The organism is Ligilactobacillus sp. LYQ60 (assembly GCF_045033015.1).
Lineage (GTDB): Bacteria > Bacillota > Bacilli > Lactobacillales > Lactobacillaceae > Ligilactobacillus.
This window is the reverse complement of the sequence record NZ_JBJFZV010000008.1, coordinates 1-55,053: the sequence shown is the minus strand read 5'-3', so window position 1 is coordinate 55,053 and position 55,053 is coordinate 1. Positions and strand designations below refer to the sequence as shown.

The 55,053-nt window shown below is 47.3% G+C and carries 49 protein-coding genes and 1 riboswitch; of the genes, 37 read left to right on the top strand and 12 right to left on the bottom strand.

From position 1 onward, the window contains the following. The first annotated feature begins 70 nt into the window (after positions 1–70). The 7 genes from ACI3EZ_RS06940 (at position 71) to ACI3EZ_RS06910 (ending at position 4,298) form a co-directional block, all read left to right on the top strand. Positions 71–469, top strand: a complete 399-nt coding sequence (locus ACI3EZ_RS06940) for a hypothetical protein (RefSeq protein WP_405025942.1) — start codon at positions 71–73, stop codon at positions 467–469. Between the two features lie 660 nt (positions 470–1,129). Continuing rightward, positions 1,130–1,666 carry a hypothetical protein gene (locus ACI3EZ_RS06935; protein ID WP_405024373.1) on the top strand — a complete coding sequence of 179 codons (537 nt, stop codon included), beginning with the start codon at positions 1,130–1,132 and terminating at the stop codon, positions 1,664–1,666. Between the two features lie 87 nt (positions 1,667–1,753). Then, positions 1,754–2,350, top strand: coding sequence for a hypothetical protein (locus tag ACI3EZ_RS06930; RefSeq protein ID WP_405025941.1), 597 nt, complete (start codon positions 1,754–1,756; stop codon positions 2,348–2,350). Between the two features lie 26 nt (positions 2,351–2,376). Next, on the top strand, positions 2,377–2,685 hold the full coding sequence (locus tag ACI3EZ_RS06925; protein WP_405025940.1) for a DUF4176 domain-containing protein: 309 nt from the start codon (positions 2,377–2,379) through the stop codon (positions 2,683–2,685). Next, positions 2,685–2,969 carry a hypothetical protein gene (locus ACI3EZ_RS06920; protein ID WP_405025939.1) on the top strand — a complete coding sequence of 95 codons (285 nt, stop codon included), beginning with the start codon at positions 2,685–2,687 and terminating at the stop codon, positions 2,967–2,969. The genes ACI3EZ_RS06925 and ACI3EZ_RS06920 overlap by 1 nt, the downstream gene beginning before the upstream one ends. 589 nt (positions 2,970–3,558) lie before the next feature. Then, on the top strand, positions 3,559–3,702 hold the full coding sequence (locus tag ACI3EZ_RS06915; RefSeq protein WP_405025938.1) for a DUF4176 domain-containing protein: 144 nt from the start codon (positions 3,559–3,561) through the stop codon (positions 3,700–3,702). A 272-nt stretch (positions 3,703–3,974) separates the two neighbouring features. After that, on the top strand, positions 3,975–4,298 hold the full coding sequence (locus ACI3EZ_RS06910) for a hypothetical protein (RefSeq protein WP_405025937.1): 324 nt from the start codon (positions 3,975–3,977) through the stop codon (positions 4,296–4,298). Between the two features lie 335 nt (positions 4,299–4,633). On the opposite strand, the gene ACI3EZ_RS06905 is transcribed toward ACI3EZ_RS06910, so the two are convergent. Then, positions 4,634–4,879 carry a DUF2922 domain-containing protein gene (locus tag ACI3EZ_RS06905; RefSeq protein WP_405025936.1) on the bottom strand — a complete coding sequence of 82 codons (246 nt, stop codon included), beginning with the start codon at positions 4,877–4,879 and terminating at the stop codon, positions 4,634–4,636. 32 nt (positions 4,880–4,911) lie between these two features. Continuing rightward, positions 4,912–5,121 carry a DUF1659 domain-containing protein gene (locus ACI3EZ_RS06900; RefSeq protein ID WP_405024411.1) on the bottom strand — a complete coding sequence of 70 codons (210 nt, stop codon included), beginning with the start codon at positions 5,119–5,121 and terminating at the stop codon, positions 4,912–4,914. A 209-nt stretch (positions 5,122–5,330) separates the two neighbouring features. Here ACI3EZ_RS06900 and uvrB point away from each other — a divergent pair, with 209 nt between their 5' ends. From uvrB to whiA, 5 genes are all read left to right on the top strand, one after another. After that, complete coding sequence (gene uvrB / locus ACI3EZ_RS06895) at positions 5,331–7,334, top strand: excinuclease ABC subunit UvrB (protein ID WP_405025935.1); 2,004 nt, start codon at positions 5,331–5,333, stop codon at positions 7,332–7,334. A gap of 15 nt (positions 7,335–7,349) precedes the next feature. Next, positions 7,350–10,256 carry an excinuclease ABC subunit UvrA gene (uvrA, locus tag ACI3EZ_RS06890; protein WP_405025934.1) on the top strand — a complete coding sequence of 969 codons (2,907 nt, stop codon included), beginning with the start codon at positions 7,350–7,352 and terminating at the stop codon, positions 10,254–10,256. Between the two features lie 96 nt (positions 10,257–10,352). Further along, positions 10,353–11,243, top strand: a complete 891-nt coding sequence (gene rapZ / locus ACI3EZ_RS06885; protein ID WP_405024414.1) for an RNase adapter RapZ — start codon at positions 10,353–10,355, stop codon at positions 11,241–11,243. Further along, a complete protein-coding gene (gene yvcK, locus ACI3EZ_RS06880; protein ID WP_405024415.1) occupies positions 11,240–12,256 on the top strand; it encodes a uridine diphosphate-N-acetylglucosamine-binding protein YvcK in 1,017 nt (338 codons plus the stop codon). The genes rapZ and yvcK overlap by 4 nt, the downstream gene beginning before the upstream one ends. Before the next feature lie 18 nt (positions 12,257–12,274). Next, positions 12,275–13,216, top strand: a complete 942-nt coding sequence (gene whiA, locus ACI3EZ_RS06875; protein WP_405024416.1) for a DNA-binding protein WhiA — start codon at positions 12,275–12,277, stop codon at positions 13,214–13,216. Positions 13,217–13,316: 100 nt separating this feature from the next. Here whiA and ACI3EZ_RS06870 read toward each other — a convergent pair whose 3' ends face one another. Both ACI3EZ_RS06870 and ACI3EZ_RS06865 read right to left on the bottom strand, forming a co-directional pair. Beyond that, entirely contained in the window at positions 13,317–14,624 is a 1,308-nt protein-coding gene (locus tag ACI3EZ_RS06870; RefSeq protein ID WP_405025933.1) for a nucleobase:cation symporter-2 family protein, read from the bottom strand. A gap of 4 nt (positions 14,625–14,628) precedes the next feature. Next, a complete protein-coding gene (locus ACI3EZ_RS06865; RefSeq protein ID WP_405024418.1) occupies positions 14,629–15,204 on the bottom strand; it encodes a xanthine phosphoribosyltransferase in 576 nt (191 codons plus the stop codon). A 62-nt stretch (positions 15,205–15,266) separates the two neighbouring features. After that, a riboswitch (purine riboswitch) is annotated at positions 15,267–15,366 on the bottom strand. A 164-nt stretch (positions 15,367–15,530) separates the two neighbouring features. Here ACI3EZ_RS06865 and ACI3EZ_RS06860 point away from each other — a divergent pair. After that, positions 15,531–16,523 (top strand): GMP reductase, encoded by a 993-nt coding sequence (locus ACI3EZ_RS06860; RefSeq protein ID WP_405024419.1) that lies wholly within the window; start codon positions 15,531–15,533, stop codon positions 16,521–16,523. 139 nt (positions 16,524–16,662) lie between these two features. Here the strand turns inward: ACI3EZ_RS06860 and recX are convergent, their stop codons facing one another. Next, positions 16,663–17,469, bottom strand: coding sequence for a recombination regulator RecX (gene recX, locus ACI3EZ_RS06855; RefSeq protein WP_405025932.1), 807 nt, complete (start codon positions 17,467–17,469; stop codon positions 16,663–16,665). A gap of 104 nt (positions 17,470–17,573) precedes the next feature. Here recX and rlmD point away from each other — a divergent pair, with 104 nt between their 5' ends. The 7 genes from rlmD (at position 17,574) to ACI3EZ_RS06820 (ending at position 23,151) form a co-directional block, all read left to right on the top strand. After that, positions 17,574–18,944: a 23S rRNA (uracil(1939)-C(5))-methyltransferase RlmD gene (rlmD, locus tag ACI3EZ_RS06850; RefSeq protein WP_405025931.1), complete on the top strand. Its 1,371-nt coding sequence runs from the start codon at positions 17,574–17,576 to the stop codon at positions 18,942–18,944. Positions 18,945–19,037: 93 nt separating this feature from the next. Further along, complete coding sequence (locus ACI3EZ_RS06845) at positions 19,038–19,583, top strand: DUF402 domain-containing protein (RefSeq protein WP_283582187.1); 546 nt, start codon at positions 19,038–19,040, stop codon at positions 19,581–19,583. Between the two features lie 76 nt (positions 19,584–19,659). Further along, positions 19,660–20,799 (top strand): AI-2E family transporter, encoded by a 1,140-nt coding sequence (locus ACI3EZ_RS06840; protein WP_405024422.1) that lies wholly within the window; start codon positions 19,660–19,662, stop codon positions 20,797–20,799. Further along, the gene (gene tagD / locus ACI3EZ_RS06835; RefSeq protein WP_405025930.1) at positions 20,796–21,188 is read left to right on the top strand and encodes a glycerol-3-phosphate cytidylyltransferase; all 393 of its coding nucleotides are present in this window, start codon (positions 20,796–20,798) and stop codon (positions 21,186–21,188) included. The genes ACI3EZ_RS06840 and tagD overlap by 4 nt, the downstream gene beginning before the upstream one ends. Before the next feature lie 28 nt (positions 21,189–21,216). Beyond that, positions 21,217–21,339 (top strand): hypothetical protein, encoded by a 123-nt coding sequence (locus tag ACI3EZ_RS06830; RefSeq protein WP_405024424.1) that lies wholly within the window; start codon positions 21,217–21,219, stop codon positions 21,337–21,339. Between the two features lie 110 nt (positions 21,340–21,449). Beyond that, positions 21,450–22,394, top strand: coding sequence for a DMT family transporter (locus ACI3EZ_RS06825; RefSeq protein WP_405024425.1), 945 nt, complete (start codon positions 21,450–21,452; stop codon positions 22,392–22,394). A 73-nt stretch (positions 22,395–22,467) separates the two neighbouring features. Then, the gene (locus tag ACI3EZ_RS06820) at positions 22,468–23,151 is read left to right on the top strand and encodes a 2,3-bisphosphoglycerate-dependent phosphoglycerate mutase (protein WP_405024426.1); all 684 of its coding nucleotides are present in this window, start codon (positions 22,468–22,470) and stop codon (positions 23,149–23,151) included. Between the two features lie 65 nt (positions 23,152–23,216). On the opposite strand, the gene ACI3EZ_RS06815 is transcribed toward ACI3EZ_RS06820, so the two are convergent. After that, positions 23,217–23,669 carry a GtrA family protein gene (locus ACI3EZ_RS06815; protein ID WP_405025929.1) on the bottom strand — a complete coding sequence of 151 codons (453 nt, stop codon included), beginning with the start codon at positions 23,667–23,669 and terminating at the stop codon, positions 23,217–23,219. 163 nt (positions 23,670–23,832) lie between these two features. Here ACI3EZ_RS06815 and ACI3EZ_RS06810 point away from each other — a divergent pair, with 163 nt between their 5' ends. From ACI3EZ_RS06810 to ACI3EZ_RS06800, 3 genes are all read left to right on the top strand, one after another. Next, positions 23,833–24,894 (top strand): ATP-binding cassette domain-containing protein, encoded by a 1,062-nt coding sequence (locus ACI3EZ_RS06810; RefSeq protein WP_405025928.1) that lies wholly within the window; start codon positions 23,833–23,835, stop codon positions 24,892–24,894. 50 nt (positions 24,895–24,944) lie between these two features. Next, complete coding sequence (locus ACI3EZ_RS06805) at positions 24,945–26,519, top strand: peptide chain release factor 3 (protein WP_405025927.1); 1,575 nt, start codon at positions 24,945–24,947, stop codon at positions 26,517–26,519. Between the two features lie 236 nt (positions 26,520–26,755). Further along, entirely contained in the window at positions 26,756–28,675 is a 1,920-nt protein-coding gene (locus tag ACI3EZ_RS06800) for a glycoside-pentoside-hexuronide (GPH):cation symporter (RefSeq protein ID WP_405025926.1), read from the top strand. Positions 28,676–28,801: 126 nt separating this feature from the next. On the opposite strand, the gene ACI3EZ_RS06795 is transcribed toward ACI3EZ_RS06800, so the two are convergent. Beyond that, positions 28,802–29,800 (bottom strand): LacI family DNA-binding transcriptional regulator, encoded by a 999-nt coding sequence (locus tag ACI3EZ_RS06795; RefSeq protein WP_405025925.1) that lies wholly within the window; start codon positions 29,798–29,800, stop codon positions 28,802–28,804. Positions 29,801–30,044: 244 nt separating this feature from the next. Between ACI3EZ_RS06795 and ACI3EZ_RS06790 the strand changes: the two genes are divergently transcribed. Together ACI3EZ_RS06790 and galT are read left to right on the top strand one after the other, a co-directional pair. Further along, positions 30,045–31,211: a galactokinase gene (locus ACI3EZ_RS06790; RefSeq protein WP_405024432.1), complete on the top strand. Its 1,167-nt coding sequence runs from the start codon at positions 30,045–30,047 to the stop codon at positions 31,209–31,211. Positions 31,212–31,231: 20 nt separating this feature from the next. Further along, positions 31,232–32,716, top strand: a complete 1,485-nt coding sequence (galT, locus tag ACI3EZ_RS06785) for a UDP-glucose--hexose-1-phosphate uridylyltransferase (protein ID WP_405025924.1) — start codon at positions 31,232–31,234, stop codon at positions 32,714–32,716. A 294-nt stretch (positions 32,717–33,010) separates the two neighbouring features. On the opposite strand, the gene ACI3EZ_RS06780 is transcribed toward galT, so the two are convergent. Further along, positions 33,011–34,351: an ATP-binding protein gene (locus ACI3EZ_RS06780; RefSeq protein WP_405025923.1), complete on the bottom strand. Its 1,341-nt coding sequence runs from the start codon at positions 34,349–34,351 to the stop codon at positions 33,011–33,013. 3 nt (positions 34,352–34,354) lie between these two features. After that, positions 34,355–35,071 carry a LytR/AlgR family response regulator transcription factor gene (locus ACI3EZ_RS06775; RefSeq protein WP_405024435.1) on the bottom strand — a complete coding sequence of 239 codons (717 nt, stop codon included), beginning with the start codon at positions 35,069–35,071 and terminating at the stop codon, positions 34,355–34,357. 177 nt (positions 35,072–35,248) lie between these two features. Between ACI3EZ_RS06775 and ACI3EZ_RS06770 the strand changes: the two genes are divergently transcribed. The 4 genes from ACI3EZ_RS06770 (at position 35,249) to ACI3EZ_RS06755 (ending at position 42,290) form a co-directional block, all read left to right on the top strand. Then, positions 35,249–37,675 (top strand): glycoside hydrolase family 3 C-terminal domain-containing protein, encoded by a 2,427-nt coding sequence (locus tag ACI3EZ_RS06770; protein ID WP_405024436.1) that lies wholly within the window; start codon positions 35,249–35,251, stop codon positions 37,673–37,675. A gap of 21 nt (positions 37,676–37,696) precedes the next feature. Beyond that, a complete protein-coding gene (locus tag ACI3EZ_RS06765; RefSeq protein ID WP_405025922.1) occupies positions 37,697–38,212 on the top strand; it encodes a hypothetical protein in 516 nt (171 codons plus the stop codon). A gap of 16 nt (positions 38,213–38,228) precedes the next feature. After that, the gene (locus ACI3EZ_RS06760; protein WP_405025921.1) at positions 38,229–39,245 is read left to right on the top strand and encodes a glycosyltransferase family 2 protein; all 1,017 of its coding nucleotides are present in this window, start codon (positions 38,229–38,231) and stop codon (positions 39,243–39,245) included. A gap of 108 nt (positions 39,246–39,353) precedes the next feature. Continuing rightward, the gene (locus ACI3EZ_RS06755) at positions 39,354–42,290 is read left to right on the top strand and encodes a glycoside hydrolase family 3 C-terminal domain-containing protein (protein WP_405024439.1); all 2,937 of its coding nucleotides are present in this window, start codon (positions 39,354–39,356) and stop codon (positions 42,288–42,290) included. 247 nt (positions 42,291–42,537) lie between these two features. Here ACI3EZ_RS06755 and ACI3EZ_RS06750 read toward each other — a convergent pair whose 3' ends face one another. The 3 genes from ACI3EZ_RS06750 to ACI3EZ_RS06740 all read right to left on the bottom strand — a co-directional run bounded on the left by ACI3EZ_RS06750 (position 42,538) and on the right by ACI3EZ_RS06740 (position 46,562). Next, positions 42,538–43,758, bottom strand: coding sequence for a MucBP domain-containing protein (locus tag ACI3EZ_RS06750; RefSeq protein ID WP_405024440.1), 1,221 nt, complete (start codon positions 43,756–43,758; stop codon positions 42,538–42,540). Between the two features lie 232 nt (positions 43,759–43,990). After that, positions 43,991–44,266: a DUF1827 family protein gene (locus ACI3EZ_RS06745; RefSeq protein ID WP_405024441.1), complete on the bottom strand. Its 276-nt coding sequence runs from the start codon at positions 44,264–44,266 to the stop codon at positions 43,991–43,993. A 106-nt stretch (positions 44,267–44,372) separates the two neighbouring features. Next, positions 44,373–46,562, bottom strand: coding sequence for an AAA family ATPase (locus ACI3EZ_RS06740; RefSeq protein WP_405025920.1), 2,190 nt, complete (start codon positions 46,560–46,562; stop codon positions 44,373–44,375). Between the two features lie 155 nt (positions 46,563–46,717). On the opposite strand from ACI3EZ_RS06740, the gene ACI3EZ_RS06735 reads away from it, so the two are divergent. From ACI3EZ_RS06735 to ACI3EZ_RS06700, 8 genes are all read left to right on the top strand, one after another. After that, positions 46,718–46,909, top strand: coding sequence for a hypothetical protein (locus ACI3EZ_RS06735; protein WP_405024443.1), 192 nt, complete (start codon positions 46,718–46,720; stop codon positions 46,907–46,909). A 150-nt stretch (positions 46,910–47,059) separates the two neighbouring features. Beyond that, the gene (locus tag ACI3EZ_RS06730; protein WP_283582203.1) at positions 47,060–47,326 is read left to right on the top strand and encodes a phosphocarrier protein HPr; all 267 of its coding nucleotides are present in this window, start codon (positions 47,060–47,062) and stop codon (positions 47,324–47,326) included. Continuing rightward, positions 47,326–49,044, top strand: a complete 1,719-nt coding sequence (ptsP, locus tag ACI3EZ_RS06725; RefSeq protein WP_405024444.1) for a phosphoenolpyruvate--protein phosphotransferase — start codon at positions 47,326–47,328, stop codon at positions 49,042–49,044. The genes ACI3EZ_RS06730 and ptsP overlap by 1 nt, the downstream gene beginning before the upstream one ends. A 164-nt stretch (positions 49,045–49,208) precedes the next feature. Continuing rightward, positions 49,209–50,399 carry a glycosyltransferase family 4 protein gene (locus ACI3EZ_RS06720; protein ID WP_405025919.1) on the top strand — a complete coding sequence of 397 codons (1,191 nt, stop codon included), beginning with the start codon at positions 49,209–49,211 and terminating at the stop codon, positions 50,397–50,399. 14 nt (positions 50,400–50,413) lie between these two features. After that, positions 50,414–51,451 carry a glycosyltransferase family 4 protein gene (locus ACI3EZ_RS06715; RefSeq protein WP_405024446.1) on the top strand — a complete coding sequence of 346 codons (1,038 nt, stop codon included), beginning with the start codon at positions 50,414–50,416 and terminating at the stop codon, positions 51,449–51,451. Beyond that, a complete protein-coding gene (locus ACI3EZ_RS06710) occupies positions 51,435–52,460 on the top strand; it encodes a YbhN family protein (RefSeq protein ID WP_405025918.1) in 1,026 nt (341 codons plus the stop codon). The genes ACI3EZ_RS06715 and ACI3EZ_RS06710 overlap by 17 nt, the downstream gene beginning before the upstream one ends. 115 nt (positions 52,461–52,575) lie before the next feature. Beyond that, positions 52,576–54,687, top strand: coding sequence for an LTA synthase family protein (locus tag ACI3EZ_RS06705; RefSeq protein ID WP_405024448.1), 2,112 nt, complete (start codon positions 52,576–52,578; stop codon positions 54,685–54,687). A gap of 46 nt (positions 54,688–54,733) precedes the next feature. After that, positions 54,734–54,937 (top strand): hypothetical protein, encoded by a 204-nt coding sequence (locus tag ACI3EZ_RS06700; RefSeq protein WP_405025917.1) that lies wholly within the window; start codon positions 54,734–54,736, stop codon positions 54,935–54,937. Positions 54,938–55,053 lie beyond the last annotated feature (116 nt).

Here is a 55,053-nt window from a genome sequence, read left to right as displayed (position 1 = left end):
AATCTGTTAAACCTAACATGAAAGATGAACGCAACGGATGAACAAATAAAATAAGAAACAGGAAATCAAAATGAAAAAGAAAATTAATTGGAACACGATAACAGTGACAGTGTTAGTAGTCTTAGGGCTGGTGTTAGGGATAAAAATTACCAGGGGAATTATTGTGCAGCACGAAGAAAAAATTAAGCAGCATGAAGAGTTGGCTAGTTTGGTGAAGGAAGAAGAACCAAAAATTAAGCAATGTATTCACGAACAAGACAAAAGCTCCGTTATTAAGACTGTAACAATTGAATATGGAAAAACATATATGACTCCAATGCATTTTGTTGAAATTAAAGGATATGTAAACAACAATAAAAAATTAAAAATAGGAGTGGAAGCGTCTGTTACTTTTAAGAACGGTAAGCCCTATTTAGCAGATTTCGATTTAAGTGAGTCGGCCGATTTAGACAAGTTAACAAATTGGTAATTTTAACACAAGTTGACGGTAGTCCGTCTGAATTTAATAAAAGTGCTGCTGAAGTAACTATTTCCATGGAAGTTGCTGTAGAGGGCGCCACTGTATTAGTCACTAGAGGAATCGTTACCGTTACAGTATAAGAACGCGAAATCTTCAGCTTAAATGGTAGCACCCGATTTGTCGGAAAGTGAGATTATTGGTGCTTTTCATGATGTTGGTTAGGTACGTTACTGAATCATGTTGGAAGTTAAACCGACGGGTGGGGGAGCTAAACAGCACCGCAGAACAAGCGCTGGGAAATACTACAGATCAAAGCAATGTGAGTTGGATGTCAACAATATCGAGTGCAGCTCAATTATTTAATGTAGGAGGAACAAATGAGCGTATGGAGTGCAATTGAAGACGGATATTAATCATAAATTAACAGGTATCGTAAACGACTTGGGAACGGTATTGTTTGGTGAGGTTGGAATTGTATCTGGATATGAGCAGGAGTGAGATTCTGGAAGAAGTGTAATAGGTGCGGCCATTAGAGAGGGAGAAAAACAGGTTTTTGATGGTCCTGTTGGTATAGCAGCTGGTGCTGCAGTTAGTTATGAGACCAATAAATATATAGATTCATGGGTTGATAAGAAATTTAATCATGCAATAGATGGGAGATAATGGGATATGTATAAGGTTCGTTTCGTTAAATGGGGAGAGATTACACGGCGTGGTTCTAAGAAAAATGAACGTACGTTAGTGTCTTTTGATTTAAAAGAGCATAAGTTTGTGAAAAGAAAGAATAATTTTAAAGGGCAAAGGACTGAGGATGTTGTTGTTGCTGCGCTATTAGTAACATTTCTTTTAGGCTCGTTTGATCATATTTCCGATATTCCAATGCGTATCCATTGGCTAATAGGAGTAGTTGTAGGACTTATGGGAATATGTGCATTTCACTTTAAACATCAGAATAATCCTAATGATTTTGAAAATATTTCCTCTGAAAAAATCGTGAAGGATGCTAATAAAACTTTGATTAGAGCAATAGGATTGCTTGTTGCTATCGATGTGTTAATAATTGCTCTTTATTTTTTAAAAAAATGTTTGGGTACGTGTCTATTGGTTTATTTTGCCATTTTTATAACGGCTGTGTTTGTTCTGACATATATTGAAATGGGATATGTTTGGATAAAATATGTGCGACCTCATAAGTATAAAATTTAATAAGGGGTGAGAATTTTGTTGCCAATTGGAACAGTAGTGAAAACGAAATTGCGTAGGTAGAATTATTGGTTAAAGGAGGCCGTCGTTGTGATACGAAGGGGTAACTTTGATAAGCCACGTTTTTTACGATACGGTTTCTTAAAAGCACATGAAAATCACGATGATAAGAAAGGTCATAGCACACTAATTTGCTTTGACAAACAGAAGAAGAAATTTGTTCGTTTAAAACATGACTTTGTTTCGTGGAATGGAAGTTCGTATATAGTTGGACTGGTACTGTTATATCCATTTGTTGCACCTTTTTTAAAGTGGACGGAAAAGTTTCAGTTTAAATTTCATTGGTGGTTTTGGGTGATTGCGGTCGTTATTGGCATGATTAATTACGAGTTTGAACGCCGGAACGACGCAAAAACTTTTGAAGACGTTGAGGTAACTGATGAAGTAATTGACTCTAATACTAATTATATTTTGTTATTTGTGTGCCTGCTTCTTTTTGATGCTTTTATTGCGTGGTTTGTTCTCAGTGATTATCCGAACTTTGATTTTGGTGATATGGTTATTTCTTTTGCAATGACCTTTTTTACCATTGGGTATGTGTGTTTGGTTATTGAAGGACTATACGTTCATTTGAAGTACGTAACTTGGCCGAGTATAAAAAAGTCAATAAAGAATAATAAAAGATAACAGAGATTAAAGGAAGAGTTGTTTTCATGTTACCGATTGGTTTAATTGTAAAAACAAAGTTTTCAAAGAATGATTCAAAACTAATAATTGTATCAATCATGCCAGAAAGTACTATATCTGGTGAGAAAGGTTATTACGATTACGGTGCATTTTTGTATCCCATAGGACAAATGGGGGATAAGATGGCGTTTTTCAATGACGCTGACGTTACTGAAGTAATCTATAAGGGCTATGAAGACGACCAATGGCGTAAATTTGATGAGTATGTGGTCGGTCAAATTAATAAGAGAGAGATTAAGATTCCCCATTTAACTGCAAAGGAACGTGAGGAATAGTGTTTTACCAGTCGGATATGGAAGATAGTGGCAAATATGCTCTAAAAAGGACAGGAATAACGTTATTATTTGCTGAGGAAGTCCACAAAAGTGAAGGATTACGAAAATCTCTTGAACTAACTGCATTAAAGACTGTGGTGGATGGTGCAATTGATTTTGGAGTTGATTCTTTTTTCTCAGCATTCGATGAATTTCTTGGCCCGGTTGAAACGATTGCTAGAATATATATTTCAAGTAAACTAGATGACAAAATTAATAAGGTAATAGATAGATACGTGGGGTGAAAGGTTTTGAAGAGGGGAAACTACGATAGGCCGCGAATTTTACGCTATGGTTTTCTGAAAGCACATGAGGAACATCATGATGGTAAAGGACATAAAACATTAATTTGCTATGACAAACAAGAACATTGCTTTGTACGGCTAAAACACGATTTCATTTCAAATCGTGGAGTTACTTTTGTAATGGGAGTAATGTGTACTCTTCCGTTTTTTAATTCGTTTACTAACTGGTTAAGTGGATTTCATCTAACGTTTCATTGGTGGATGTGGTTGATTGCAATTATTATTGGTTTACTAGGTTACGAGGCTAATCGACGGAACGATGCAACTCAGTTCGAGAAAGTTGAACCAAACGAGGAAGTTATTAATTCTCATGTTAAATATTGTTTACTGTTTGTTTTAGGATATATTCCGTTGGATTTAGTACTACTATCTACAATTCATTGGGGCCAATATCCATATTTGCAATTAGATGATGTTATGATGATTTTTATGATTGTATATGTGAATACTATGCTGTTATACCTTATACTAGAGGGTCTTTATGTACGTATTCGTTATGTAAGGTAAATATATAAAAAGGGATGTTTTCATGTTACCGATTGGCTCGGTTGTGAAAACAAAATTTTCAAAAAACAATTCAAAATTAATAATTGTATCAATCATGCCAGAAGGTACTATATCTGGGGAAAAGGGTCATTACGATTACGGCGCATTCTTGTATCCCATAAGATAGATGGGGGATGAGATGCCGTTTTTCAATAAGGATGATTTTACTAAAATGGTCACACAAAAATATCAGTTGGAAATCCAGTTAATCACGTAGAGCAATTAATCGGGGAATGCGTGGCATTGGATATGGACGAAAGTGCTGGGATAGGATATTAAAATAGGATTGCATCATTTTTTACCGAGGAATCTAAATTTCACATTTTATGTTCAATTTGACCTCGCATAAATTATTTGAATTGATAGACTGGTTTTGTTCGGTAACCCAAGGAGGAGCCAATGAAACCAGTCCATTTTGAATACGTATTGTCTTCGTCGCGGGAACGGGTTATCCATGCAGCCTTGCACCGGCTTCACCTTACTCCGGGGAGTCCGCTTTATGAAGATCTTTTCGTGGAGGGGCAGTTGCTTTTCGCGGCGGCCTACGCCGACTATTGCGCCCGGTTTACCGCTCAAGACGAACACCAGATTATTATGTATGCCAGCCAGCGCATCCGGTGGGGATTAATCGATTATCTCCGGCGGGAACGGCGTCACCAAAAAACCGTCAATTACGGTCTAATCCCCGCCGCAGTAGGGGGGGGGGCAGCGCGCACCTGGTAACTCATTTTCTACCGGCTGAAACAATTGAAGCTCAGCAGCTTCTTAACCAGGTTTTACAGGAGGCTTCTACCGGAGAGCGCATCTTTTTAATCGGACGTTTGACCCGTAATTTATCGGTTAGGGAGATTGCCTGCGAGGCCGGGGTGGCCCCCGGTACGGTTTACCGGTGGCGTCGACAGTTATGGGCACGGATGATGCGGCTGCGGAATGAGACGTAAAGGGTTTGGGGGCCAGGAGCCGGGCACACTGGGCGTAATTAAGAAACAGAATATAATTTTTTCAAAATAAAATGGGGATGGTTGTAACCATCCCCATTTGTTCGGTAACCAGTGTGCTTAGTGTGTCACTGGTGCTGCTTTCTCTTCCTTGAAGAGTGATGCAGCCGTCGTATCGACGTACTCTGCGGCCACTGGGTGTGCCAGCAGTTCACTGCCATCCGCAGCAACAAAAAGTTTAAGTCCGCTCAATTGGTCCATGATCTGGTGAACGGTATCCTTATCATGAGCGGTGGTGACGTTGGTGAGCCGAACGCGACGTGTTTTTCCCTGGCTATCCCGGAACGTGAGGTTCAGTACTTTCATTTAGATTCCCCCTTTCAGTGGTGCGATGGTGACTATTGAACCGCAATCGTGCGGTTCCCTGTCAACATGATTGTCTTAACCGGTTCATCGGTTAGCTGACTAATCAGTTTAGCAAACTGCTGAATGGTCTGATCGGTTGCCGTGGGGTTGACGTTGTTAAACGCCCGCTGGCGTAACCGGGCACTGTCCTTGACGGTGCATCCCAGCCGGATACTGAGCTTATTCCAATGATCGTTATTCATGGCGCTTCCTCCTGGTGATTATTTTGTAAGCTTACACTCTTAATAACGAAGCAGCCGGTAATTTTTGACGGGGAAGAAAATATTTCGTTAAAAAAAGAAGGGGAGGTGGTAATCCGGGGCGCGGTTCGCGTAGTCGGTGTGATGCGAAAGTATGTTCGGCGTGGTAGAATAGAATTACTTTAAGTTAGTACGAATGGAGGGAAGTGCGCATGATTGAACGGCAGGCGGACCGCCAGTTTGAGTTGGTGTCCAAGTACCGCCCGACGGGGGACCAACCCCAGGCTATTCAGCAGTTGACAGCGGGAATTCAAGCCGGAACGAAGGAACAGATTCTTCTGGGGGCGACCGGGACGGGGAAGACCTTCACGATTTCTAATGTGATTGCGCAGGCTAATAAGCCAACGCTGGTGTTAGCCCATAATAAGACGCTGGCCGGACAGTTGTATAGCGAGTTTAAGCAGTTCTTTCCGCACAATGCGGTTGAATACTTCGTTAGTTATTATGATTTTTACCAACCGGAAGCGTACGTTCCGTCCAGTGACACGTACATTGAGAAGGATTCCAGCATTAACGATGAGATTGATAAGCTCCGGCATTCTGCGACGAGTTCGTTGTTGGAGCGCAACGACGTAATTGTGGTGGCATCGGTCTCCTCCATCTTCGGGTTGGGGGATCCGGTGGAATACCAGAAACACGTGATTTCCCTGCGGGTTGGGCAGCAACTTGAGCGGGATGATTTGTTACGTGCGTTGGTTGATATTCAGTACGACCGTAACGACATTGACTTTCAACGGGGGCGGTTCCGGGTACACGGTGATGTCGTCGAGGTATTCCCGGCGTCCCATGATGAGCGGGCGTTGCGGATTGAATTTTTCGGGGACGAAATTGACCGGATGCGTGAAATTGATCCGCTGACCGGTGAGGTGTTTGGTGACCGCGATCACGTGGCCATCTTCCCGGCATCCCATTTCATGATTGATGGGGTGCACCTGGATGCGGGTATCAAAGCTATCCAGCAGGAACTCGAAGAGCGGGAGACTTACTTTGAAAAGGAGGGGAAACTGCTGGAAGCCCAACGACTCAAGCAGCGGACCACCTATGATATTGAGATGTTGCGCGAGATGGGGTACTGTCCGGGGATTGAGAACTACTCAGCACCATTGGAAGGCCGAAAACACGGTCAACCACCGCACACGTTGCTGGACTTTTTCCCGGATGATTTTCTGATTGTGGTCGACGAGTCCCACGTGACGATGCCGCAGGTGCGCGGGATGTACAACGGCGACCTTGCGCGCAAGCAGGTGTTGGTGGATTATGGGTTCCGCTTACCTAGTGCGGTAGATAACCGGCCACTGAAGCTTAACGAGTTTGAACAGCACGTCCACCAGATTATCTATATGTCTGCAACACCCGGGCCGTACGAGCTAGACCGAACCACCCACGTGGCCGAACAGATTATTCGGCCAACGGGGTTACTGGACCCCAAGGTTGAGGTGCGGCCGGTGATGGGCCAGATGGATAACCTCGTGGGGGAAATTAATAAGCGCGTTGACCTGAACGAGCGCGTGTTTGTCACGACCCTTACTAAGAAGATGGCCGAGGATTTGACGGATTACCTTAAAGACCTAGGAATTAAGGTGAAGTACCTCCATTCGGATATTAAAACGCTGGAGCGGACGAAGATTATCCGCGACCTGCGACTCGGCAAGTTTGATGTCTTGGTTGGAATTAACCTCCTGCGGGAGGGGATTGACGTGCCGGAGGTTTCCCTGGTGGCTATCCTGGACGCTGACAAGGAAGGCTTTTTGCGTAACGAACGCTCGTTGATTCAGACGATTGGGCGGGCGGCCCGAAACGAGCACGGTCACGTCATCATGTACGCGGACGAGGTAACGGCGTCGATGCGGGCGGCCATTGATGAAACGAAGCGGCGGCGGACCCTCCAGCAGCAATATAACCAGGAACATCACATTACACCGCACACGATTAAGAAGAAGATTAGCGCGGCTATTTCAGTGACGAACGGGACACCGGAAAATACGGATGAACCCGAAAATGAGGTTGAGTTTAGCAAGATGAGCCGGGCCGAGCAGCACGAGTTGATTAACAACTTAAAGCAGCAGATGCAGCGGGCGGCCAAGGAACTAAACTACGAGGAAGCCGCGACGCTCCGGGATACGATTATGGAATTGAAATTACAGATTGGTGAGTAAACGGAAGGTGAAAGTGTGGGACAGAATAAGATTGTGATTCACGGAGCGCGGGAACATAACTTGAAAAACATTGACGTTACGATTCCTAAGAACAAGTTAGTGGTGGTAACGGGATTATCCGGCTCCGGAAAGAGTTCACTGGCATTTGACACGTTGTATGCGGAGGGGCGCCGTCGGTACGTGGAAAGTTTGTCGGCGTACGCCCGCCAGTTTTTGGGGCAGACCAGTAAACCCGACGTGGATGCGATTGACGGGCTCTCACCAGCCATCTCCATTGATCAGAAAACGACGTCCCATAATCCGCGTTCAACGGTTGGCACGGTGACGGAAATTAATGATTACCTGCGGTTATTATGGGCCCGGGTCGGCACGCCGGTTTGTCCGCACGATGGTCACGTGATTACGCGGCAATCCCCCCAACAGATGGTTGAACGAATTCTGCAGTTACCGGAGCGAACCAAACTCCAACTGTTGGCGCCGGTGGTGCGGGACAAGAAGGGGCAACACAAGCAGGTATTAGCTAAGATTCGCCGGGCCGGGTTTGTCCGGGTAATGGTCGACGGGGAACGTTACGACCTGGATGAGGTGCCGGCACTTGAAAAGAATAAGAAGCACGCCATTGCGGTGATTGTTGACCGGATTATTGTCAAACCGGGGATCCGCTCCCGGCTCTTTGATTCAGTGGAGGCGGCCCTCAAACTAACCCATGGGTTTATGACGGTCGACGTGATCGGTGGTGCTCCTTTGCAGTTTTCCGAAAATTTTGCCTGCCCATACTGCGGGTTTACGATTGGGGAGCTTGAGCCGCGCTTGTTTTCGTTTAACGCACCGTACGGGGCTTGCCCGGCGTGTGACGGGTTAGGCCATAAGATTGAGGTTGATCCTGATTTAGTTGTTCCAGATAAGCGCTTGTCGCTTGAAGAAGGCGCGGTAGCGCCGTGGAACTCTGCAACGGCGCAGTACTACCCGACAATGTTGCGGCAGGCCTGCCGGCAGTTTGGCATTCCCCTAGACGTGCCGTTTGAAAAGCTCAGTAAAGCTGATCAGCACACCGTTTTGTACGGGGCCGGGGAGCGGCAGTTCCACTTCCAGTTCCAAGGAAGTGAAATGGGCGGCGCCCGCGACCTTGATATGCAGTTTGAGGGGGTTATCCCCAATGTTGATCGGCGCTACCATAGTAGCGGTAGCGACTTCACCCGCGAACTGTTGCGCAAGTACATGACGACACTTCCCTGTCAGCAGTGTCACGGGTACCGGCTTAACGAGCGGGCGTTGGCCGTGCAGGTTGGCGGCAAAAACATTGGTGAGGCTACGGAACTACCGGTGGTGGCCGCAGCGAAGTTCTTTAGCGGGTTGACCTTTAATGCGCAGGCCGAACAGATTGCCCGGCCGATTCTCAAGGAGATCAACGATCGGTTGACGTTTTTAAATAACGTCGGGTTGGATTACCTGACACTCAGCCGGTCGGCGCGGACGCTTTCTGGGGGTGAGGCCCAGCGGATTCGGCTGGCAACCCAGATTGGGTCCAATCTGTCCGGGGTAATGTATGTTCTGGACGAACCGTCAATTGGCCTTCACCAGCGGGATAACGGCCGGTTAATCAGATCACTCCAGCAGATGCGTGATCTGGGGAACACCTTAATTGTTGTGGAGCACGACGAAGAAACGATGTGGGCGGCTGATTATCTGATTGACATTGGTCCCGGCGCGGGCGCTAATGGGGGACAGGTTATGGCAGCTGGGACTCCCAAGCAGGTGGCCCGGAGCCGGAAGTCCCTCACCGGGCAGTACTTGTCCGGGAAGAAGGTTATCCCGGTACCGGCAACCCGTCGTGAAGGAAACGGACATGCCGTTACGGTTTACGGGGCGGCGGCGAATAACCTTAAGCAGATTGACGTGGCGTTTCCGCTCGGAAAGTTTATCGCGGTGACGGGTGTATCGGGCTCCGGAAAATCCACGCTGGTTAACCTGATTTTAAAGCGGGCACTAGCGCAGAAGTTAAATAACAGTTTGGTTAAACCAGGAGCCTACCGGAAGATTACGGGGGTTGAGCACCTCGAGAAGGTCATTGATATTGACCAAACCCCGATTGGGCGGACGCCGCGGAGTAACCCGGCCACGTATACCGGGGTGTTTGATGACATTCGCGGGTTGTTTGCGACGACTAACGCCGCTAAGATGCGCGGGTACGGGAAGGGCCGCTTTAGCTTTAATGTTAAGGGGGGCCGGTGTGAGGCGTGTCACGGGGATGGCATTATTAAGATTGAGATGAACTTCCTGCCGGACGTGTACGTGCCGTGTGAGGTCTGTCACGGCACGCGGTATAACTCCGAGACGCTTGAGGTGGAGTATAAGGGCAAAAACATCGCCCAGGTACTGGCAATGACGGTTGATGAAGCGCTTGAATTCTTTGATGCCATCCCTAAGATTCGGCGGAAGTTGCAGACGATTGCCGATGTTGGGTTGGGGTACGTCCAGCTTGGCCAGCCAGCAACGACCTTATCCGGCGGGGAAGCCCAGCGGATGAAGTTGGCAAGTGAGTTGCACAAGAAGAGTAACGGGAAGACGTTTTACATTCTGGACGAACCCACAACGGGATTGCACGCCGATGATATTAACCGCCTGTTGGGCGTGCTGCAGCGGTTGGTTGATAAGGGCAACACCGTTACGGTGATCGAGCACAACCTCGATGTTATCAAGGTGGCTGACCACATCATTGATCTCGGCCCTGAAGGCGGGGACGGTGGGGGAACGGTCGTGGCCACCGGAACACCGGAAGAAATTTGTAGGGTACCGGAAAGTTATACGGGCCGGTATTTAAAAGACAAGGTGCATCAAGGTGCGGAGCCGTCCCGCCAGGCAAATAAATTAAGGCGGGCCGCTGAGCGGGAAAACCGGTCAGGGAGAATTACGGGGAGGTAGCCCGGGTAAATTCTGGTTAGAACAAGGTGCACAGCCGTAAAAGGTCCTATGCTATAATTTCCTTTGAAACCGTAAACCAGAGAGGAGGTTGCTGGGATGGCCAATGATATGGACCTGGTAATTATTACTGGAATGAGCGGTGCAGGGAAGACCGTGACCATGCAAAGCTTCGAGGATCTCGGGTACTTCTGCGTGGATAACATGCCCCCACTGCTCTTACCGAAGCTGATGGAGTTGTTGCATAACTCAGCGGAATACAAGCGGGTGGCGCTGGTAATGGACGCCCGCTCACCTAAATTTTATAAGGAAATCGTGAACGTCCTTCAGGAACTGGATACTCAAGGGGGGGTCCAACCCCGCATTGTATTTCTGGATTCATCTGACGAGGAACTGGTGGCCCGCTATAAGGAAACCCGCCGGTCCCACCCGCTTGCGATGGGCGGCCGGATACTGGACGGAATTAAAAAGGAACGGGCGATGCTGGCAGAAATGCGGGCGCGGGCGTCGGTCGTAATCGACACGTCAACGATTAGCCCGCGGCAATTGCGGGAAAAAATCTTCCAGAGGTTTGCCACCGCGGACAGTGAGCCGTTTCACGTCCAGGTCATTTCGTTTGGTTTTAAGTACGGGCTTCCGATTGATGCGGACGTGGTGATGGATGTCCGCTTTTTACCTAACCCGTACTACGTTCCAGAGTTAAAGGAAAAAACGGGGATGGATAAGGACGTGTACGACTACGTTATGAATTCTCCGCGAACCGAGGAATTTTACCAGAATTACCTGAAAACGTTGCGCTGCGCGTTGCCGGGGTACATTGATGAGGGGAAAACGAGTCTGACGATTGCGATTGGGTGTACTGGTGGCCAGCACCGGTCCGTGGCAATTGCCCGGCGGTTGGCAGCGGACCTCAAGCAGGATGGCCAGTACCCAGTCCGGCTTTTTCACCGGGATAGTCAACGGAGAAAGGAGACCGTGAACCGCTCATGAAACTCACAGTTCATGGAAGAAAGCCCCGCGTTGTCGTGATTGGCGGGGGAACGGGGTTGCCCGTGATTTTAAATAACCTGCGTGCTTCCGGGGCGGACATTACGGCCGTCGTGACGGTTGCTGATGACGGGGGGTCGTCAGGAATTCTGCGGAACTACGTGAACGTGGTGCCACCCGGTGATATCCGCAATGTCCTGGTTGCCTTGTCGCGGCTGAGTGACTTTGAAAAGGAAGTTTTTCAGTATCGTTTCCGGTCTGACGACCACTTCTTTGCGGGTCACGCGATGGGGAACCTCATCATTGCGGCGATGACTGAGATGATGGGGGACGACATCTTTGCGACCGTTCAGAAATTAGCGGAACTCATGCGGGTTGACGGTCACGTTTATCCGGTCGCTAATACGCCTCTCGTCCTCAACGCCGAGTTTGCGGACGGGACCACCCTGGCCGGGGAATCTGAGATTTCCGGAATCGAAAAGACGATTAAGCGGGTGTGGGTGACAACCCTTGATGGGAGTAAACCCGCTGCCGTTCCTGAGGTGATCGCGGCGATTATGCATGCTGACCAAATTGTATTAGGGCCAGGAAGCCTGTTTACCAGCATTTTGCCCAACTTGATGATTGAAAACGTGCGCGTGGCGCTCCAACAAACCCCCGCTGAAGTGGTGTACATCTGCAACATCATGACGCAGAAGGGCGAGACTGAGCATTTCACCGATGCCGACCACGTGCGGGTGCTGAACGACCATTTGGGCGGGCACTACATTGATACGGTGCTGGTTAATAATGAACAGGTTCCCGCTGATTACATGGACCGGCAGCGGTACGACGAGTACCTCGATCAAGTACGGTACGATTTTGGGGGCCTCCGGGCGCAGGGGTGCCGGGTAATCTCCGATAATTTCCTGCGGCTCCGTGATCACGGGGTGTTTCATAACGGGTCAAAGGTCGTAGCGGAACTCACCAAGTTAATGGGGCGGCCCCGGTCGTGGGATGCGAACGAATACAATTAAGGTAAGGGAGGGGTCGGTGTGGCCTCATACGCAAGCCAGGTAAAAAAGGAACTCACGATGCTGGACGTACACGTTGCAGCTAACGCAAAGGCGGAACTGATGGCCTTAATTCGGATGAACGGGGCCCTTGAGTTGGTTAACCACCACTTTGTGCTTAACGTGCAAACGGAAAATCCCGCGATTGCCCGGCGAATCTACCAGCTCCTTAAGCGGTTCTACCAGGTTGAAGCTGAACTGCTGGTGCGGCGGAAGATGAAGCTTAAGAAAAATAACCTGTACATTGTACGCCTCAAGACCGGGAGTGAACAGCTGTTACGCGATCTTGATATTCTTGATGGGTTTCAGCTCAAACCAACGGTGGACCCGCAAAACTTACCGACCGATGCGGCGGTGCGCTCGTACCTGCGGGGGGCGTTTTTGGCGGGGGGTTCGGTTAACAATCCTGAAACGAGCCGCTATCACCTGGAAATCTATTCCCTGTACGCCGAACATAACGATACTATCTGTGCGTTGATTAACCACTACGGGTTAAACGCGCGGAAGACCGAGCGGCGGAGCGGCTACATCACGTACCTCAAGGAAGCGGAAAAAATTGCCGACTTCCTGTCGCTCATCGGAGCGACGACTGCCATGCTGAAGTTTGAAGACATCCGGATTGTCCGTGACATGCGGAATTCGGTAAACCGGATCGTTAACTGTGAGACGGCTAATCTCAATAAGGTAGCGGACGCGGCTAATCAACAGATTGATAACATTAAATTCCTTGAGCGGACGGTGGGGTTAAACCAGCTTCCGCCTAAGCTCCGCGAAGTAGCTGAGGTACGGTTGGCCAACCCGGAAGCTAGTTTAAAGGAACTCGGTGCGCTCATTCCTGGTGGTATCTCAAAGTCGGGGGTGAACCACCGTCTGCGGAAGCTGACCGCTTACGCAGAAAAGGTGCGGGAAGGAAATGTTCAGTAAATAGTGAAGAAAATGGGCAGTATAATTTAGTTATAAATAACCCGCAGAAGTCATTAAGGAAAATGGTTTCTGCGGGTTTATTTTTTTAAGGAATTACGAACTAATGGGAATCATTCGTTGCGGTTGTAATTTCCTTATGATGCAACAGTGCGTTTAACCCCACGGCGCAAATGCTAGCCACAACAATTCCGTTTCCCAAGAAGAGCTGAAGGGCGGGCGGGAACGCCTGAAAGATGTTGGGGTAAACCGCAACGCCTAGTCCCGCACCAATAGAAATAGCAACAATTAACGGGTTTCGTTCATCGGTGAAGTCAACGTTTCCGAGCATTCGGATTCCCTGAACACTAATCATTGCAAACATAACAAGCATTGCGCCCCCGAGGACTGGCGTGGGGATAATTGTTGCTAACGCGCCAATCTTGGGTAATAGTCCCATTACCATTAAAAGGGTTGCCGCCCAGTAGATGGGACGTTTGGTTCGGATCCCCGATAATTCTAAGAGCCCGACATTCTGGGAGAACGTTGTGTACGGGAACGTGTTAAAAATTCCCCCGAGAATTACCGCTAACCCTTCTGCCCGGTAACCGCGTTTAAGGTCGGCAGCGGTTGTTTCGCGGTGGAGGAGGTTCCCAAGGGCGAAGAATACTCCTGTGGATTCAACCATGGAAACCAGGGCAATAATAATCATTGTTAGACTTGGTGATAGGGCAAAGCGTGGGGCGCCGAAGAAAAAGGGCTGGGGGAAATGGAACCAAGCAGCCTGTGCAACTGGTTTAAGGGATACCATTCCCATCATTCCTGCAATTAGGGTTCCCCCAATCAGGCCAATCAAGACCGCGATTGACCGGATGAAACCTTTGCCCCAGAACTGAATTCCAAGAATGATTAGAATCGTAATGCCACCAACAAGTAACGTACGTAAACTTCCGAAGGAAGAACTGGTTGCCGTTCCCCCGCCGAGGTTTTGAACTGCAATTGGAATCAACGTAAGTCCGATTACGGTGATTAAGCTTCCGGTTACGACCGGGGGAAAGAACCGGCGAATTTTTGCAAAGATCCCAGCAATTAGGAAGACGAAAATTCCAGCAATAATAATAGAACCGTACATCGTACCGATGGAGTATGTTTTTCCAATCATTTTGAGGGGAGCAACTGCCTGGATTGCACAGCCTAAAATGACGGGAAGACCGATTCCAAAGTACCGGTTCCGGATGAGCTGGAGGATCGTTGCCAGCCCACACATGAAAATATCAATTGAAACGAGGTAGGTCATTTGGGTGCTGTTGAAGTGCAGCGCGGTTCCGATTAGTAAGGGAACAGCTACTGCACCGGAATACATTGCCAGTAAGTGTTGAATTCCAAGGACGAATGCTTTGTGGTGGGAAACTTCATGAGTTAATTGTTTCATAGTGTTAATCCTCCATAAACGTTACGTGGTGGTTCGCAAGTGATTTAATCCGGACAAGTGATTTGAGCGGGTAGCCCTCTGTCCTAAGTGTTTTTCCTCCTGGTTGGAAGGCCTTTTCAATGACAATTCCAATGCCATCAAGGTGGCAGTGGGCTTGATTACAAATCTCAATGAGGCCGTGCGCTGCGGCCCCGTTGGCCAAGAAATCATCAATGATTAAAACGTGATCGTTTGCCGTGAGAAACTGTCGGTCAACGAGGACTTGGTTTGTGGTGTGCTTGGTGTAGGAAACGACGCTAGCAGTGTAGTTTCCGTTAGCGAGGGTGGCACTCTTTGATTTCCTAGCGAAAACGACGGGCGCCTTGAACGCCAACCCAGTCATTAGGGCCGGCGCAATTCCTGACGCTTCGATTGTCAGAATTTTGGTGATGGGACGGTCGGCAAATTTAGCGTGAAAGGCATTTCCAATCTCTTGCATTAGCTGCGGATCGATTTGGTGATTAAGAAATGAATTGACTTTCAGGACGTTGTCGTTGACCACAACGCCTTCTTGTTGAATGTGGGTAATTAGTTTGCGCATCAGCTTTTTCCTTTCGCGGTGTGATAAAACACTGGGTAAAAGGATGCGGCTTTTCCGGATAAATGTCAAAAAGACATGCTCATAGTCCGGAATTTACGGTTCCGGGTAGAAACTTACTAGCCGTATTCTAGTGATTATATCAGCACCAAAAAATGATTAACAGGGTCAATTTTAACGTTGGAGAGCGCAATATGTCAATTATTATTTGAATATTGTTCGGTATATGCGAACTATTTCATTAATTATGCGCGTTGTATTGACAGAAATATTCGGATAATATACAGTAATGCCTGGTTGGAATGATAATTCCAGAAGGGAATGGTTAGATGAAAGCCTTTGATTTTGATAACGTTCAGCTCGTCCCGAAGAAATGTGTTATTAAGAGTCGGAGTGAGGCGGATCCCCACGTGATCTTTGGTGAGCGTCGCTTTCGGCTCCCCGTTGTGCCGGCGAACATGGCCAGTGTGATTACCCCTGAAATTGCAACATGGCTGGCAGATCATGATTACTTCTATGTAATGCACCGGTTTGAACCGGATCAGCGGTTAGCGTTTGTTCAGGAAATGCATGCAAATAACCGGTATGCTTCAATTTCAATTGGAATTAAGGACCAGGAGCGGGAATTCATTGATGAATTGCGAACGACGAACACCATTCCTGAATACATTACGATTGATGTTGCCCACGGGCACTCTGATTACGTAATGGCGATGATTCGGTACGTTAAGCGCCAGCTACCAGCAACGTTTTTGATTGTCGGTAATGTTGCTACGCCGGACGCCGTTCGTGATTTAGAAGCTGCGGGAGCAGATGCGACGAAAGTCGGGATTGGCCCTGGGCGGGCGTGCATTACCAAGCTAAAAACGGGGTTTGGAACGGCAGGCTGGCAGTTAGCAGCGCTTCAGGCATGTGCTACTGTGGCCACGAAACCAATTATTGCTGATGGGGGAATTAGGACTAATGGGGACATTGCCAAGGCCCTTCGGTTTGGTGCCACTATGGTAATGGTCGGCTCATTATTGGCCGGCCATGTCGAGTCACCCGGAGAGGTTGTGACCATTGATGGTCAAAAGTACAAGCGGTACTGGGGATCGGCTTCTGCGCGCCAAAAGGGTAACCGCCATCACGTCGAGGGAAAACAATTGCTTGTACCGTTTCGGGGATCGCTTGAAGCAACCCTGACAGCGATGGAGGAGGACTTGCAATCAGCCATCTCGTACGCTGGTGGGCGGGATCTAAGTGCCCTTCGGCAGGTGGATTACGTTATTGTTCCGAACACGATTTATAACGGGGACCGTGAAAGCAAAACTGTTAATTAATAATAGGTAAAAAGGCGGAGTAGAACAAAAATCAGCGTGATGAAAGTAACAAGTTGGGTGAACTAAGAGGAATGGATCCCCCAACTTGTCCTTGCATCACGCTTTTTACTGTGGTTTAGGTTATTTAAAAGATGCTCTTTTATTCCTCTTCTTTTGCGGCCAGGTCTTCTAGGGCAAAGGTGCTTTCATCAAGCGGGAACCCCTGACGGTAAAGTGCTTGCTTGGCTTTTTGCATGCGGGTGTGCTGGTTAAAGCGGTCGTACCGCCGCCAAACCTTTGCGGCGGCTGCTTGGAGGAGTACTGCTTCATGTTCTTCGTCAACTTCCGGGGAAAACTGGGCGAGCGTTTGGGTAATGGTGTCACGCTCAAACCCCGCCGTCATTAATCCCTGGTTGACTTTGGTTTGCCGCAAGCGGATGGGTTTGTTGTGGTACCGGCGGGTGAGTTTTTGGGCTAGTGTGTAGGCGTTAGCGACCCGTTGTTTTGGCGGAAATTGGAGGAGTGCTTGGTCAATTTCAGTAGCGGTAATCCCGCGTTGGCGTAATTTTTGCCGGATAATTCGGGGACCCTTTAATTCGGTCCGGGCAACCGTCCGAACGTAGCTGTTGGCGTATTCTTGGTCATCAAGGAGGTGCTGGTCCTTGAGACGGGCACATACCGTCTCAATTATTTCGGGCGGAACCGCCCGTTTGCGCAGAGCGGTCTGGACCTCTTGGGTTGTCCGCAGTTGGTGACTCAGGTAGTCAAGTGCCTGGGAATAGGCACGGGATGTAGTGTCTGCCGCAGTAATTTGTTCGATTTGAGTGGTATCGAGTTCTTGGCCCTTATGCAGCGTAAAGTCTACCAGGACTTGTTCGCTTACCGGAAACGCATATTCCCCGTTCAGGTAGACGTTAAACCGGTGGGCGTGGTGTTTTTGGGCTTCAATTGCGGTGATGGTTTTCATACACTGACCTTCCTTCCTAGCTTCATTATAGAAGAAGTGTGGGAAAGTACCTAGTTTTACGGGTGTATAATGGGAAAAGCAACGAATGAAGTGGGGAGAATTACATGGGACAAAACGTACGGGTACGGCGGGGGCAGCGGGTGCTCTTGACAATTAAACGCCTGGGAATTAATGGTGAGGGAATTGCCTATTACAAACGAAAGATTTGCTTTGTTCCGGGAGCCCTCCCGGGAGAGCAGGTTGTGGTGGCGCTCACGGCCATTCACCCGCGGTACTTAGAGGGCCGTGTGGTGGAAATTAAGCGTTCCAGTAACGACCGGGTAACCCCCAGAGATTCGTATCCGGTCGGGGGCATTGAATTAGAACACCTGGCATACCCGGCACAACTTAGGTTTAAACGCGATTTAATCAAGCAGGCGTTGGCCAAGTTTAAACCAACCGGGTATGCTACCTACGATGTCCGAGCAACCATCGGGATGACAACCCCGTATGCGTACCGGAATAAAGCCCAGTTTCAGGTACGGCGGGGGCCGAACGGGAAGCTGATTGCGGGATTGTACCAGCGTGGAAGTCACCGGCTAGTTGACCTGCCAACGTTTAGTACCCAAACCCCAGCCACAATGAAGGTGATGCGCACCGTATTAGCGGCTATTGAAGAGTTGGGAATTGCGCCGTATGATGAGCGCCAGCATACGGGGGTGGTCCGGACAATCGTTGTCCGCGAGGCGTTTGCTACCCACGAGATGCAGGTAGTTATAATCACCCGCACCCGGGCGCTTCCCCAGGCGGCGGCCCTGGCTCAGATGACCATGCAGCGCTGCCCGCAGGTGGTATCCGTTATGCATAACGTTAACCCGGAGAAAACGTCCTTGGTGTGGGGAGCACAAACGATGCTGATTGCCGGGAAACCAACAATTACGGAACGGTTGGGAGACGTGACGTTTGACCTTTCCGCGCGGGCGTTTTTCCAGTTAAACCCGCACCAAACGCTCAAGTTGTACTCTGAAGTCGGTAAGGCATTGGCGTTGCAACCCGGTGAAGTGTTGTGTGACGCATATTGCGGGGTGGGAACCATTAGTCTCTTTGTAGCTGGTCCCACCCAGGAGGTGCGGGGAATGGACGTCATTCCCGCTGCAATTGCGGACGCTAATGAGAATGCTCGCCGGTCTGGCCGGCGTCACGCTCACTATGAAGTGGGGAAGGCCGAGGATCTTTTTGCGCAGTGGGCGCGGGCGGGATTTGCCCCGGATGCCCTGGTCGTAGATCCCCCGCGGACGGGGTTGGACGCTCACCTGATTGAAACGGTTCTCCGGGCCCGTCCCCCCAAGATGGTTTACGTTTCATGTAACCCGGCAACCCTTGCCCGGGACCTCGTGGCGCTAACCAGGGCGTACCGCGTTGAGTATATCCAGTCCGTTGACATGTTTCCGCAAACCGCGCGCTGTGAGGCGGTGGTGAAGCTTAGCTTGCGGTGATTTTAAGAAACGGGAATGGTTTTCCGGCGATTATTTGGTATAATACAGAATGATATCGGTGGAGAATACCGTGTAGAAAGCAGGGTTGAGCAGATGCGTCATTCAAATGGACCCAGAGAAGGCGACTTCATAACCATTAAGAGTTATAAACACGACGGGAGCTTACACCGGACATGGCGCGACACACTGGTTCTTAAAACAAGTGAAAATGCCATTATTGGCTGCAACGACCACACGCTGGTGACCGAAGACGATGGGCGCCGGTGGGTGACCCGCGAGCCGGCATTGGTATACTTCCATAAACACTACTGGTTCAACATCGTTACGATGATCCGGGATAACGGGATTTCGTACTACTGTAACCTAGCATCACCGGCAGTACTTGACCGGGAAGCCCTCAAGTACATCGACTATGACTTGGACGTAAAGGTCTTTCCGAACGGCGAACGCCGGTTGCTGGACGTGGACGAGTACGAAGCCCACGGCGCTAAGTGGCACTATTCGGCGGAAACCGATAAGATTCTTAAGCACAACGTCCTGACCCTGGTCGACTGGATTGACCGCGGGCGGGGACCTTTTTCTAAGGAATACGTTGAGATTTGGTACAACCGGTACCTTGAGTTGTCACGCCGGCAGTAGCAGACCGGTTTATAACAATGCACGGGAGCATGACGTTGGGTCACGCTCCCGTGCTGTTCAGTAAGGAGGCAATATTATGAATAAACGACAGGAGGACCAGCGCCGCATTATTTTCTGGTCTTTAGAGTTGCTTATTGTGGCGACCCTGGTATGGGTATGCACGAAGATTAGCTTTGTTTTTCGGCCGGTCGGAACGTTTATCTCGACTTTAGCCGTGCCCTTAATTATTGCGGGCTTCCTGTTTTACCTACTAAATCCGTTGGTAAACCTTCTCGTAAAGGTGCATTATCGGCGGTGGCGAATTACCCGGACGCTGGCAGTAGCCATCGTGTTTGTGGTTTTAATCAGCTTAATTGCGTTGGGGGCATCATACCTGTTACCCCGGGTAATTTCGCAGGTAGAACAGTTAATCGGAAAATTACCGCATATCATTGCGCTTACTCAGCGTGGGATTAATACGTTTTTGAGCGACCCGCACCACCGTGAATGGCTTCACCACGTAGATGTGCAGCAGGTTACTAAGCACCTGGGGACTAACACTACCGCCCTGGTGCGGCGCTTCATGACGTCGTTGACCAGTAGCTTTGGATCCCTGATTAGTGCGATTACCAACATCACGGTAACGATTATTACGGTGCCATTTATGTTGTTTTACATGTTAAAGGACGGGTACCGTCTGATGCCAGCCGTTAAGCGGATGGTCCCCAAGCGGCACGCGGCTAGTGTTGAAAACCTGTTATTGCAGATGGGACAAACGATTTCCCACTACATCCTTGGGCAGGTAATTGAGTGTACGTTTGTCGGGACGTTTTCAGCGTTGGGCTACAGCCTGGTAGGGGTGCCGTATGGCCTGTTAGTTGGAATTTTCGCTGGCTTTACCAACATTATTCCGTACATTGGTCCGTACATTGGATTGGTTCCAGCATTAATTCTGGCGTTGACGCATTCGTTTAAGACAGCGGTCCTGGTGATTATCGTTTGTATCGTGGTGCAGCAGGTCGACGGGAACCTGATTTACCCGAATGTCATTGGGAAAACACTGGCCATTCACCCGCTTACGATCATTGTGCTGTTGTTGGTAGCCGGTAATATTGCGGGCTTGCCGGGGATGATCTTAGGCATTCCATTTTATGCCGTGTTAAAGGTGGTTGTGCAGTACTGCTACCACATTTACCAGCTGCGTTATGACGAGGAGAAAGGGGATGAGCGCCCGTGAAACGGGTATTAACGTACGGGACGTTTGACCTGTTACATCGCGGTCATGTCCGTCTTCTCGAACGAGCGGCAGCCCTTGGCGATGAATTAACAGTGGGACTTTCGACCGATGAGTTCAACCGAATTAAGGGAAAACACGCCTATATGAGCTACGCTGATCGGAAATACATCCTCAAGGCGATTCGCTACGTTGACCGGGTCATTCCGGAGCGGTCGTGGGACCAGAAGGTTGTAGATGTTCAGCGTTACCATATCGACACGTTTGTGATGGGGGACGACTGGCAGGGAAAGTTTGACTTCCTTAAGGATTATTGCGAGGTAATTTACCTGCCGCGCACGCAGGATATTTCAACAACGAAGATTAAAACGGATTTATCCGGGAACGAATAGTTTTTTGAAAAAGGGGTAAACCGATAAAATGAGCGGGGCCAAGCCAGTAAACCGGCGAAGCGTACGGGACCGGCTTGGCGGCGGCCGACTTGTATTTAGCCCGTTCGTTTGGAAACCGATTATGCAAAAAGAGTATGGAGACTGTGGCTGAGGTTGCAGTCTTCGTACTCTTTTTGCGGATTAACCGAAAAGCGTCGTTGATTAATAATTTTTCGTGCTATACTTATCGTAATATAACTAAATGGTAATGGAGAGAGAAAAGTGAAGCGAACGTACTTTAGTATTTTAGTAGCGACGTTTTTGTTTAGTTCCATGGAAATCAGCTTGAAGATTGCGGGAGCAGCGTTTAACGCCATCCAGCTGAATCTATTGCGGTTCTTTATCGGCGGGCTTGTATTAGTCCCACTAGCATTGCCTGAATTACATAAGCAACACCGGCAGTTGCACCTCAAAGACTGGGGGTTATTTGCCCTGACGGGGTTTGTGTGCGTGATTGTTAGCATGACCCTTTTCCAGCTGGCGGTCCAAAACGCCCCGGCAGCTACCGTAGCGGTGCTCTTTAGTTGTAATCCGGTTTTTGCGCTCATTTTTGCCTTTCTTTTGTTGCATGAGCGGATGGGGCGGGCTAACTTTTTGGCCGTAGTTATTTCCCTTGGGGGATTGTTTATCATTGTTAATCCGTTCCGGCTCCGGTTATCCGGGGGAATTATCCTAGCACTGCTTTCGGCGGTGACGTTCGGGCTGTATTCAATTGTTTCCCGGTACGGGTCGACTAAACGGGAACTAAGCGGAATTGTTATGACCTGCTTTACCTTCCTGACGGGGACGGCGGAACTTTTTATTCTAATGGTGTTGACCCACTGGGCGCCCGTTGTCGCCGGGATGGCTCATGTGGGAGCACTCCACGAGTTTATCCGGCTCCCATTGATTCGGGGAATTTCGTGGCATACCTTGCCATTACTGGCTTACATTGGAATTGGGGTTACTGGTGGAGGCTTTGCACTCTACTTTTTGGCAATGGGATGGTCGGACGTTTCCACGGCATCGTTGGTGTTTTTTATCAAACCAGCACTAGCTCCAGTCCTTGCGCTGATTATTTTGCACGAAGTTATTACCGGTGAAACGATTATGGGAATCATCGTAATTTTGCTTGGTTCCGTTATTACGTTTATTGGTAACCGGAGTAAAGAACGAAAACTCGAGTAGAGGGTGTTTGATTGCTGATTACCTGACGCCTGCGGTATCATTAAAATAGATAACTACGGAAAAGAGGAGCGTCATGGTAAAGCTGGTTTTGGTACGGCACGGGGAGAGTGTCGCCAATAAGGAGAATACGTACACGGGGTGGTCGGACGTGCCGTTGACTGCCCGGGGCGTTGCGCAGGCTAAAGCGGCTGGACGCCGCTTGCGACAGGCTAAGCTGCAGTTTAGTGCCGTGCATACCTCGGTGTTGGTTCGGGCAATTAAGACGGCCAACCTCGTGTGTGAGGAATGCGGGCAATTGTGGTTACCCCTGTATAAGACGTGGCGGTTAAATGAACGGCACTACGGCGCACTTCGGGGGTTAAATAAGGACGATACCCGAAAAATTTACGGGAAAGAACAGGTTGCTCTTTGGCGGCGTTCTTTCTATGAAGTTCCGCCGAAACTAACCGCCCCTGACACTGAGGATCGGCGGTACCAACGTTATCCGCGCTCGGTTCTTCCTTTGGCGGAAAGTTTGGAGATGGCAACGCAGCGGTTGCTCCCGTACTGGGACGATATGATTGCGCCTCGGCTTTTGCAGGGGGGAAACCAGCTCGTTGTGGCTCACGGGAGTTCGTTACGGGCGCTGTTAAAGCACATTGAACACATTAGTGACACCGGGATCGACGGCGTGGAAGTATACAACGGTGAACCAATTGTGTACACACTTGATCAGCGCCTTGAAGTGGTGGATAAGCGGATTTTAAAAATGAATTAGTAAATGAACGGGTGAAACCGTAAAAAATAACCGGGGTACATCTTTACCCCGGTTGTTCTTTACTATTAGCGGTGCAGTAAACGGTGGTGCCGTTGTTCGCGCTCAATTTTTTCTGTTGTCTCGAAGATAAACCACTTACTAAAGGAGTAGTTGACAATCCCCACGCAAACTTGGTCGAGAATCTTGACGAGGTCTTTTTGACCGTGGAAAAACTGAATTCCTCCAATCATAAAGAGGCTATCAAGAAGAAATGAGAGGGTCCGTACCCCGCAAAACGAGGTGAATTCGTGGAATGTATGCTCCCACGGGCGAAACGCCGAGTGGAAGACGAATAGCTTATTCGTCATAAACGTAAAGAGCATGGCGACAATGTACGCGCAGATGTTTGCAACCAAGTAGAAGTGCAGCCCCATTACCTTCACCAACTGGTGGAAAACCACGACGTTAATCGCGCTGGCAAGGAAACCATAAAACGTGTATGAGAAAAAGTCGGAGTGTTTGTGAATAAATTGTTTCATATTAGTTTCACCATACTTTACTTACACACAACTCACACAATCATATCATAAGCGCATAGTTTTCCGAAGAGAATTCGGGGAACGTTGGAATAATTTAACTTTTCAGGAATTGACGCGTTTCCCCCGAACCGGTACTATCGTAGTAGAAAGATAGGTGGCGGAAATGAGTAAGCTCGCAGTTAAATACATTACAAAGCGCCAGGCCATGCCCGCTTCGGCTGAAGGAGAGTACGAAGAGCACCCGGTCTTCTGGGAGTTGTGCGGGATTGATTTGCGCGTTAATGCCGGTGAGGCCCTTGGGCTGGTCGGTGATAACGGGGCGGGAAAGTCGACGCTTATGCAGATTATGAGCGGCCGGATTACCCAAACGACGGGTTTTGTGAACGGAGCAACCCGGGTGAACCTTGCGTCATTAACGACCATTGCGCCCAACGGCCGGCGCTTAACGGTTACTAAGTGGATTGATCGCCGCATGGACGCAGCGGAGGTGGATGAACTTCAACGGCCACACATTAAGCAGGCAATCCTCAACTTTACGGAGTTGGGTCAGTGGCAGTATTGCCCGGTTGGCCGTTTAGAAACCGGACTGCTCGCCCGCGTTGCTTTAGGGGTGGCGTTATTTATTACTCCCGACGTCGTCTTAATTGATGAACTGTTGACGCTGTTGGATGCGAACTTTTACGCTAAGGCTAGCGAGCAGATTAATAAACTTAAAAAGCAGGGCGTGGCGTTTGTGATTGCCGACCCGCAGGACCGGGTGATTGAGAGCTTCTGTGAGCGGACCGTGTGGTTAGACTTTGGACGGATCCGGGAGGTGGGTAACACCCCGGAAGTGATTACTAAGTACGAGTTTAGCCGCAACTGGTACCGGGCGTTATCATGGCCCGAGCAGTTAGCGTACATTAAGAAGAAGCAACAGGAGCAACTGGATTTTGATGTTGATACCGAGTATACCCGGTTTAAGAACGAGCAGTTTGATAAGGGGTATAGCATTAAGGATAAAGCACGGTTGCGGAAACGATTTTTTGTGGAACACGGGGAGGACCCGTTGGCTGTTCCGGCAAAAACGCAGGCTTCCCAGCAAAAACCGAGGAAGAAAAAACACCATTGGGGTCGGTGGTTGCTGGGCGTATGCGTCATTGTATTGATCGGCTGCGGCGCATATTGGTTGAGCACCCGCGGGGGAAGCGCTTTGTTGGTCCGGTTAATACACCATTTCCGTTAGGCACCGAGAGTTAAAGGAGGAAGAGTGCCGTCACTGGCAGAATTAGAAGTATGGATAAGCAGGAATTAACGACAGCGATTGATAAGCGGCGGACGTTTGCGATTATTTCCCATCCGGACGCCGGAAAAACGACGATTACCGAACAGCTCCTGTTATTTGGGGGCGTTGTCCGGAAAGCGGGAACGGTGAAGGCCCGGAAGTCGGGGGCGTTTGCCAAGTCAGACTGGATGGAAATTGAAAAAAAGCGGGGAATTTCGGTTACAAGTTCCGTTTTACAGTTTGATTATGGGGGAAAGCGAATTAACATTCTTGATACCCCCGGGCACGAAGATTTTTCCGAGGATACGTACCGGACGCTAATGGCGGTGGATTCCGCCGTCATGGTGATCGATTCAGCAAAGGGGATTGAGCCTCAGACCAAAAAACTTTTCCAGGTTTGCAAGATGCGGGGGATTCCGATTTTTACCTTTATGAATAAGCTGGACCGTGACGGACGGCCGCCGCTGGACCTGATTACTGAATTAGAGGATGTCTTAGGCATTGAGGCGTACCCGATGAACTGGCCGATTGGAATGGGAAAGGGCTTAGCCGGGTTGTACGACATCTACAACCACCGGATTGAGTTGTACCGGCCGGAAAATGAAGATGAGCCGTACGTCTCGCTTGATGCGGCTGGGCGGATTGCGGAAGATTGTCCGCTTAAGGATGATGTAACCTACCAGCAGGTTCTTGACGAGGTTGACCTGTTGCAAGAAGCGGGCAATGAGTTTGATGAGGATAAGATTGCCCGCGGGAAGCTAACACCGGTCTTCTTTGGCTCGGCCTTAACTAACTTTGGGGTAAAGACGTTTTTAGATGCTTACCTGAAGTATGCCCCGGCTCCTACCCCCCACAAGCAGATCGACGGGGAAACGGTGCCCGTGACGGACCCGTTCTCGGGCTTTATCTTTAAGATTCAGGCTAACATGAACCCGCACCACCGTGACCGGATTGCCTTTGTTCGGATTTGTTCGGGTGAATTTGATCGTGGGATGGACGTCATCCTTCAGCGGACGGGAAAGCAAATCCGACTGTCAAACTCCACCCAATTTATGGCAGACAGCCGTGAGACGGTCGAAAATGCGGTTGCCGGTGATATTATCGGGCTGTACGATACCGGAAACTTTCAGATTGGGGATACGGTTTATACGGGGAAACAGACCCGCCAATTTGAAAAATTGCCGCAGTTTACCCCAGAGCTCTTTGTTCAGGTTAGTGCTAAGAACGTGATGAAGCAAAAGTCGTTCCACAAGGGAATCGAACAGCTTGTCCAGGAAGGGGCCGTGCAGTTGTACCGCAGCTATAATACGGGAGATTATATTCTCGGGGCGGTCGGTCAACTGCAGTTTGAAGTTTTTCAGTTTCGGATGCAAAATGAGTATAATTCAGAGGTAATAATGAAACCATTGGGGCGGAAGATTGCCCGGTGGATTGATCCGGAGCAGCTAGATGAGAAGATGGCTAGTTCCCGGAACCTGCTGGTAAAGGACCGGCAGGGTGCGCCGCTCTTCCTCTTTGAGAATGAGTTTGCGGAGCGGTGGTTTGCGGATAAATACCCGGACGTTAAGTTGACGGCGAAATTATAGGGGAGTACATCCCAATGAAGAATCTAAGCGTGGTGGAAATTGATGAGCTTCCGGCACGCTTATTTTTGCTTCCTAATTTACTACAAAGGGCAGAGAGGAAGGTTATGTTCTAATTAAACGGAACAGCATGTTTACTATATGCTGAAAAATTTACTAATTAATTTACTAAAAGCGCTTGCAAACTATCCGGAAACGATTACAATAAGAGTGTAGTCGAAATGAAGGGAGCTTTTGCTATGGACACAAACGTTCAACAGGAAAAGGGTAACAAGTGGGTTACCCGGTTGTCCTACGCCACAGGGGCATTTGGTAATGACTGGTTCTACGCCGTACTTTCGACGTACTTCATCATGTTCATTACGTCGCACCTGTTTGGTAAGGGCGACAATGCAATGATTCTTTATATTACTAACATTATCGCAGCCCTCCGGATTATTGAGTTATTCATCGACCCGATTATCGGGAACCTGATTGACCGGACAAAGACCCGGTGGGGGAAGTTTAAGCCATGGATCTTCGGTGGTGGGTTGGTTAGTGCGATTTCCATGTCCGTCCTGTTTACGAACATGGGGGGATTAAACCGGACGCACCCGTTTATTTACCTGCTGATTTTTGCTTTTCTGTACATCGTGATGGATATTTTCTATTCGTTTAAGGATACGAGTTTCTGGTCAGAAATGTCATCTTTGACGTTTAATTCCGGTGAACGGGAAAAGATTTCGACGTTTGCCCGGATTGGATCAAACATTGGGGGAAACCTTCCTGGGATGGTAATCATGCCGCTGGTGCTGTTCTTCTCACTGACGAAGAATAACGGTGCTGGGGACCTTCGTGGGTGGTCAATGTTCGGAATGATTACGGGGATTATCGTAATTATTACTGTGCTGGCTGTATGTTTCGGGACTCACGAGTTGGATTCCGATCTGCGGAAAAACGAAGAGGAAACGAAGCTACGGGATGTCTTTAAGGTCTTATTAGGAAATGACCAGTTAATGTGGACGGCCGTTTCGTACGGATTGTACTGTATCGGAATTAACATCTTTAATTCCGCTGAGCTGTACTACTTTACTTACGTATTAGGCCAGTCATCCAAGTTCGCTATTATTGGTTCGATTAACATGGTAATTGGGTTCTTCTCAATTTCAGCCTTTCCGATTTTGGCCAAGGCGTTTAACCGGAAGAACGTGTTCTACGCATGTATTGCAATCATGACGGTTGGGGCACTGTTACTGACAGTTGCCGGCCAGAGCATGGTTTTAGTTGTAATTGCGATGGAGCTTTTCGCAACGCCGCAAGCTGTCGTTTTCCTGGTTATTTTAATGACAATTACCGACTCAATCGAGTACGGACAGTTGAAGTTAGGGCACCGGGACGAATCCTTGACACTAGCAGTGCGGCCACTGCTTGATAAGTTCGGGGGCGCCATTGCTGGATGGTGCATGGGACCAATCGCAATCTTAGCCCACATGACCAAGGGTGCGTCCTACAAGACAGTGACGCCGCATGACATCATGATCTTTAAGGTAATGGTAATTGCACTGCCGTTAGTCCTGATTCTCTTGGGATGCCTCTTCTTCTGGAAGAAGGTTAAGTTGACGGAAGCTAAACACGCCGAAATCGTTGAAGAACTCGAACGGACATGGGGTGAAAACGGCAACGTTGAAACCACAAAAGACGCGCCAGTTGTTGCTGGTGAATACAACGTTACCGCCCCAATTCAGGGAAAGGTAATGCCGCTGAGTGCCGTTAAGGATGAGCTCTTCTCGAAGGGAGCCATGGGGCTTGGTTACGCCGTTGAGCCAACGGACGGTGACGTTTACGCTCCGTTTGACGGGACGGTTAAGCAGCTGTACCCAACCCGGCATGCAATCGGGATTGAATCCTCAACGGGGATTAAGATGTTGATCCACATTGGGATCGGCACCGTTGAGATGCAGGGAACTGGCTTTATTTCCTACGTTGATCAGGGCCAGACAATCAAGAAGGGTGATAAGCTTCTTGAATTCTGGGATCCGGCGATTAAGAAGGCCGGGTTGGACGATACCGTAATCATTACGGTCACAAATTCCAATGATTTTGACCGGGTTGACGTAGTTCCTGCTGATGGAACGGAGATTAAGCCAGATGAAGTGGCATTAACGATTACGAAAAACTAGTTAAAACCATTATCAAGAACCTCTTGTGGGGTGGTCGTTTTAGACCATCCCTTTTGTTGTGTCTTAAGATCATGAAAAAACAACGACCGCATAAAAGCCGCGGTCGTTGTTTTAGTAAGTGATTGGCTAGTTAATACTGCTATCGCGGAGTTTCAGCTCCGTTCCTAGCGTGATCATTTTCGGGAAAGAATCGGTGCCGTTAATCTGCTGATCAAGAAGGTTAACTCCCTCGATTCCCATCTGTTCTGTTGCTACCCGAACAGAGCTGAGTGACGGGTAGATGTACTTGGCGATGGACGTGTCGTTAAACGCAATCAGGCTCACCCGCTGGGGAACCGCAATGTTTGCTTCGTGAAGGGCACGTAAGGCGCCAATTCCGATGGAATCATTAGCTACAAAGAATGCCTGGGGAAGGGCATCCCCGAGTTCTTTAATGGCCTGGTTCATCATTTGGTATCCCGAATCGGTCGTAAAATCACCAACATATACGTATTTCGGGTTATAGAGGGCTAACTCCGTCATGTACGCCTTAAAGGTGGTAAAGCGCGGGTCGATGATGGTTTGCGTGTGGTCAGCGGTCTGTTCCTCCCCCACTAGCAACCCAATTTTACGTTGCCCGTGTTCGATGAAGTGGTCGAGCACCTTCGTTGTGGCGGTAACCATATCGGAGGTCACGCAGCTAAATCCACGGTTGACGGTATTACTGTCAACGAAAATTAAGTTGTGGTTATACTGGCGAAACTCCCGTTGTTGTTGCAAGCTGTATTTTCCGATGGCGATAATTCCGTCAACTGTTCGGAGTTTATCTAACGAATCATTATGAAAGACCCGGTGGATGACGTATCCCAGTTCCCGGGCGCGTTCCTCAATTCCCGTTCGGATGGAGTAGTAGTACAGATCGTTCAGTTCCTCTTTTTTGGTGTACCACTGAACAACGGCAACGGTGCCTGATTTGGTTTTCTTTTTGTGCTTGCGTTGTTCGAGGTAGTCAAGCTTTTCGGCAGCAGTGAAAATCCGTTCCCGGGTCGCATCGCTTACTGACATGGTTTTGTCGTAGTTAAGCACCCGTGAAACCGTTGCTGATGAAACCCCCGCAAGCGCGGCAATGTCCTTAATAGTAGCCACGGTAATTCCCCCCTCTATAAAAACGCTGAAATTCAGTAAACATGTTTTGGGATGATTTCAGGCGTTCCGTAAGTCACTTACTTCTATTCTAGCATATCTTCGCCCCAAGTCAGTAATTATTAAGTAATTAATTCGGGTAAAAATTAACTAAACGTATTGCCACCTTTAGTAAAAACGGTTACAATAAGAGGTGTTTAAGAAACCGGTTACTTAGCCGGAGAATTACCGATGGGGGTTGGTTTAAATGGATAAACAAGAAATTACGGCGGCATTTACTAAGCAATACGGCCATGAACCAGAGGCGGCATTCTTTTCACCGGGGCGGATTAACCTGATCGGGGAACATACTGACTACAATGGGGGGCACGTTTTCCCGTGTGCAATCTCACTGGGGACGTGGGGGGCTGCCCGGAAGCGAGACGACAACAAACTCCGGTTCTTCTCTGGTAATTTCCCGGACCTCGGGGTAATTGAATGTTCACTCGCCCAGTTGAAGTATGCCAAGAAGGACAACTGGGCCAATTACGCTAAGGGAATGATTTATTATTTAAAGGAAGCCGGATACACGGTAGATCGTGGAATGGACGTCTACATCTGGGGGAACTTACCCCAGGGCGGGTCTGGGCTGTCATCGTCGGCATCAATTGAAATGTTGTTTGGGGTGATGGTGCAACGCCTGTTTGCCCTGGACGTTGACCGCTTGGACATCGTTAAGATGGGAGTTAAAACCGAAAATGACTTTTTAGGTCTTTCTAGCGGTATTCTTGACCAGTTTGCCGTGGGGATGAGTAAGGCGGGACAAGCAATTTTGTTAGACACCAACACGCTGGATTATAAATACGTTCCCCTTGACTTAAAGGATAACGTGATTGTAATCATGAATACTAATAAGCCACGGGAATTAGTGGAATCAAAGTATAATGAGCGGGTGGAAGAGTGCCAGGCGGCCTTGAAGGAGTTACAACAGAAGCTTCAAATTAAAGCCCTTGGTGAATTAGATGCGCAGACGTTTGACGAGTACATGTATTTAATTGATAAGGAGAATCTGTTGAAGCGCGCCCGGCACGCAGTCCTTGAAAATGAGCGGTGTATCCGGGCAGAGAAGGCGCTGGAGGCCGGTAACCTTGAAGAATTAGGGCGGTTGCAGAACGCTTCCCACATGTCACTGGAGTACGACTATGAAGTATCAGGGGTTGAGCTAGATACGTTGGCGCACGCTGCATGGCAGCAGTCAGGGGTTCTTGGCGCCCGGATGACCGGGGCCGGTTTTGGGGGCAGTGGGATTGCCATTGTCAACAAGGATCAAGTAGAAACCTTCAAGGAAAACGTTGGCCGGATTTACGAAGAGAAAATTGGGTACGCGCCGAAGTTCTACGTGGCTGAAGTAGCTGATGGAACGCATGAATTATAAGCGAAAGTAAGGGTGAGAGCATGAGTGCAGAAACGCTAGTTGATCGGTTTGTTACGGCGGTGATTGCGGCAAGTGATTATACCGCGACGGATCATATTTACTTGGTAAACCGGGTGTTAAACATTGTGGGAGAAGGGCACCAGCAGCCAGCTCCGGATACTGATGAGCTAATTGATTTGAAAGATGCGTTGGTGGCGGTCGCTGTTGCAAACGGTAAAGTTGGTGATACCCAAAATGAACGGGATGCCGTGGGTGCCGAATTAATGAACTTCATTACGCCGGCACCAAGTATTGTTAACCGGCATTTTTGGGATACCTACCAGCACGCTCCCCAGGAAGCACTCGCTGACTTCTTCGCGTTAAGTAAGCGGAATGATTACATTAAGACGCGGGCGATTGCGAAGAACATTGCTTTTACCCACCCGAGTGAATACGGCGACATTGAGATTACGATTAACCTCTCAAAACCTGAAAAAGATCCGAAGCAGATTGCCCTAGCAAAGAAAGTAAAGGCAACGGGCTACCCGAAGTGTAACCTGTGCATGGAAAATGAGGGGTACCAGGGCCGGGTTGACCATGCTGCCCGGGCCAACCACCGGATTATCCGCTTTAAGATTGATGACCACGAGTGGGGTTTCCAGTACTCGCCGTATGCCTACTTCAACGAGCACTGCATCTACCTTGATTCGGTCCACGAGGAAATGGTAATTAACGGTACGACCTTTAAGAATCTGTTGACGATTGTCCAGCAGTTTCCCGGCTATTTTGCCGGAAGTAACGCTGACCTGCCAATTGTGGGGGGGTCGATTCTTTCCCACGAACACTACCAGGGTGGCCGGCACACGTTTGCGATGGAGAAGGCCCCGCTTGAGACCAGGTTGGTTTTTGCGGACTATGAAGACGTGACGGCCGGAATTGTGAAGTGGCCGATGTCAGTTATCCGGTTAAACGGGGATGACCTTGACCGGGTGAGTGCCTTGGCAGCTAAAATTTTGGATGCTTGGCGGAACTACACCGATGAAGCCGTTGGTGTGCGGGCCGAAACTAACGGGGAGCGGCACCATACGATTACTCCGATTGCCCGGATGCGGAACGGCCAGTACGAACTCGACTTGGTTTTGCGGGATAACCAAACGTCGCCGAAATACCCGGACGGTATTTTTCACCCGCACAAGGAATATCAGCATATCAAGAAGGAAAACATTGGGTTGATTGAAGTGATGGGGTTGGCGATTTTGCCGCCCCGGTTAAAGGATGAACTGGCAGTGGTGGCCGATTATATTCAAGGCAAGAACGTGCAGGTTGCTGCTTACCACCAGCAGTGGGCCGATGATATTAAGGCGCGGCACACTGACGTAACGGCGGAAAACGCCATGGCAATCGTTCAGGACGAAGTGGGCGCGGTTTTTGTCAAGGTGCTTGAATGCGCCGGCGTCTTTAAGCGCGATGCGGTGGGCCAACAGGCCTTCATGCGTTTCGCTCAGCAGGTGGGCTTGAAAGAATAAAGTCTTTTGCTAGATAAGATAAAAGGAAAAACGATGAGATTAAGCGGTCGGGGAACCCGGCCGCTTAGTTTTATGGTGGAAGTGTGGCTGGTAGCTGAATAAACAACGGATCATTCAAGCACGTTGTAAATTCACCGTCAATTGAGGCGGCTAAAAAAGTATTGTTAATTTTAAAGACGTTAAAACCGTTACCATTGTGATTTGTGGCTGGTTAAGGACGGCTTCGGGTTGCTTTCTTTGTTTGATTTTCATTTCACAGATTCTTATTAACCGGCAATACAATAGCAGGCACAATCAAGTTTTATTTGATTCATTAATATCTTCTGTTAACGGGATCATAATGCGTAAGCTGAACCAATGGTCGTGGGCGTGCATTGTAAGTGAGCCGTCGTATTTATTAACGATTGATTTAACACTTTTTAACCCATAACCATGTTGCTCCTTATCTTGTTTGGTTGTTGGGGGTAATCCGTCCTTTAGTTGAATGTCATTAGTGATGTAATTTTGAATTGAATAGAGGATAAAATTGGCCTTTTGGACAATTTTTACGTCGATCAAGCGCTGATCGTATTTAGGAAGCTTGATAACAGCTTCAATTGCGTTATCGAGTGTATTTCCCAAGAGACTACAAAGATCCATGGTGTCAATTCCATTTAATAGCTGGCCGTCAGCAATACAGGAAAGGGTAATGTGGTGTTGAATACAGTATGAATTTTTGCGGGTAAGAATGATATCGGCAACGGGGTTGCCAGTTTTTACATCAGCTTTGAATTGGCTAATATCCTGACGAAGACGCTTTATATAGGATAACCGGCGATTATTGTCGCTTTCCGCTTCGATTATGTCAAGTTGATGTTTAAGGTCGTGAAAACGTTGGTTAACTAATTGATTACTTTCACGGTAAGCCTGATATTGTTCGTATTGAAGGTGAAGTGCATTATTAATGGCAGTAATATCACGTTTTAGGTAGTTTTCGTACCTACTATGCTCTTGGACCTTTAAAACAATTAAACCGCATAGGTCAATGAGTGTGCGCATCATAAAAATTGTCGCGGACGAGCCGATAGCGAAGGGGGTATTAAATAAAGCGAACCCTATGTTACTGATTGTAAACACGGTGATCGATAAGGTCGTTGCGATGAATGCATCGTGAATCGTAATGATCGTGATGGGCGCTATTGATGTATGCGAATTATCTAACCAAAAAGAAACTACAAAAAGGATGGCATAACAGGAAAGCATAAATAAAGCTGTAGTTATAAACACTGGATGAGTTTGATTGATTAGATAGCAGTAAAGTTGCCATGCTAAAGATGCCCAGAATTCAGCTAAAATAAAGGCCTTAGCGCATTGATAAACGTTAATTTTGATGCTTACTGTTTCAGTGAGCAGTAAAACAATAAACATCCAGCCAATGTTTATCAAAATCCCCGGAATCCAAAACGTAATCGAAGCCTGTCCCGCTAAAAATTGAAGGGTAATTTGAACGGGGAGTGCGGTGGCCAGAAGTAGTTGTGCCCATGGACGCCGATCAGATTGGGGAATTTGGAAAAAGACAAAGACACACGCAAGCCATTCAGCAAGCGCGGTGTAAAGTCGGGGAATATTTGGTAGGATGTGGCTGATATTCAACATTGACTAATTTATCTCCTTTCCCCAAAAATCGGTGATTGCTTGCATAAAGGCTTTCTTTCGGGGACGGCTAATTTGTAAGTTTTCGGTTCCAATCGTCACAATATTTCGCTTGATTGCAGTTACGTGCGCCAGGTTGACGAGGTAGCAGTTATTACACCGAAAAAAGCCTGAAGGTGTTAATTCAGACTCCACGTTTTTCATTGTGTTTGAAACGTCATAGCATCGTTCTTTGGCGCCATCCCTAATATGAAAATGCAGTACGTGTCCTTCGCTTTCAATATAGTAGATATTGTTTTGCAAAACGTTATAAGTCCCGCGCTTGGTCTTAATTACGTATGTCTTTTGGCGGGCAGTTAATTGTGAAACAATTTGGTCGAAGTGTGCGCTGAAATTAAAATACGTAACTGGTTTTACAAGAAAATCAGATGCTTTTACCGCATATCCTGCGACTGCGTATTGAACGTAATTTGTAACGAAAACGATTACAACTTGTTGGTCAAGGCGGCGAATTTTTTTGGCCGCTGTCATGCCGTCCATTAAAGGCATTTGGATGTCTAAGAAGACGACATCATACTTAGTCGTATATTCGTTAAGAAAAACCATTCCATCTTTAAAACAGTGCACAGTGATGTCGATGTTATTTGCAATACTATATTTTTGAATGTATTGGGATAGAATTTGAAGATCGCCTTTATTATCTTCAACGATTGCGATTTGCATCCAACTCACCTCATCTTAATTACATTATAGGGAAGAAGGACGTAAAAAACATGTAAGAGATCTTCTACAAAATTATTTTTACTACAGATTACGCTAATAGTGGTACAAATTATGCCATTCAAGAAAGCGCTTTATATGAATGCAGTAAAATAACCCTGATGATTGGAGGGATTAACGGTGAACAATCAAGAGTTATTAGAAAAGCTGACACTTGCTGAGAAGGCGGCGTTAGTGTCGGGAAAAAATACGTGGGAAACGAGTGACGCTCACGGAAAGCTGCCATCAATGTGGCTTGCGGACGGCCCTCACGGGTTACGCAAACAGGAAGGAAAGGGGGACCAACTAGGACTACATGCCAGCCGCCTGGCAACCTGTTTTCCAACGGCAGCAACACTTGCGAACAGTTGGGATCCGGATGTACTGGAGATAGTGGGAAAGGCAATTGGTGTTGAAGCATTTGCTTCGGGAGTGAATGCCGTCCTTGGCCCGGGGATTAATATTAAGCGTAATCCCCGTTGTGGGCGTAATTTTGAATACTTTAGTGAAGACCCGTATTTGGCTGGAAAATTAGCAGCAGGGATTATTCGGGGAATTCAAGCGAACGGAACGGTTGCATGTCCTAAGCACTTTGCGGCGAATAACCAAGAATATCGCCGGATGGCATCTAATTCTGTCGTTGATGAGCGGACTTATCGCGAACTGTATACTACTAACTTTGAAATTGCGGTTAAAGAGGGACATCCGCGGATGATTATGTCATCTTATAACATGATTAATGGGACCTATGCCAATGAGAACGCGCATAATTTAAAGAGCATTTTGCGAAATGAGTGGCGGTTTAACGGATTTGTCGTTACTGATTGGGGCGGCGATAACGACCACGTTGCTGGAATCAAAAACGGGGGAAATGTCGTGATGCCATCGTTAGGTAAAATGGGTACTCGAGAAATTATTAACGCGGTTAAGGAGGGGACTTTATCTGAGGATGAATTAGACCAATGCTGTGATCAGATACTAGACGTTGTTGTTCATTCGACGGCTGCAAAGTCATCGAAGGAAACATTGGTCGACTGGAATCATCAGCATACGATTGCACGGCAGGCAGCAGAAGAAAGCATTGTTTTATTAAAAAACACCGACCATATATTGCCACTTATTGCGGGAACGAACGTTGCAGTGATTGGTGATTTTGCTAAGACCCCACGTTATCAAGGAGCGGGATCATCCGTTGTTAATGTTAAAAATTTGGAGAATATGGTCGATACGTTTCCTTTAAAAAAGCAGCTTGATTTTATTGGGTATGCTCAGGGTTACCGGCGAACCGGCAAGCATGATCAGCAGCTGATTGATGAGGCTGTAAATTTAGCCCAAAAAGCTGATGTTGCTGTTGTATGTGTTGGATTAACTGAGATAGCGGAAAGTGAAGGGCTCGATCGTAAAAATATTAAAATGCCGGCTAATCAGTTGGAATTACTTGATCAGCTGTTAGCGACGAAAACCCCCGTAGTAGTAGTACTGGCTGCCGGAAGTCCCCTTTCTATGCCGTGGTTTGACCGTGCTGCGGCAGTTGTTCACGGTTATTTAGGCGGTGAAGCCGGGGCAAGTGCAATGTGGAATGTGTTGACGGGGGATGTTAACCCGAGTGGTCATTTAGCAGAAACCTATCCGTTCAGCGCGGATGACGTTCCTTTTAACACTGACTATCCGGAGACTAAGCGGGACGTATTGTACTTAGAAGGACCATTTGTTGGTTACCGGTATTTTGATACGGCTATGAAGAAGGTGCAGTTTCCGTTTGGATATGGGCTAAGCTATACCACCTTTAGTTATGATGATTTAATAGTTCATGATGACGGGGTTACGTTTAGTATCACTAATACAGGAAAATATGCAGGGGCAACCGTCGCGCAATTGTACGTTGGAAAGAAGGATTCATCCCTTATCAGACCGCAGAAGGAATTACGGGGCTTTAAGAAGGTCCTATTACAACCTGGTGAAACCCGGCAAGTTACTCTTCCTTTTGATGATAAGACGTTCCGTTACTATGATGTTGAACAGGATAAATGGCAGGTTGAAGCAGGGACATACCAGTTGATGGTGGGGGAAAATGTTGCGGCAATTCAGCTGACAGGTACCATTACCCGGCAAGGCGTTTTGCCACAAAAACGACTAGCACCAGCATTTGATAAGTATCGCAAAGCGCAGGTTGCGGCTATTACCCCGAAAGACTTTGAGGTCGTGTACGGAAAGAAACTTCCCGTTGAATTGGATTTGCCTGATAAGAAGGGAATGACGCTTAAACAAACGAACATTTTGGCTGAAATGCGTTACGCACGTAGCTGGATTGGGCGGTGCGTTGCTGGTATATTACGGCGGGCTTTACGGCGAAGCGAAGCTAAGGGGCAGCCCAACCTAAATTTATTGTTTAACTATAATATGCCGTTTCGGGCAATTAGTAAGATGACCGGGGGAATGATTACGACAGAAATGGTCAATAATATTTTAATGATTGTTAACGGTCATTTTTGGCGGGGAAGTTGGTTGTTTGTCAGAAACTTCTTGCGTAACCAACGTGCAACATTACCGGATGATAAAGCGGAATAAATAAGTAAGGGGATGTTTTTAATGAAAGAATCAATTAGTAATAAGGGCCACGGGTTAGTTGCCTTACTTAAGGCTTTTAAGAATAAGTACCCAAATATATATGAATTTATCCTCTTCAATATTATGAGTAATGTTGCCACAATTACTAACTTTTGTGTATTGTGGTTAAGTACATTGCTGCTGTTTAGGGGATTAACGAGCCCATTTGATTGGTGGATTTTCCACTATAGTCCGGCGCAGGGAGGATTAGGCGGCTTTTTAAGCTTTCTGCTTGCCTATGTTTGTGCGCAGATTGTTAATTTTTTCGTTCAGCGTAAGATTGTCTTTGGTGCCCAGATACAGATTAGAAGGGTTATCGGATGGTATATCCTTACTGTGACTGTTGCGGGGCTAGTGTCTGTTTGGCTACCGCCGTACGTCATTAGTGTTCTTACGCCATATATTCATGGACTAGCAGCAACGGTTGCAAATGTATTGAACATTATTATTCAGGTAGTTATTAATTATCCAATGATGAAGTTCGTGATTATGAAATGATTTAGGAGATGGTTTTTTGAAAGACCTTTCGATTATTGTACCGTGTTACAATGCGGAGAATTATATGGAAAGGTGCATTAACTCGCTCTTAATTGGTGGTTCGCAGGTGGAAATCATCATTGTTGATGATGGTTCGAGTGACCGAACAGGAGAAATTGCAGACTATTATGCTCAAAAATTTTCTGATATTGTCCGCGTAATTCATCAACAAAATGGAGGACATGGTGCCGCTGTGACGGCGGGAGTATATGCAGCAACAGGAACGTACGTTAAAGTGGTTGATAGCGATGATTGGTTGGATGCGAAGGCGCTAGACGATGTCCTTACTTTACTTTATCGTTGGCGGCGCAACGGAATAAAGGCTGATTGTTTAATTACAAACTATATTTACGACAAGGTCAATGCACGGCATAAAAAAGTGATGGGATATCAGACGTTACCGCAAGACAGGATATTTAGTTGGGAGGACGTTCGTTTATCCATTGGCAAGTATCTCATTATGCATTCGCTAATTTATCGGCGGGCGGTTTTAGTCGATCAAGCGCACTTAGAGCTTCCTCATCATAAGTATTACGTCGATAATTTGTATGTGTACGAACCGTTGCCGTATGTCCAAACATTGTATTACCTGGATGTTAATTTATACCATTACTTTATTGGGCGTGATGACCAGTCGGTTAATGAACGGGTTATGTTACAACGAATCGATGAACAGATTTTCGTTAATAAACGAATGATTGACTATTATTCACGGGTAGTCGGAAGTATCGATAGAGCATTGGGTCAATATATGGAACGGTATTTAGAAATTATTACCACGATTTCATCGGTATTACTACTCAAGGAAAACTCACCGCAAAGTATTCGACTTAGAGATGACTTGTGGCATACGATTTATGCCGCTGACGAGCAATTATATGAACGCCTTCGTTCAGGAGTATTTGGAAAAGTTGTTAATACGAACGGACGAATAGGTCGTCAGGTGGCTATTGGAACGTATAAGATTGCACAGCGGTTGTATGGTTTTAATTAAGACTACAAATTACGCAGATAAATAGACATCTTATGAAAAAGGAATGTTTTTTGGATGGCTTTTTGTAGAATCAATAATGAAAGCGCTTAATATAAGGGGGGATTTCCTATGAAGGAGCATAAAGCGCGAAGTTTAGTTATTACGCTTGCTGGAATTGCAGTAGCGTTGTTAGTGGTTATTGGCGGTGGTTGGTTAATAATCCAAAATTTACTTAAAGCGGGAGTAGTCCAACTTAGTGACATCACAACGGTCGTTACAAAAGCTGGGCCGTACTTCATTCCACTTGGCATTTTATTTATTTTAATCATTATTGGAATTATTGCATTTTTCAAAAAAAGTGCGCGGTTTAATTTCATGTTTAAGTGGCAATCATTAATGGCCTTCCTTACAGCGTTAGGTTTAACCCTTAACGTTGTTGTCTTCGGCCCGTTAGCGGGATTAATGAATTGTAATTTCGTTCAAGTTGGGAAGGTTAACGCACAAACTGTTCGGCAGGGAGAGCGGGTGTCTTCTGATGTTGCCGATCAGGGGATTGTTCTTTTGAAAAATAAGGATAATTTCTTACCGCTGAAGAACCAAAAGAAGGTAAATGTCTTTGGGTGGGCATCGACGAATCCGGTTTACGATGGCTCTGGTTCAGGGCAGATCAGTGGCGGAAAAATGGTGAATATTTATGATAGCCTTCATGCGGCTGGTTTCGAGACGAATAACCACCTTGAGCGATTTTACCAGCATTACCGGAAGACCCGGCCGGTAATCTCAATGTCTAAGCAGGACTGGACGTTACCTGAGCCCAAAACGAGTTCCTATTCTACAAGCATGATGAATCATGCGCGGAAGTATTCGGACACTGCTGTGGTTGTGATCGCACGTTCAGGCGGTGAAGGAGCAGACCTTCCAAAGGATATGGGGAATCTGCCAAAGAGTGCGAAGTACGCCGGAAATAAGGGCGACTTTAAGAAAGGCGATACGTATTTACAGTTATCGCAAACAGAGAAGAATATGCTAGCGATGGTAAACCGCAACTTCAAGAACGTAGTGGTTGTGGTTAATTCAGCTAATCCCATGGAGTTAGGTTTTCTAAACCAGTATGACCATATTAAAGGTGCCGTTCAGGTTGCTGGGCCAGGAGCGCATGGGTTTACGGCATTAGGAAAGGTGTTGTCAGGAAAAGTTGATCCGTCAGGACGGACGGTTGATACGTATGTTTATGACTTAAAGAAAACACCGACCTTTAATAATTTTGGTGATTTCCACTTTGCAAATGATCCTAAATTAAGTTACGTGCGGTACGTGGAAAATATTTATGATGGTTACAAATTTTATGAGACTTACTACTTAAATAACCAAGATGGTTATAAAAAAGCAGTGCAGTACCCATTTGGTTACGGCTTAAGTTACACAAAATTTAATCAGCAGATGAGTAACCTAAAGACTGATGATAAGGGGAACGTCTCGTTTACTGTTACTGTTAAGAATACCGGGAAGGTTTCAGGACGCGATGTTGTTCAAGTATACTACACTGCGCCGTACACTAATGGTGGAATTGAAAAGGCAGCCACAAACCTACTCAACTTTGCGAAGACAAAGAACTTAAAACCAGGAGAGTCGCAAACGATACGGTTCCACTTTAACCGGCAGCAAATGGCATCATATGATGAAAGCAACGGCGGGGCGTATGTGCTGGATCCTGGAAAGTACCAAATTCAGCTCAAGAATAACGCGCACGATGTCATTGCCTCTAAGGATTATATGATTAATCAACCGATTCGTTATGCCGGCAAGAATAAGATGACTACTGATAAGCGCGCAGCCCATAACGAATTTCAGGACGCAGAAGGTAAGCAGTTAAATATTACTTATCTGAGCCGGAAAGATAACTTTGCTAATTACTCCCAGGCGACAGCTGCCCCGGGAAAGGTGAATGCAACGCCGGATATCATTCACCATGCTACGGTTGGAAATAATAATCCATTGCCAAAAGCCGGCAAAACAACCATGCCAGCAATGAACAAGAAAGAAAATATTGAGCTTGTCGATTTACGGGGGAAGAGTTATAACGACCCACGGTGGCAGAAGTTAATTAGTAAGTTATCAGTTAAGGATATGGCCAAATTAATTGGTACTGGCGGATACCAGACTATTGCTAACCGTAAGATCGGGAAGGTCCACACGAACGATTTTGATGGCCCAGCCGGATTTAGTAGTTTCTTTGCGAAGAACATGAATACTACGGGTTTTCCAGTTGAGACGATGATCGGGGAAACATGGAATAAACGAATTGCCCGGCAAATTGGGCAAACAGCCGGGAAGGAAGGAAAAGAAATTGGTCTCAATGGATGGTACGCACCGTCGATGGACTTACACCGGAGTGCCTTCGGTGGCCGGGATTTTGAATACTATTCTGAGGATGGTACCTTGTCTGGCTACATGGCAGCTAATACGGTTAAGGGTGCTCGTCAGTCAGGAGTTTACCCGTACATTAAACATTTTGCGATGAACGAGCAAGAGACGAACCGGATGGCCAATTTAACAGAATGGGCAACTGAGCAAGATATTCGGGAGAATAACTTGCGCCCGTTCAAGATGGCAGTAGAGAAGGGGCATGCTGATGCCGCCATGAACGCCTTTAACTTTATCGGCGATAAGTGGTGCGGCGAGAATAGTCATTTGCTTAACAACGTTCTACGGAGCGAGTGGGGTTTTCACGGACTAGTATGTACAGATTACTTTGTTCAGATCCCCGGAGGCTTTATGAATGCATCTAAGGCTGTAATGAACGGAACGGATCTGATGTTGGCTCCTAGTGGAACAAACTTATCAGGGACAAGCAATCCAAAGGTTGTTCGGCAAATGCAACGGGCAACGCACAACATTCTGTACACCGTGGTTAACAGTAATGCGTATGCTCATTACCATAAGGGGCAAAGCTTGCTACTTCCTTGGGAGCACAAAGTAATTGATGTTGATATTGCTGCGGTAATTATTTTGTTACTTGCAGAAGGATTAATTGTATTTGCTTACCGGAAAAAGTACGTGGCGTAGTGCTCTAGCTACAACGAAACCAAGTAAATAGGAAAATTTTGAGTAAAGAGGGACGTTTCGGCGGAAATTTCGCCGAAACGTCTTTTTTAGGTTTAACTCTGGATGGCAGTGTTCCTGGTAATTTCTCTTAGATTCGGAACTAGCCTTTAGGTGAGTATCACTTATTATTAAAAAATTAAGCCACTTGTTGGAAGGGATTAATAAAACACCTCATTGGGGAGATTCACGTTATCTCCCCAACAAGGTGTTAGTTGTGCTGTTCAATTGCCTGCTTTTCTTTTGCCGAAAGGTTATGCAAGGCTTTTGTGTACTGGCGCGGAATCCATCCGCGGTCGTCTACCTGGTACCAGATCATATTCTCAGTGCGGACGCTTCCAGTGATAATGACCGGCGTTCCGTGGGTAATCTCATCAATTCGGTGGCCAAACGGCTGGTCATATAGCGCCGCTTTCTTTCCCGGAACAAAGTCAATGCGGGCATAATCGTGGTACTGGTTAGTAAACGTGTTTTCAGTTGTCCGGCTTGGGTGTAACCATGCTGGCATGGCAGGACGGGTAACCGAAGTGACCTGATCGTTGGTTTGTTCGATCCAAATATTTCCGCCCATGCAACACCATACTTGGTGATTGGTGAGGGTGACCGTCTCGTAAACGTGCCAGATGGTCCCCTTAACGAGGGTAATCCCAACGGGCTCACCCGCCGGACTATCATAGCACGGAACGAATGCGTCCATCTGGAGGTCCCGCGGATCATAGTTAACCGTTTGCCAGTCTGCCCGTCGGTAGAGGTAGGTAACAGTTTGCTGTTCCTCAGTAAACTGACCTCGTGCCGGACCATCCGCCCGAATCAGGTTGTAGTGATCAATAAACGGAGAACTCAGGTTATACTGAGCGTGCAACTTTCCGTTAATAAACCGCGGGTAGGCCAGAAGGTTGAGTTCGTCAATATCGCGGCAAAACATCCATACTTGCCCACCATTTTGTCGCCGGTATGTGAGCGTCATGGTACCATACGGATCGACAAACGAACTCACAAACCCCGTAATGTGAATCAAATCATAGCCCGCAAACTCGCGGAACTGGAGGCGCAAAGGGGCACCGAGCCGACCATGAATAACCTGGGGTGCCGCCATGCTTTTTTGATGCTCATCCTGGTAAATAATTACCAGCGTAGCGTCTGGTGCATCCCGGCGCACTTCCGGCTTGGCGGGTTGGTTTTGGTGTTGTTCTTTTTGGACTGGGTAAAAACGTTCAATGGGGGCGCTCACTGGTATCTGATTAGTAACCACCTGACGTCCACTTAGTGGTGTTGGCCGGGCCACAGTGGAATTTGAAATTGATGAAATGTCAGAAATTCCGGTTTCGCGGCTTACCTGGTGGAACCGTCGTTGGGAACCAGCGGGGGACTTCCGCTGTTGTCGCCGGAAATTAAAGCTCCGGCGTTTTTTATGAAATAACCGCGCCACCATCAGGGCACCTCCGTTCGTCAGTAATACTTAATTGTTATTATACAATAAAAAAGAGGACGTGCCAAAACGAAGAAACGGCTGTGTGAAAGTAGTATACCGAGCGTATTCCTTAGCACAACTTCGGTGGTCTTAGCTCGTTTGTTTTGGCACCAGCTATTCGGAAAAACAAACGAGGTTAAAACTGCTGTTCTAACCTCGTTTGTTGTAATTTTAGTTTTACTAGAAGTGGTGGTCATGCGTACCGCTTTGCCGTTAACGTGGTCGTTGCGCCTTTTTGGGAAACCACTGGGGTTTTGGTTGGGAAAAGGTGCCGGTGCACATGTGCCAGTTCTGCGGGCGTAACGGGGCGGTGATGGTTAGTAATTGTCACCGTATCAGTCGTCATCCCGCACCGGTGGGTGACCAGTGAATTTCCCAGGGTGTAAATTTGGATAAACCGTAGGGGGGTGATAACCAGTTCACGGTGAATCTGGTCAGCGTAGTTGTTGGTTACGTTAACTAGGTGCATCGTGTGTCCTCCTTGTATGTGATTAATCGTAGTATAACGAAACCAGGCAGTTAAGTTAAAGCCTAACTGCCTGATTTATAAAAATACTAAACTTTCTTCTGAATTCTTAAGCGGTTGGTTTTTGAGCGGTTTCTTTTGAATCATCGCTTCCAATTACAATTTGATCATCCTTAAGCCGGGCGACAAACTGCTTGGTCTTCGGGTGTTCAAGGTAGTAGTCAGCAACCTGATCCTCAATTTGTTCTTGGATTACCCGCCGGAGTGGCCGGGCCCCCATCTTAGGATCATATCCGAGTTCAACCAGCTTGTCCTGAACCGGAGCGGTTACGTGGATTGATAATCCTTGCTGTGCCAGCATGCCGTTGACGGTGGTCAGCATTAGGTTAACGATCTGCTTTAAATCATCCTGGGAAAGCGGCTTAAACTCCACGATGTCGTCAAACCGGTTAAGAAACTCAGGCTTAAAGTAGTTGGTTAACTTATCAATTACGGAGTGGGTGGTCCCGTTGTTTGCGGCGCCAAAGCCTACGCTCGTGACGGAGTCGCCACTGCCGGCGTTACTTGTCATGATGATAATTGTATCCTTGAAGCTAACGGTTCGTCCCTGTGAATCGGTTAGCCGTCCATCGTCAAGGATTTGTAAGAACATGTGCATGACGTCCGGGTGGGCTTTTTCCACTTCATCCAGGAGAATTAGGCTGTATGGGTGCCGCCGCACCTGCTCGGTTAACTGACCGGCTTCTTCGTAACCAACGTATCCCGGAGCCGCTCCGATTAATTTGGAAACGGAGTATTTTTCCATGTATTCACTCATGTCAAAGCGAATCATAGCGTCAGTCGTACCGAAGAGTTCCCGCGCTAACTGCTTAGCGGTCTCCGTTTTACCAACTCCGGTTGGCCCGACAAAGAGGAAAGAACCGATTGGCCGCCCAGACTTGTTAAACCCAATCCGGTTTCGCCGAATAGCCCGGGCAACCTTGTCAACGGCTTCATTTTGACCAATAACATGGCTTTCAAGGGAAGCAGCAAGGTTTTTAAGCTGGGCTTGTTCCTTCTCTTTAAGTTCACCTACTGGAATTTCCGTTTTCTCTTCGACAATCTTTTCCATGTCTTGTTCGGTAACCGTTGGGGCGGTTTCACTAGCTTGACTATCCGCTTTCATCCGGTTATACTTCGTGACCTGATCACGATAGTAAGCAGCCTTTTCGTAGTCTTCCTTATTAAGGGCAGCCTGCTTTTGTTCCTCTGCGTTTTTGATTTTATCGTCCAGGGTTTGGGGATCAACCGCATCAATCGTTAAGTTCTTTCTGGAACCTGCTTCATCGATCAGGTCAATGGCTTTATCTGGGAGAAAACGGTCCTGGATATACCTGTCAGACAGCAGTACGGCGGCCTTCAGGGCGTTGTCGGTGTACTTTACGTGGTGGTACGCTTCGTATTTACTTTGAATTCCCTTAAGGATGCGGAAGGTTTCTTCCGTGCTTGGCTCATCCACTTGGACGGGTTGGAGACGCCGGGCAAGAGCAGCGTCCTTCTCAATGGTTCGGAATTCGTTGAGGGTTGTTGCTCCCACTAACTGAAATTCTCCACGAGCGAGGGCGGGTTTTAAGACGTTACCGGCGTCCATGCCTCCTTCGGCATTGCCGGCGCCCACGATTTCGTGAATCTCATCAATAAAGAGGATCGTGTCCTTACTTTGCTTTAGTTCCTGCATTAATTGCTGCATCCGCTGCTCAAACTGTCCCCGCACGCCGGTTCCCTGAACAAGGGAAACAACATCAAGGCGAATAACCTTTTTATTAAGCAGCTTTTGGGGAACGTCACCGTCGACAATTTTTTGGGCGAGACCCTCAACAACAGCCGTCTTTCCAACCCCGGCTTCCCCAATTAGAACGGGGTTATTTTTCGTTCGCCGGTTTAAAATTTCAATGACCCGTTTGATTTCTTGATCACGGCCAATTACCGGGTCAATATTTCCCTTCCGCGCTTCTGCGGTGAGATCCAACCCGTACTGGTCAAGAATCGAACCGCCGTTATTACCACCCTGGTTAGGGTTAGTTTGTGGTCCTCCATGGGATTGGTTGCTACCTCGTTGGTTAGTGGCGGCCATTGACCGGAAGAAATCATCGAGGGAGCTGAAACCAAACGGATCCTGTTGACCATTACTATTACGGTTCGTTTGTTGTTTTAGTTGCTGGTAGCATGACTGGCACAGGTTAAGGGCTGTTTGCCGGCCGTTAACATTCGCTGTTAGGTGGATTGTTGCTGGATTTTGATGACAATTTTGGCACAACATATGATTCACAACCTTTCATTAAGAACGAATTAGTCAGTTAGTCTTTTGACCAACTTTGACCTTTATTCCAATTATACTGATTTTCCTTTTAAACGCAAGGGGGGTATCCTAAAGGGGTGGAATGTACAATTGTTAGAAATGAGGTGGACTATATAATGAAGGATTATAAAAATTTGCTAGAACAGCTTCGCCAGGGGGCGGTTTCTGAATTAACCGTTACGTCAGAGGAATTCATGGACTTTCAGCCGGTTTTGATGAAATACCGGTACAGGAAGAGCATCGTTGGCAAGGCGCAAAAGGGTGGTGCGGTGGTTTACCATTTTGACGGGAAACAAACAATCAATTAATGGGAAAGAGAAGCCAATGAAAGCCTTGTCGTTAAAATAATTTTATGTTATCATCATTGGCGGTAGGTCTGCCGCATAAATGTAAGCGTGTACTTATTGATGTGTGGTGCCTGTGCCTTGAATATATCCATATAAAGGAGATTGTTAGTTATGGAAAAGAAAGACTTTCATGTTACAGCTGAAACTGGGATTCACGCTCGTCCTGCTACCCTGTTAGTCCAGGCAGCAAGCAAGTTTAACTCAGACATTACTCTGTCATATCAAGACAAGTCAGTTAACTTAAAGTCTATTATGGGTGTAATGTCACTTGGTGTTGGTCAGGGGGCTGACGTAACGATTACGGCTGATGGTGCTGATGAAGCTGACGCTATTAAGGCTATTGCTGACACGATGACAAAGGAAGGGCTTGCTGAGTAATGACGAAGACACTGAAGGGAATCGCCGCAAGTGATGGAATTGCCGTTGCTAAGGCGTACATGCTCGTTCAGCCTGACCTGTCATTTGAAGAAAAGAATATCAGTGATGCCAATGCTGAAATCAAACGGCTTCATGATGCGGTTGATGCATCCAAGAAGGAGCTTGAGATTATCAAGCAAAAGGCAACGGAAAACCTCGGTGAGGATGAAGCCGAGGTTTTCGAAGCTCACCTGACGATTCTTTCTGATCCGGAAATGCTGGGCCAGATTGAAGATAAGATTAAAAACGATAAGGTTAACGCTGAAGCAGCCTTAAAGGCCGTAACTGATATGTTTATTCAGATGTTTGAGGCGATGACCGATAATGCCTATATGCAGGAACGGGCTGGGGATGTACGGGACGTTACTAAGCGGGTTATGAGTCACCTGCTCGGAGTAACACTGCCAAACCCTGCTCTAATTGACGAAGAAGTCGTTATCGTTGCGCATGATTTAACGCCGTCTGATACGGCTCAGTTGGACCGGAAGTACGTTAAGGGCTTCATTACTGATATTGGTGGGCGGACGTCCCACTCAGCAATCATGTCACGGACATTGGAAATCCCGGCGGTAGTTGGTTCAGAAACGGCTACGCAGGATATTAAAGCGGATGACATTGTTGCCTTAGACGGAATTGACGGGGTTGCGCTCGTTAACCCGACAGATGCTGAAGTTGCTGATTATCAGCAGAAGGCGAAGGACTATGCTGCCCAGAAGGTTGAATGGGAAAAGTTAAAGAACGCACAGTCAGTGACGGCAGACGGCAAGAAGGTCCTGATTGGGGCAAACATCGGGACCCCGAATGATGTTGAAGGGGCTAATGATAATGGGGCCGAAGCTGTTGGGCTGTTCCGGTCAGAGTTTCTTTACATGGATTCAAGCGAGTTGCCAACCGAAGATGAGCAGTTTGAGGCGTACAAGCAGGCCGTTGAAGGTATGCGCGGCAAACAAGTTGTCGTCCGGACGATGGACATTGGCGGTGACAAGCACTTGCCATACCTTGAACTTCCAGAAGAACAAAATCCGTTCTTAGGTTACCGGGCAATCCGGATTTCACTAGACCAACAGAAAATTTTCCGGACGCAGTTGCGGGCACTGTTGCGGGCATCTCACTACGGCAAACTGGCCGTTATGTTCCCGATGATTGCGACGGTCCAGGAATTCAAGGACGCTAAGGCCATCTTTGAAGAGGAGAAGGCTAAACTGGTTGCTGATGGGGTTCCGGTGGCGGATGACATCGAAGTCGGAATGATGATGGAGATTCCAGCTGCTGCTTTGATTGCTGATAAGTTAGCGAAGTACGCGGACTTCTTTAGTATTGGAACCAACGACTTGATTCAGTACTCAATGGCTGCTGATCGGGGAAACGAACGCGTTTCTTACCTGTACCAGCCGTATAACCCATCAATCCTACGCCTGGTTAAGCACATCATCGAATCTTCTCACAAGGAAGGTAAGTGGACCGGGATGTGTGGTGAGATGGCGGGCGACCAAATTGCGGTGCCGTTGCTTGTTGGCTTAGGGTTAGATGAATTTTCAATGAGTGCAACGTCAATTCTGAAGACACGGAGTTTAATTAAGAAGTTGGATTCAACGAAGATGAGTGAGTTAGCTGCGAAGGCGGTTGACTGCGAAACGACCGACGAAGTTGTTGCCCTGGTAAAGGACTACACAAAGTAGGGTTAACTAAGTGAATGTGGAAGCTTGGCTGGTGCCAAGCTTTTTTATTATTTAAGGGATTAGCGCGCGGATTTGCGGCACGGGATTGATAAAATGTTGCGTGGATTGCATGGAATTCATATAATTGATAGTAACTATTGATTTGTCAGGAAGGGGGGACGCTCGTGAAGGTTGGAATTTTCACGGATACCTATTACCCGCAAGTAAGTGGGGTTGCCACGTCGATTAAAACGTTAAAGAAGCAACTTGAGCGGCAAGGGCATACCGTCTACATCTTCACTACAACGGACCCAAACGTTGATAAGAATGTCTACGAACGGAATATCTTCCGGTTTACGAGTATTCCGTTTATTTCGTTTACCGAGCGGCGAATCGCGGTGCGGGGATTATTTCACGCATACCAGGTGGCGAAGAGACTCCAACTGGACATCGTCCATACCCAAACGGAATTTTCTATGGGGCTCATCGGAAAATTTGTGGCGCATAATCTTCGGATTCCTTGTGTGCATACCTACCACACAATGTACGAGGACTACTTGCACTACGTGGCAAACGGCAAACTGTTACGGCCGGTTCATGTCAAGCAGATGAGTAAGGTGTTTTGTGCGCATATGACGGGAATTGTTGCTCCGAGCGCGCGGGTTTTAACCACCTTACGGGGGTACGGAATAACCGAACCGATTACCGTGATTCCTACTGGAGTTGACCTGGAACGGTACCAGGAGGACGGGACCGTTGCGCGGCAACGGCTGCGGCAACAGTATGGACTTACGTCAGATACGCCGGTAATCTTAACGTTGAGTCGGTTAGCGCTTGAAAAGCATATTGATCGGTTAATTGCGGCGTTACCGCAAATTAAGGCGGCGGTTCCAGGAGTGAAATTAATGGTGTGTGGTGACGGCCCAGCGCGGGACGACCTGGAAACGCAGGTTGCAGCCCTTGGCGTGCAACAAGATGTCATTTTTACCGGCGAAATCCGGCATGCTGCGGTGGCGGATTACTACCACGCAGCCGATTTGTTTGTCTCAACATCGGAATCGGAATCGCAGGGGCTAACATACATTGAAGCGTTGGCGGCCGGGCTTCAAGTAATTGCCACGCATAGTCCGTATACCGATCAGTTATTGGATAATCCTGCCTTGGGAGTTCCGGTTGCGGGTCAGGACGAATTAGTTGCGGTTGTGCACCGGTACATGATGGGAGCAGCACCCCAAATGACGCCGGAAATCCTAAAACCAAAGTTAGCAATGATTTCGGCTGACCATTTTGGGGAACAAATCGTTGCTTTTTACCGGCAGGCGCTTGCGCAACCGGCCATTACTCCGGTTCGTTCCCGCCATAACGCCAATTCGTAATGGGGGATGAATGAATGATCCACGTAAACATGTTGTCATCGGCCACGCGGGTGAAAGGTCAGGGAGTCGGAAGCGCGTATACCGAGCTGGTTCGGCTGTTACGGACGTATCTTGCCGCAGATATTGCGGTGACCGAAAACGACTGGCATGCCAGTTCTATTACCCACTACCACACAGTTGATCCCCAGTTTTATTTATCAACGTTTGACCGGCGAAGGGGGCGCCTGATTGGTTACGTTCATTTTTTACCAGAAACCTTAGAGGGGAGTTTAAAGCTTCCGGGATTGATTGGAACAACGTTTGATAGGTATTTGATTAGTTTTTATAAACGGATGGACCGGTTGGTGGTGGTGAATCCCAGTTTTATTCCCCAACTTACCGCTTATGGGATTCCAGAGGAAAAGGTTCGGTATATTCCGAATTTCGTTGCTAAACGAGAGTTTTATCCCGTTGATTCTAACGAAAAGAGTCGGTTACGGCGCCAGCATCAGTTGCATCCTGGCAGGTTTACCGTCTTAGGGGTCGGCCAGGTTCAGGAGCGGAAGGGTGTTGGTGATTTTATTACCCTCGCAAAGCGGCATCCGGAAATTGACTTTGTGTGGGTCGGCGGTTTTTCGTTTGGCAAGATGACGGCCGGGTACACCCGCTTAAAGGAAGTTGTTGATAGTCCTCCTGATAACCTTTTCTTTCCGGGAATTGTTGATCGGGATAAAATGCGCGAATACTATAATATGGCGGATCTTTTTTTGTTACCGTCGTACAACGAGTTGTTTCCGATGAGTATTCTTGAAGCGTTTAGCTGTGGCATTCCCGTTCTTGTCCGGGAACTTTCCCTTTATCATGATATTATCAGTGGCTTTTACGCTGGTGCTGCTGATGTTGGGGAGATGGAGCAACAGATTATGGTGCTCCGGGATAATTCGGAGCGGCTGCGTGCGCTGCGCTGTCAGGCTGAAGCGGGAGCACGACAATATTCGGAGGACCGGCTAGCGACGGTATGGCGTGATTTTTACAGAGCGGAGGCGATGGAAGCCCATGTCACGGAAAAATAAGGTCATGCTGGCCATTATGCTCGCAGTTGGGGTAGCGATTTTTGCCTTTTCTATGCGAAACGTTTCGTGGCACCTGATTGCTGGTGATATTGCCCATCTTAAGTGGGGCTGGCTCGTGGTTGCCGTGGGTTGCATGGCTCTTTCATTATTCTTAGAATCGCTTGTTGTTCACACATTAGTCCGAAATCGGGTGGCCGCCCATTTTCCGTTGCGGGATGCAATACGCATTCCGCTGGTTGAACAGTTGTTTAACGGCATTACCCCATTTGCAACGGGAGGACAACCAGCGCAGGTATTTGCTCTCCTTCAATCGGGAGTAGAAGGCGGGCAGGCGACTTCGTTGCTCCTGCTTAAATTTGTGGTGTATCAGACGATGATTGTGGTTAACTTTTTGATTTGTTTGGTTGCTGGTTTTCATTACATTGCAGATAAAATCCATGTGATGACGGTGTTAGTTATTTTTGGCTTCTTAATACACTTTGCCGTAATTGCTGGGTTGCTAATGGTAATGTACTGGTATAACTTTACGCGTAAAGCTGTCCACTGGTGCTTGTTGCCGTTGAAGTGGGTGGTAAGTGCGGAGCGGTTTAGCCGGGTTCAGGAGTACCTGACCCTTAAAATTGATAATTTTTATCAGGAAAGTTTGCGGTTGAAGGCCCAGGGAAGATTGCTCGTTAAAATTAACCTATTAACGCTGTTGCAGCTGGCAGTTTATTACGTAATTCCGTACTTCATTTTACTTGCACTCGGGGTCAGCAATGTTTCGCTGATTACGGTAATGACGATGCACGTCCTGATTGTGATTGCAACGTCGCTTTTCCCAATTCCGGGTGGCGCTGGGGGAGCGGAATTTAGTTTTACCCTTGTCTTCTCGACCTTCATGGCAAGTCACACTAAATTAATCTTGGCAATGATTCTGTGGCGGTTAATTACGTATTACCTGGGGATATTTGCAGGGATGATTGCGTTTATGGTAAAACCGCGGCGGATCACGGCTCCGGAAAATTAAGGAGACAATTAAAATTATTCGAAAATGGGGGAGGCATTAGAAAAGATGCCTCTTTTTGTTTATAATTGACTGGTATTCACAGTTTTTCAATTACTTTGAATTGGAGGCAATCACATTGCGTTCATTAGTTAAGAAGGTTCGTGATAAGCTGAGTACGCGTCTGGGTTTCTTTACCATGGTGGTTTCCCTGTTTTGGATTACGTCGTACGTTGCTTACTGGACTGAGTTTAACCTGGGGGTATCCGATCCAATGCAGCAGTTCTTGCTGGTATTGAATCCCATTCCCTTTGCGCTGATTCTGTTTGGAATTGCACTCTTCTTTCGGGGGAAATGGTCGTACTGGATTATGTTGGTGATTGACTGGATTGAGTCAATCTGGTTATTTGCCAATATTGAGTACTACCGGGAATTCTCCGATTTTATCACGATGGGGGTTATTAAATCTGCGGGGGCAGTTTCTAATAACCTTGGACTAAGCATTAGCAAAATTATCCGGCCGTATGACTTCTTTGTATTCATCGGCGTGATTGTGCTAACGATTTTGGTAGTAACAAAGGCTATTAAAGTTGATAACCGTCCTGTTCGGTGGCGGCAGGGAATTATTAGTGTACTTGCGGGGGCGGTGTTATTTTCCATCGACCTGGGATGCGCGTACAAGGATCGGCCGCAGCTATTAGGGCGGACGTTTGATAACAACTACATTGTTAAGTATCTTGGAATGAACTTCTACGCCGGATATAACGCCTACACGACGCATCGGCAAACGGTAACACGAGAACGGGCATCAAGGAAGGATCTCAAGAAGGTTCGGAAGTACACGGAGTCCCGGTACTTACCGCCGAACGTACAGTACTTTGGTAAGGAACGGGGTAAAAACGTGTTCGTGTTCCACCTGGAAAGTTTTCAGCAGTTCTTAATTGACTATAAGGTTAACGGACGTGAAGTAACGCCCAACATTAATAAGTTCTACCATGATCAGCATACGCTTTCGTTTGACAACTTTTTTAATCAGGTTGGTCAGGGGAAGACGTCTGACGCTGAAACAATGCTAGAGAATTCATTGTACGGATTGCCTTCCGGTTCAGTAATGACTGAATACGGTGGGTCCAATACTTTTGATGCGGTTCCGGCAATCTTGGACCAGCACGGATACGCAACTGCTTCCTTCCACGGGGACGTGGGAAGTTTTTGGAACCGGGTAAATACGTATAAGGCTTGGGGGTACCAATACTTCTTTGATAAGAGCTACTATACCGACCGGAAGGGTTATGATATTGGGTATGGGCTGAAGGATAAGATTTTTCTGAAAGAAGAATCCCAGTACATTGAACAGTTACCACAACCGTTCTACGCCAAGATTATTACTTTGACGAACCATTACCCGTATGAGTTGGATAAGAAGAACGCATCGATTCCCAAGACAACAACCGGGGATGATACCGTTGACGGGTACGTTCAGACGGCGCACTATTTGGACCAGGCGTTTGGTGAATGGATTAGCTACTTAAAGAAGACGGGATTGTATAAGAATTCTGTGATTGTTGTTTACGGGGACCATTACGGAATTTCGAATAACCATAAGAAGCCAATTGCACAGTTATTAGGGAAGAAGAGCGTAACACCATATGACCTCGCGATGTTTCAGAAGGTACCGTTTATGATTCATGCTGAGAACCTTAAGGGGGGCATTAATCATACGTATGGTGGTGAAATCGATGTAATGCCAACGTTGCTGGATCTGCTAGGAATTCATGACAGGCAGTACATTATGTTTGGCCAAGATCTTCTTAACCCACAACATGATCAAACGATTGCGTTCCGGGATGGGGATTTTGTTTCACCAACTTATTCGAAGATTGGTAGCCGAATTTACAATAATCAGGGTCAGGTCGTAAATGATAAGTTGACGGCTGCCGAAAAGAAGCGGGTCGCTGAAATGCAAGAGGATGTTAATAAGCAGTTGACGTACTCTGATAAGGTCGTTTTAGGTGACCTATTACGGTTCTACCATCCGAAAGGCTTCAAGCAAGTTAATAAGGCTGATTACGCCTATAACTACGCTAAAGCAATGTCTGAGTTGCGGGAGAATAACAAGAAGCATCCAACGAGTTTGAAGGACAAGAACCACGGGGAAACGTTGGTTAATGACTTTTCAACGGATGCGCCTGAATTGAAGGGCTTAGATAATAATCAGATTTATAAGAATTGGGATAACGGGCAGAATTAGGTTGCCAGTTATGATTAATACACCGGTTTTGTCCGGGAGTTCTTTTATGAACTTACCGGATGAAACCGGTGTTTTGGTGTGGTTAATAAAAAGAAACGTGGAACGCAAAAAGTTGTTGACGATTATCAGATTGGCTGGTAAGATAATAACCGTTGCGAATGAGTGGCTGACCGTTATTAATTGGGACTTGACGCACGGGTTCTTTTCTCGCTATAATAGGTTAGTCGCTTGGGCGACGGTAGATCTTTGAAAACTGAACACAGTATCGACGAATTAAATGTGTAGGGCTCTTTTGAGCAACATAATTTAACGAAGTCAAACTTCGCTAGTAATAAATAATGAGTCACGAATTCAAAATGAGAGTTT

What these genes read in the sequence shown, in the direction of transcription:
- galT (WP_405025924.1), top strand. Translation starts at nt 31,232, where the DNA reads ATGAGTGCAGAAACGCTAGTTGATCGGTTTGTTACGGCGGTGATTGCG.
- ACI3EZ_RS06935 (WP_405024373.1), top strand. Translation starts at nt 1,130, where the DNA reads ATGTATAAGGTTCGTTTCGTTAAATGGGGAGAGATTACACGGCGTGGT.
- ACI3EZ_RS06905 (WP_405025936.1), bottom strand. Translation starts at nt 4,879, where the DNA reads ATGAAAGTACTGAACCTCACGTTCCGGGATAGCCAGGGAAAAACACGT.
- uvrB (WP_405025935.1), top strand. Translation starts at nt 5,331, where the DNA reads ATGATTGAACGGCAGGCGGACCGCCAGTTTGAGTTGGTGTCCAAGTAC.
- ACI3EZ_RS06940 (WP_405025942.1), top strand. Translation starts at nt 71, where the DNA reads ATGAAAAAGAAAATTAATTGGAACACGATAACAGTGACAGTGTTAGTA.
- ACI3EZ_RS06780 (WP_405025923.1), bottom strand. Translation starts at nt 34,351, where the DNA reads ATGTTGAATATCAGCCACATCCTACCAAATATTCCCCGACTTTACACC.
- ACI3EZ_RS06800 (WP_405025926.1), top strand. Translation starts at nt 26,756, where the DNA reads ATGGACACAAACGTTCAACAGGAAAAGGGTAACAAGTGGGTTACCCGG.
- ACI3EZ_RS06900 (WP_405024411.1), bottom strand. Translation starts at nt 5,121, where the DNA reads ATGAATAACGATCATTGGAATAAGCTCAGTATCCGGCTGGGATGCACC.
- ACI3EZ_RS06860 (WP_405024419.1), top strand. Translation starts at nt 15,531, where the DNA reads ATGAAAGCCTTTGATTTTGATAACGTTCAGCTCGTCCCGAAGAAATGT.
- ACI3EZ_RS06735 (WP_405024443.1), top strand. Translation starts at nt 46,718, where the DNA reads ATGAAGGATTATAAAAATTTGCTAGAACAGCTTCGCCAGGGGGCGGTT.
- ACI3EZ_RS06820 (WP_405024426.1), top strand. Translation starts at nt 22,468, where the DNA reads ATGGTAAAGCTGGTTTTGGTACGGCACGGGGAGAGTGTCGCCAATAAG.
- ACI3EZ_RS06745 (WP_405024441.1), bottom strand. Translation starts at nt 44,266, where the DNA reads ATGCACCTAGTTAACGTAACCAACAACTACGCTGACCAGATTCACCGT.
- ACI3EZ_RS06790 (WP_405024432.1), top strand. Translation starts at nt 30,045, where the DNA reads ATGGATAAACAAGAAATTACGGCGGCATTTACTAAGCAATACGGCCAT.
- ACI3EZ_RS06765 (WP_405025922.1), top strand. Translation starts at nt 37,697, where the DNA reads ATGAAAGAATCAATTAGTAATAAGGGCCACGGGTTAGTTGCCTTACTT.
- ACI3EZ_RS06830 (WP_405024424.1), top strand. Translation starts at nt 21,217, where the DNA reads ATGAGCGGGGCCAAGCCAGTAAACCGGCGAAGCGTACGGGACCGGCTT.
- ACI3EZ_RS06730 (WP_283582203.1), top strand. Translation starts at nt 47,060, where the DNA reads ATGGAAAAGAAAGACTTTCATGTTACAGCTGAAACTGGGATTCACGCT.
- rlmD (WP_405025931.1), top strand. Translation starts at nt 17,574, where the DNA reads ATGGGACAAAACGTACGGGTACGGCGGGGGCAGCGGGTGCTCTTGACA.
- ACI3EZ_RS06755 (WP_405024439.1), top strand. Translation starts at nt 39,354, where the DNA reads ATGAAGGAGCATAAAGCGCGAAGTTTAGTTATTACGCTTGCTGGAATT.
- ACI3EZ_RS06865 (WP_405024418.1), bottom strand. Translation starts at nt 15,204, where the DNA reads ATGCGCAAACTAATTACCCACATTCAACAAGAAGGCGTTGTGGTCAAC.
- ptsP (WP_405024444.1), top strand. Translation starts at nt 47,326, where the DNA reads ATGACGAAGACACTGAAGGGAATCGCCGCAAGTGATGGAATTGCCGTT.
- ACI3EZ_RS06810 (WP_405025928.1), top strand. Translation starts at nt 23,833, where the DNA reads ATGAGTAAGCTCGCAGTTAAATACATTACAAAGCGCCAGGCCATGCCC.
- ACI3EZ_RS06840 (WP_405024422.1), top strand. Translation starts at nt 19,660, where the DNA reads ATGAATAAACGACAGGAGGACCAGCGCCGCATTATTTTCTGGTCTTTA.
- ACI3EZ_RS06910 (WP_405025937.1), top strand. Translation starts at nt 3,975, where the DNA reads ATGAAACCAGTCCATTTTGAATACGTATTGTCTTCGTCGCGGGAACGG.
- recX (WP_405025932.1), bottom strand. Translation starts at nt 17,469, where the DNA reads ATGAAAACCATCACCGCAATTGAAGCCCAAAAACACCACGCCCACCGG.
- rapZ (WP_405024414.1), top strand. Translation starts at nt 10,353, where the DNA reads ATGGCCAATGATATGGACCTGGTAATTATTACTGGAATGAGCGGTGCA.
- ACI3EZ_RS06815 (WP_405025929.1), bottom strand. Translation starts at nt 23,669, where the DNA reads ATGAAACAATTTATTCACAAACACTCCGACTTTTTCTCATACACGTTT.
- yvcK (WP_405024415.1), top strand. Translation starts at nt 11,240, where the DNA reads ATGAAACTCACAGTTCATGGAAGAAAGCCCCGCGTTGTCGTGATTGGC.
- ACI3EZ_RS06750 (WP_405024440.1), bottom strand. Translation starts at nt 43,758, where the DNA reads ATGGTGGCGCGGTTATTTCATAAAAAACGCCGGAGCTTTAATTTCCGG.
- ACI3EZ_RS06775 (WP_405024435.1), bottom strand. Translation starts at nt 35,071, where the DNA reads ATGCAAATCGCAATCGTTGAAGATAATAAAGGCGATCTTCAAATTCTA.
- ACI3EZ_RS06700 (WP_405025917.1), top strand. Translation starts at nt 54,734, where the DNA reads ATGAACTTACCGGATGAAACCGGTGTTTTGGTGTGGTTAATAAAAAGA.
- ACI3EZ_RS06710 (WP_405025918.1), top strand. Translation starts at nt 51,435, where the DNA reads ATGTCACGGAAAAATAAGGTCATGCTGGCCATTATGCTCGCAGTTGGG.
- ACI3EZ_RS06845 (WP_283582187.1), top strand. Translation starts at nt 19,038, where the DNA reads ATGCGTCATTCAAATGGACCCAGAGAAGGCGACTTCATAACCATTAAG.
- ACI3EZ_RS06925 (WP_405025940.1), top strand. Translation starts at nt 2,377, where the DNA reads ATGTTACCGATTGGTTTAATTGTAAAAACAAAGTTTTCAAAGAATGAT.
- ACI3EZ_RS06915 (WP_405025938.1), top strand. Translation starts at nt 3,559, where the DNA reads ATGTTACCGATTGGCTCGGTTGTGAAAACAAAATTTTCAAAAAACAAT.
- ACI3EZ_RS06740 (WP_405025920.1), bottom strand. Translation starts at nt 46,562, where the DNA reads ATGTTGTGCCAAAATTGTCATCAAAATCCAGCAACAATCCACCTAACA.
- ACI3EZ_RS06715 (WP_405024446.1), top strand. Translation starts at nt 50,414, where the DNA reads ATGATCCACGTAAACATGTTGTCATCGGCCACGCGGGTGAAAGGTCAG.
- ACI3EZ_RS06805 (WP_405025927.1), top strand. Translation starts at nt 24,945, where the DNA reads ATGGATAAGCAGGAATTAACGACAGCGATTGATAAGCGGCGGACGTTT.
- ACI3EZ_RS06870 (WP_405025933.1), bottom strand. Translation starts at nt 14,624, where the DNA reads ATGAAACAATTAACTCATGAAGTTTCCCACCACAAAGCATTCGTCCTT.